The organism is Ruegeria sp. AA3 (assembly GCF_056542905.1).
In genome coordinates, this window is sequence record NZ_JBQGAQ010000010.1 from 113,758 (window position 1) to 169,351 (window position 55,594).

General features: G+C 54.9%; 63 protein-coding genes and 1 tRNA gene (2 of these 64 running past the window's edge). 19 read left to right on the forward strand and 45 right to left on the reverse strand.

The features are described 5' to 3' along the window. Positions 1–46, forward strand: partial view of a GNAT family N-acetyltransferase gene (locus tag ACR0JR_RS16780; protein ID WP_480457120.1) — the 3' end only. The gene continues 440 nt to the left of window position 1, outside the view; 46 of the gene's 486 nt are visible here — the last part of the coding sequence; its start codon lies beyond the left edge, outside the window; the stop codon is at positions 44–46. 103 nt (positions 47–149) lie between these two features. Here the strand turns inward: ACR0JR_RS16780 and ACR0JR_RS16785 are convergent, their stop codons facing one another. The 5 genes from ACR0JR_RS16785 to ACR0JR_RS16805 form a co-directional block, all read right to left on the reverse strand. Then, a complete protein-coding gene (locus ACR0JR_RS16785; RefSeq protein WP_480457121.1) occupies positions 150–509 on the reverse strand; it encodes a hypothetical protein in 360 nt (119 codons plus the stop codon). Positions 510–1,409: 900 nt separating this feature from the next. Further along, entirely contained in the window at positions 1,410–2,666 is a 1,257-nt protein-coding gene (locus ACR0JR_RS16790) for an adenylate/guanylate cyclase domain-containing protein (protein WP_480457122.1), read from the reverse strand. Beyond that, positions 2,663–3,049, reverse strand: coding sequence for a response regulator (locus ACR0JR_RS16795; RefSeq protein ID WP_170385089.1), 387 nt, complete (start codon positions 3,047–3,049; stop codon positions 2,663–2,665). Before ACR0JR_RS16795 ends, ACR0JR_RS16790 begins: the two co-directional genes overlap by 4 nt. Continuing rightward, positions 3,046–6,630, reverse strand: coding sequence for a PAS-domain containing protein (locus tag ACR0JR_RS16800; RefSeq protein ID WP_480457123.1), 3,585 nt, complete (start codon positions 6,628–6,630; stop codon positions 3,046–3,048). Before ACR0JR_RS16800 ends, ACR0JR_RS16795 begins: the two co-directional genes overlap by 4 nt. A gap of 420 nt (positions 6,631–7,050) precedes the next feature. Beyond that, complete coding sequence (locus ACR0JR_RS16805; RefSeq protein WP_480457124.1) at positions 7,051–7,980, reverse strand: LysR family transcriptional regulator; 930 nt, start codon at positions 7,978–7,980, stop codon at positions 7,051–7,053. Positions 7,981–8,060: 80 nt separating this feature from the next. On the opposite strand from ACR0JR_RS16805, the gene ACR0JR_RS16810 reads away from it, so the two are divergent. The 6 genes from ACR0JR_RS16810 (at position 8,061) to ACR0JR_RS16835 (ending at position 13,689) form a co-directional block, all read left to right on the forward strand. After that, positions 8,061–9,110 (forward strand): ABC transporter ATP-binding protein, encoded by a 1,050-nt coding sequence (locus ACR0JR_RS16810; RefSeq protein WP_480457125.1) that lies wholly within the window; start codon positions 8,061–8,063, stop codon positions 9,108–9,110. A 78-nt stretch (positions 9,111–9,188) separates the two neighbouring features. Beyond that, complete coding sequence (locus tag ACR0JR_RS16815; RefSeq protein ID WP_029622133.1) at positions 9,189–10,433, forward strand: ABC transporter substrate-binding protein; 1,245 nt, start codon at positions 9,189–9,191, stop codon at positions 10,431–10,433. Positions 10,434–10,509: 76 nt separating this feature from the next. Then, positions 10,510–11,541, forward strand: a complete 1,032-nt coding sequence (locus ACR0JR_RS16820; protein WP_480457126.1) for a carbohydrate ABC transporter permease — start codon at positions 10,510–10,512, stop codon at positions 11,539–11,541. A 10-nt stretch (positions 11,542–11,551) separates the two neighbouring features. Then, a complete protein-coding gene (locus ACR0JR_RS16825) occupies positions 11,552–12,433 on the forward strand; it encodes a carbohydrate ABC transporter permease (RefSeq protein WP_010442720.1) in 882 nt (293 codons plus the stop codon). A 76-nt stretch (positions 12,434–12,509) separates the two neighbouring features. Next, positions 12,510–13,508 (forward strand): ester cyclase, encoded by a 999-nt coding sequence (locus ACR0JR_RS16830; RefSeq protein ID WP_480457158.1) that lies wholly within the window; start codon positions 12,510–12,512, stop codon positions 13,506–13,508. Between the two features lie 25 nt (positions 13,509–13,533). Beyond that, positions 13,534–13,689: a hypothetical protein gene (locus ACR0JR_RS16835; protein ID WP_480457127.1), complete on the forward strand. Its 156-nt coding sequence runs from the start codon at positions 13,534–13,536 to the stop codon at positions 13,687–13,689. Positions 13,690–13,831: 142 nt separating this feature from the next. Here ACR0JR_RS16835 and ACR0JR_RS16840 read toward each other — a convergent pair whose 3' ends face one another. From ACR0JR_RS16840 to ACR0JR_RS16860, 5 genes are all read right to left on the reverse strand, one after another. Further along, positions 13,832–14,797, reverse strand: coding sequence for a DUF4238 domain-containing protein (locus tag ACR0JR_RS16840; protein WP_480457128.1), 966 nt, complete (start codon positions 14,795–14,797; stop codon positions 13,832–13,834). A 567-nt stretch (positions 14,798–15,364) separates the two neighbouring features. Beyond that, positions 15,365–15,441: transfer RNA gene (locus ACR0JR_RS16845), tRNA-Arg, on the reverse strand. Positions 15,442–15,505: 64 nt separating this feature from the next. Further along, positions 15,506–16,888 (reverse strand): sensor histidine kinase, encoded by a 1,383-nt coding sequence (locus ACR0JR_RS16850; RefSeq protein WP_480457129.1) that lies wholly within the window; start codon positions 16,886–16,888, stop codon positions 15,506–15,508. A gap of 18 nt (positions 16,889–16,906) precedes the next feature. Next, complete coding sequence (locus ACR0JR_RS16855; protein WP_480457130.1) at positions 16,907–18,325, reverse strand: dihydrolipoyl dehydrogenase family protein; 1,419 nt, start codon at positions 18,323–18,325, stop codon at positions 16,907–16,909. Positions 18,326–18,328: 3 nt separating this feature from the next. Then, the gene (locus ACR0JR_RS16860; protein ID WP_480457131.1) at positions 18,329–19,060 is read right to left on the reverse strand and encodes a TVP38/TMEM64 family protein; all 732 of its coding nucleotides are present in this window, start codon (positions 19,058–19,060) and stop codon (positions 18,329–18,331) included. A gap of 297 nt (positions 19,061–19,357) precedes the next feature. Here ACR0JR_RS16860 and rpmH point away from each other — a divergent pair, with 297 nt between their 5' ends. From rpmH to ACR0JR_RS16920, 12 genes are all read left to right on the forward strand, one after another. Beyond that, complete coding sequence (gene rpmH, locus ACR0JR_RS16865; RefSeq protein ID WP_005980833.1) at positions 19,358–19,492, forward strand: 50S ribosomal protein L34; 135 nt, start codon at positions 19,358–19,360, stop codon at positions 19,490–19,492. Positions 19,493–19,517: 25 nt separating this feature from the next. Next, a complete protein-coding gene (rnpA, locus tag ACR0JR_RS16870) occupies positions 19,518–19,940 on the forward strand; it encodes a ribonuclease P protein component (RefSeq protein WP_480457132.1) in 423 nt (140 codons plus the stop codon). Then, complete coding sequence (gene yidD / locus ACR0JR_RS16875) at positions 19,937–20,164, forward strand: membrane protein insertion efficiency factor YidD (RefSeq protein WP_010437166.1); 228 nt, start codon at positions 19,937–19,939, stop codon at positions 20,162–20,164. Before rnpA ends, yidD begins: the two co-directional genes overlap by 4 nt. 44 nt (positions 20,165–20,208) lie before the next feature. Continuing rightward, a complete protein-coding gene (gene ttcA, locus ACR0JR_RS16880) occupies positions 20,209–21,093 on the forward strand; it encodes a tRNA 2-thiocytidine(32) synthetase TtcA (protein WP_480457133.1) in 885 nt (294 codons plus the stop codon). Positions 21,094–21,163: 70 nt separating this feature from the next. After that, positions 21,164–22,705, forward strand: a complete 1,542-nt coding sequence (locus ACR0JR_RS16885) for an EAL domain-containing protein (protein WP_480457134.1) — start codon at positions 21,164–21,166, stop codon at positions 22,703–22,705. A gap of 126 nt (positions 22,706–22,831) precedes the next feature. Next, a complete protein-coding gene (gene yidC, locus ACR0JR_RS16890) occupies positions 22,832–24,655 on the forward strand; it encodes a membrane protein insertase YidC (protein WP_170478188.1) in 1,824 nt (607 codons plus the stop codon). After that, positions 24,652–25,389 (forward strand): MOSC domain-containing protein, encoded by a 738-nt coding sequence (locus ACR0JR_RS16895; protein WP_319546266.1) that lies wholly within the window; start codon positions 24,652–24,654, stop codon positions 25,387–25,389. The genes yidC and ACR0JR_RS16895 overlap by 4 nt, the downstream gene beginning before the upstream one ends. Then, on the forward strand, positions 25,386–26,039 hold the full coding sequence (gene yihA, locus ACR0JR_RS16900; protein ID WP_480457135.1) for a ribosome biogenesis GTP-binding protein YihA/YsxC: 654 nt from the start codon (positions 25,386–25,388) through the stop codon (positions 26,037–26,039). Before ACR0JR_RS16895 ends, yihA begins: the two co-directional genes overlap by 4 nt. A gap of 60 nt (positions 26,040–26,099) precedes the next feature. Continuing rightward, complete coding sequence (argB, locus tag ACR0JR_RS16905) at positions 26,100–26,963, forward strand: acetylglutamate kinase (protein ID WP_480457136.1); 864 nt, start codon at positions 26,100–26,102, stop codon at positions 26,961–26,963. Positions 26,964–27,020: 57 nt separating this feature from the next. Then, positions 27,021–27,815 (forward strand): sterol desaturase family protein, encoded by a 795-nt coding sequence (locus tag ACR0JR_RS16910; RefSeq protein ID WP_480457137.1) that lies wholly within the window; start codon positions 27,021–27,023, stop codon positions 27,813–27,815. Further along, entirely contained in the window at positions 27,782–28,465 is a 684-nt protein-coding gene (locus ACR0JR_RS16915) for a ferredoxin (protein WP_480457138.1), read from the forward strand. Before ACR0JR_RS16910 ends, ACR0JR_RS16915 begins: the two co-directional genes overlap by 34 nt. Beyond that, on the forward strand, positions 28,462–28,959 hold the full coding sequence (locus ACR0JR_RS16920) for a SixA phosphatase family protein (RefSeq protein WP_480457139.1): 498 nt from the start codon (positions 28,462–28,464) through the stop codon (positions 28,957–28,959). The genes ACR0JR_RS16915 and ACR0JR_RS16920 overlap by 4 nt, the downstream gene beginning before the upstream one ends. Before the next feature lie 44 nt (positions 28,960–29,003). On the opposite strand, the gene ACR0JR_RS16925 is transcribed toward ACR0JR_RS16920, so the two are convergent. The 35 genes from ACR0JR_RS16925 to rplP form a co-directional block, all read right to left on the reverse strand. Further along, positions 29,004–29,795, reverse strand: a complete 792-nt coding sequence (locus ACR0JR_RS16925) for an amino acid ABC transporter ATP-binding protein (protein ID WP_029621560.1) — start codon at positions 29,793–29,795, stop codon at positions 29,004–29,006. 12 nt (positions 29,796–29,807) lie between these two features. After that, positions 29,808–31,106, reverse strand: a complete 1,299-nt coding sequence (locus ACR0JR_RS16930; RefSeq protein WP_170544300.1) for an amino acid ABC transporter permease — start codon at positions 31,104–31,106, stop codon at positions 29,808–29,810. A 3-nt stretch (positions 31,107–31,109) separates the two neighbouring features. Further along, positions 31,110–32,342, reverse strand: coding sequence for an amino acid ABC transporter permease (locus ACR0JR_RS16935; protein ID WP_170478212.1), 1,233 nt, complete (start codon positions 32,340–32,342; stop codon positions 31,110–31,112). A 123-nt stretch (positions 32,343–32,465) separates the two neighbouring features. Continuing rightward, positions 32,466–33,485: an amino acid ABC transporter substrate-binding protein gene (locus ACR0JR_RS16940; protein ID WP_010437135.1), complete on the reverse strand. Its 1,020-nt coding sequence runs from the start codon at positions 33,483–33,485 to the stop codon at positions 32,466–32,468. 207 nt (positions 33,486–33,692) lie between these two features. Next, a complete protein-coding gene (locus ACR0JR_RS16945; protein ID WP_480457140.1) occupies positions 33,693–34,400 on the reverse strand; it encodes an ATP12 family chaperone protein in 708 nt (235 codons plus the stop codon). Between the two features lie 5 nt (positions 34,401–34,405). Further along, the gene (locus tag ACR0JR_RS16950; protein WP_480457141.1) at positions 34,406–35,077 is read right to left on the reverse strand and encodes an HAD-IA family hydrolase; all 672 of its coding nucleotides are present in this window, start codon (positions 35,075–35,077) and stop codon (positions 34,406–34,408) included. Beyond that, entirely contained in the window at positions 35,074–36,117 is a 1,044-nt protein-coding gene (locus tag ACR0JR_RS16955) for an RluA family pseudouridine synthase (protein ID WP_480457142.1), read from the reverse strand. The genes ACR0JR_RS16950 and ACR0JR_RS16955 overlap by 4 nt, the downstream gene beginning before the upstream one ends. 104 nt (positions 36,118–36,221) lie before the next feature. Beyond that, a complete protein-coding gene (locus tag ACR0JR_RS16960; protein WP_170544307.1) occupies positions 36,222–37,535 on the reverse strand; it encodes a replication-associated recombination protein A in 1,314 nt (437 codons plus the stop codon). Between the two features lie 3 nt (positions 37,536–37,538). Then, positions 37,539–38,924 (reverse strand): trypsin-like peptidase domain-containing protein, encoded by a 1,386-nt coding sequence (locus tag ACR0JR_RS16965; RefSeq protein ID WP_480457143.1) that lies wholly within the window; start codon positions 38,922–38,924, stop codon positions 37,539–37,541. A 207-nt stretch (positions 38,925–39,131) separates the two neighbouring features. Continuing rightward, entirely contained in the window at positions 39,132–39,551 is a 420-nt protein-coding gene (gene rplQ, locus ACR0JR_RS16970) for a 50S ribosomal protein L17 (RefSeq protein WP_170478231.1), read from the reverse strand. Positions 39,552–39,681: 130 nt separating this feature from the next. After that, positions 39,682–40,698, reverse strand: a complete 1,017-nt coding sequence (locus tag ACR0JR_RS16975; protein ID WP_010437127.1) for a DNA-directed RNA polymerase subunit alpha — start codon at positions 40,696–40,698, stop codon at positions 39,682–39,684. Positions 40,699–40,813: 115 nt separating this feature from the next. Next, a complete protein-coding gene (rpsK, locus tag ACR0JR_RS16980) occupies positions 40,814–41,203 on the reverse strand; it encodes a 30S ribosomal protein S11 (protein ID WP_010437126.1) in 390 nt (129 codons plus the stop codon). 15 nt (positions 41,204–41,218) lie between these two features. Next, complete coding sequence (gene rpsM / locus ACR0JR_RS16985) at positions 41,219–41,587, reverse strand: 30S ribosomal protein S13 (RefSeq protein ID WP_008757392.1); 369 nt, start codon at positions 41,585–41,587, stop codon at positions 41,219–41,221. A 200-nt stretch (positions 41,588–41,787) separates the two neighbouring features. Beyond that, positions 41,788–42,432 (reverse strand): adenylate kinase, encoded by a 645-nt coding sequence (locus tag ACR0JR_RS16990; protein WP_170424551.1) that lies wholly within the window; start codon positions 42,430–42,432, stop codon positions 41,788–41,790. After that, positions 42,429–43,793, reverse strand: a complete 1,365-nt coding sequence (gene secY / locus ACR0JR_RS16995) for a preprotein translocase subunit SecY (protein WP_010437121.1) — start codon at positions 43,791–43,793, stop codon at positions 42,429–42,431. The genes ACR0JR_RS16990 and secY overlap by 4 nt, the downstream gene beginning before the upstream one ends. A gap of 109 nt (positions 43,794–43,902) precedes the next feature. Further along, positions 43,903–44,376, reverse strand: coding sequence for a 50S ribosomal protein L15 (gene rplO, locus ACR0JR_RS17000; RefSeq protein ID WP_010437119.1), 474 nt, complete (start codon positions 44,374–44,376; stop codon positions 43,903–43,905). A 200-nt stretch (positions 44,377–44,576) separates the two neighbouring features. Beyond that, positions 44,577–44,792, reverse strand: a complete 216-nt coding sequence (locus ACR0JR_RS17005) for a DUF1127 domain-containing protein (protein ID WP_010437116.1) — start codon at positions 44,790–44,792, stop codon at positions 44,577–44,579. A 366-nt stretch (positions 44,793–45,158) separates the two neighbouring features. Then, on the reverse strand, positions 45,159–46,490 hold the full coding sequence (locus tag ACR0JR_RS17010) for a TadE/TadG family type IV pilus assembly protein (RefSeq protein WP_480457144.1): 1,332 nt from the start codon (positions 46,488–46,490) through the stop codon (positions 45,159–45,161). Between the two features lies 1 nt (position 46,491). Next, positions 46,492–46,980, reverse strand: a complete 489-nt coding sequence (locus tag ACR0JR_RS17015) for a TadE/TadG family type IV pilus assembly protein (RefSeq protein WP_480457145.1) — start codon at positions 46,978–46,980, stop codon at positions 46,492–46,494. Between the two features lie 348 nt (positions 46,981–47,328). Beyond that, positions 47,329–48,834 carry an ArnT family glycosyltransferase gene (locus ACR0JR_RS17020; protein ID WP_480457146.1) on the reverse strand — a complete coding sequence of 502 codons (1,506 nt, stop codon included), beginning with the start codon at positions 48,832–48,834 and terminating at the stop codon, positions 47,329–47,331. A 173-nt stretch (positions 48,835–49,007) separates the two neighbouring features. Continuing rightward, positions 49,008–49,196, reverse strand: a complete 189-nt coding sequence (gene rpmD, locus ACR0JR_RS17025; RefSeq protein WP_008757946.1) for a 50S ribosomal protein L30 — start codon at positions 49,194–49,196, stop codon at positions 49,008–49,010. A 12-nt stretch (positions 49,197–49,208) separates the two neighbouring features. Beyond that, positions 49,209–49,778: a 30S ribosomal protein S5 gene (rpsE, locus tag ACR0JR_RS17030; RefSeq protein WP_010437107.1), complete on the reverse strand. Its 570-nt coding sequence runs from the start codon at positions 49,776–49,778 to the stop codon at positions 49,209–49,211. A gap of 116 nt (positions 49,779–49,894) precedes the next feature. Further along, positions 49,895–50,254, reverse strand: coding sequence for a 50S ribosomal protein L18 (gene rplR, locus ACR0JR_RS17035; RefSeq protein ID WP_010437103.1), 360 nt, complete (start codon positions 50,252–50,254; stop codon positions 49,895–49,897). Positions 50,255–50,265: 11 nt separating this feature from the next. Next, positions 50,266–50,799 carry a 50S ribosomal protein L6 gene (rplF, locus tag ACR0JR_RS17040; protein ID WP_155148689.1) on the reverse strand — a complete coding sequence of 178 codons (534 nt, stop codon included), beginning with the start codon at positions 50,797–50,799 and terminating at the stop codon, positions 50,266–50,268. Positions 50,800–50,810: 11 nt separating this feature from the next. Further along, positions 50,811–51,203 (reverse strand): 30S ribosomal protein S8, encoded by a 393-nt coding sequence (gene rpsH, locus ACR0JR_RS17045; protein ID WP_155148687.1) that lies wholly within the window; start codon positions 51,201–51,203, stop codon positions 50,811–50,813. Between the two features lie 13 nt (positions 51,204–51,216). Continuing rightward, complete coding sequence (gene rpsN, locus ACR0JR_RS17050) at positions 51,217–51,522, reverse strand: 30S ribosomal protein S14 (protein WP_010437098.1); 306 nt, start codon at positions 51,520–51,522, stop codon at positions 51,217–51,219. 19 nt (positions 51,523–51,541) lie between these two features. After that, a complete protein-coding gene (gene rplE, locus ACR0JR_RS17055; protein WP_170392897.1) occupies positions 51,542–52,102 on the reverse strand; it encodes a 50S ribosomal protein L5 in 561 nt (186 codons plus the stop codon). Further along, the gene (gene rplX, locus ACR0JR_RS17060; protein ID WP_171092002.1) at positions 52,095–52,406 is read right to left on the reverse strand and encodes a 50S ribosomal protein L24; all 312 of its coding nucleotides are present in this window, start codon (positions 52,404–52,406) and stop codon (positions 52,095–52,097) included. Before rplX ends, rplE begins: the two co-directional genes overlap by 8 nt. A 2-nt stretch (positions 52,407–52,408) precedes the next feature. Continuing rightward, entirely contained in the window at positions 52,409–52,777 is a 369-nt protein-coding gene (rplN, locus tag ACR0JR_RS17065; RefSeq protein ID WP_008757934.1) for a 50S ribosomal protein L14, read from the reverse strand. Positions 52,778–52,853: 76 nt separating this feature from the next. Further along, complete coding sequence (rpsQ, locus tag ACR0JR_RS17070; RefSeq protein ID WP_010437084.1) at positions 52,854–53,084, reverse strand: 30S ribosomal protein S17; 231 nt, start codon at positions 53,082–53,084, stop codon at positions 52,854–52,856. A gap of 4 nt (positions 53,085–53,088) precedes the next feature. Beyond that, complete coding sequence (gene rpmC, locus ACR0JR_RS17075) at positions 53,089–53,295, reverse strand: 50S ribosomal protein L29 (RefSeq protein ID WP_010437082.1); 207 nt, start codon at positions 53,293–53,295, stop codon at positions 53,089–53,091. Positions 53,296–53,472: 177 nt separating this feature from the next. Then, positions 53,473–54,123: a transglycosylase domain-containing protein gene (locus ACR0JR_RS17080; RefSeq protein WP_480457148.1), complete on the reverse strand. Its 651-nt coding sequence runs from the start codon at positions 54,121–54,123 to the stop codon at positions 53,473–53,475. Between the two features lie 69 nt (positions 54,124–54,192). Next, positions 54,193–54,813, reverse strand: a complete 621-nt coding sequence (locus ACR0JR_RS17085) for a 2OG-Fe(II) oxygenase family protein (RefSeq protein ID WP_480457149.1) — start codon at positions 54,811–54,813, stop codon at positions 54,193–54,195. A 40-nt stretch (positions 54,814–54,853) separates the two neighbouring features. Beyond that, entirely contained in the window at positions 54,854–55,402 is a 549-nt protein-coding gene (locus ACR0JR_RS17090) for an amino acid synthesis family protein (protein ID WP_480457150.1), read from the reverse strand. Between the two features lie 160 nt (positions 55,403–55,562). Then, positions 55,563–55,594: the final stretch of a 50S ribosomal protein L16 gene (rplP, locus tag ACR0JR_RS17095; protein ID WP_010437070.1), read on the reverse strand. 382 nt of this gene lie beyond the right edge of the window; the window shows 32 of its 414 coding nt (coding positions 383–414); its start codon lies beyond the right edge, outside the window — the gene reads right to left on this strand; its stop codon occupies positions 55,563–55,565.

Genomic DNA, 55,594 nt, shown 5'->3' on the forward strand with positions numbered 1-55,594 from the left:
ATGCGAAGATGCTCAGTTTCTCAAGTTTCGCCTGGATACGGAGTGAATTCCGTCAAATCTGTCGGGTGTCAGCTTCGAGCGCATCGAAGACGCTCTCGAAATGTCATCGCATGACCGCATCGAGCCCAGGACGGACAGCTGAAGCAGCATTACTTCGCCAAGTCTCCTACGATGCCTACGGCATCAACAACAGTTGAGAGGTCATCCGTAACTTCCAAAATTTCATCATTGACGCGAATATAGCGATTTCCTTTTCCCGGTGGTTTCAATTTCCATTTCGACAGGTCGCTGATGTTTGAGTAGTTTAGGTCGCTGGGAAGCTTTGCACCGCGCGTGTACCTCTTGATTTGCCCTGGCGGCACCGCCTTTTTACCCTTGCTTGGCTTGCCGTCCACTTGCACTTTCTTGTCTTTGGACTTGCCGCCCTTGTCTTTGGCTAACGCTAAATCAACCCCGCCAATTGATAATGCCAGAGCAAGAACCCAAACAAATCCAGTACTAACTCTCATATTCATTCTCTTCACTCAAACCATACCCAGACGCTCATGCTGGCGACTAGAAAGATTAACCCCTGATAAAGTCTTCAAAGATGGAAACGCAGGTTACCACATCATAAGTAACAGCCATATGTTACATCAGGACCGATAAGTAGCGTGCGACCGATGCGTCTTTAAGGCAATAGACCAAAATACAAGTCCAAAAAACGAACGCGCCTGCTGGCTGAATAATCCTACTAAAGTTCGACAGGGAGCCATTCCCTTTAACACCGTGGGCCACGGCGCTACTGCCACTTAGCGAAGGGAACAGGTCCCTTTTGTTTTGCTTAACCATGTTTGACTCATAAAAACTTACTACAGGGTTCATATTTTACCCTACATTAACCCATTGTTAACATCAGAGTATTTTGTGTTTTTTCGCGCATTTGCAGCAATTTTCGAAGACAATGTTGTTGAATGTTTCGATATTGTAGAGCCAGAACTGATCACCCCCCATTGAATTGGTCCGCACCTATAGTTGGGAAACGGAGGATCAAAGATGGGGACCAAGCGAACGAGCGCATTCGGACTGTTGCAACTTTTCGAACTGCGTCGCCAAAGCCAGCTTCGTCCGCATAGCGGTCCCTCAGACAGATCGTAGCGAAAGACCGCACCGAGCCCAAAGTGGTCGTTAATTAGAATTGTGCGTGAAGCTCCGCAGCGAAAGACTGTTAAGAGCGCGAAGTGGTCATGCGCTGTTTAGTAAGCTGTGTGGTATTGCTCGTCTATGAAACGTCGCATAATCGCAGTTCTTGACGCCGATATAGGCAACCCTTTTGTTATTGTTGGGTCAAGGTCGACCGGCTCGCGGCGAGTGTTGGGCAGCCTTATCATGGTTGTTTAGCGGCAATGACGTTGGGACAGGTCTGGCGATCAACCCACTGCTTCAATTTCTGCGCCAGTTTCGCCGGTCAGCAATCGACCAAGGTGAAACAAGATCAAGGGGTCGTCTTCGCACTCGGCCAAAAGCGCCGCAAAGGATTGGCGCGCTTTGGGGTCACTCGCCTCTAGCAGCTCATACGCCGCCTTGTAACCTCTCACTTGATCGCTGTCGACAAGCGCCTCTGACAAGGGTTCATAGCAGGTCACCGCTTGCGCTTTGCCTTTCAGCAAGAGTCTTCCAATTGGGCGGCCAGAGAAGTTGTCGATGCCCTTGGCAACACTTTCCGAAGTGCAGATGCGCGTCCCTATCGTCTTGTTGGCCTGTTCCAGCCTTGCCGCAGTGTTCACAGCATCGCCATACGCTGTATAGTCGAAATAGCTCTTGCCGCCGAAATTGCCAATGATCGCACCGCCGCTGTTCACACCTATGCGCGTGTCTCCCAACGCGATGCCGCGATCCAGTAATTTCTTCTGAAAACCTTGCGCAAATTCGTCGAGCGCCAAGGCGCAGGCCACCGCGTGCGCGGCATGTTCCGGGTCGTCAACTGGCGCACCGAATATCACTTGGATGGCGTCGCCTATGATTTTCATGACTGTTCCGCTGTGCGAAAAGATTGTTCGGGTCATGCCATCTAGGTATTCGTTGAGAATTTCGACGATCAGGTCGGAATCCGAGCTTTCTACCAGCTGAGTGAAATCGGCCAGATCAGTAAATAAAAAGGTTGCTACGCGGCGCTCGCCCTTGGCCTCTATTGCCTCTGGATCACGCGACAACGTCTCAACCACCGTAGGAGAGAAATACCGTGACAGCGTCAATCTCGCTTGCTCGGCTTTATCACGGGCCGTGCGCAATTGGCGGAGCAACTCAAGGTGTTCCAGCGTCTTGGCAATGGTCCGGTCGAGATCTTCGAACTCGATCGGTTTGGTCACGAAATCGAAAGCCCCGCGGTTCATAGCCGCGCGAATATTGTTCATGTCGCCGTAGGCCGAAACCATAACAGTTTGCAGATCAGTTTCCATCTCGCTCAACCGCTCAAGCAAAGTGAGACCATCCATCCTGGGCATGTTTATGTCTGAAAGGACGATATCTATTTTAGGGTTCTCTTCGAGAACTTCGAGGGCGTGTTTGCCGTCATGAGCAAACAATAGATCGAGTTCCCCTTCGCGTACGCGACGCCGAAACTTTTGCGAAATCAACGCTTCAAGGTCGGGCTCGTCATCGACAACAAGAATGCGTGGCGGCGTCACGTTGCATCTCCGACAAATCGTGAGAGCCGCTCTTTCAGTTCAACAAAATCGACGGGCTTGGTCAGGAACTGTTCCGCTCCCAGTTCCCGGACTTTCGCCTCGGTCGCTGCATCACCATAGGCGGTGATCATCATAACCGGTAATTCAGGCCAGCGAGCGCGCAGTTCCTGCAAAAGCTCGATTCCTGACATGCCGGGCATGTTGATGTCCGAAAGCACCAACATTACTTCTTCTTTCGAATGACTTATTGCGTCCAAGGCGGACTCGCCAGACCCGGCAAACCCAAAACTGTAGACTCCTTTTCGTATCTCCCGCCGAAAATTTTGTCGAATCAGGTCCTGTGCGTCGGGTTCGTCATCTACCATCAGAATTTGTCCTGTCATGCTAGGTCCCCCTGAGAATGGACCGGGACCGAAACGACAAAAATTGTGTGATCCCCTGGCTTACTGTCCACAGTCAAAGTTCCACCATGCTGCTTGACGATGGTATCATAGCTCAACGAAAGGCCGAGCCCTGTGCCTTCACCCGCGGGTTTTGTGGTGTAAAATGGTAGAAATATTTTCTCCCTCATTTCTTCTGGAATGCCCGTACCATTATCGCGAATAGTGACGTTGACGCGGTCACCATTGGCTCGCGTCGATAGCCAGATCGTCGGTGAAAAGTCACTTTCTTCCGCGTCTTTACGTTTGTTGGCCGCATACATGCCGTTGCTGATGAGGTTAAGAAAAACACGCATCAAATCCTGCGGATAGCAATCGATTTGGCCAACGTCGGGATCAATGTCGGCTCGTATTTCGACATTGAAACTGGAATCCTCCGCCCGAGCACCGTGATAGGCAAGGTTCAGCGCTTCTTCTGCGATTGGGTTTAGTGCAACACGTTGCAACTCGCTTGGCCCCTCACGGGAATGCAGAAGCATGTTTTTAACGATGCTGTCAGCACGTTGACCGTGTTGGTTTATCTTGCCTAAGTTGCCGCGTACTGTCTGCCATAGGTCCTTAGCTTCCTCGCGATCCTCTTCCTCCAGAGCCGCGATCGGGTCTTCTAATATCTCGTGCAACTCTTCCAACAACTCGCCAGACAATTTGGCAAAGTTGTTGACGAAATTCAGCGGGTTCTTGATCTCGTGGGCAATGCCGGCAGTAAGTTGGCCTAGGCTGGCCATCTTCTCGGACTGGATGAGCCGTTCTTGGGCTTGCCGCAGATCGTTGAGGGCTTGTTCAGCCGCATCACGCGCTTTGGAAATCTCTGCTTCACGCCGTTTTAGTTCGGTGATATCGAAATAGGTCAGCATGCGACCGCCATCCGGCAGGTCCACACATTGGAAACTCAACGTCATGCCATCAGCCCGACACAACTCGCCCGGTGGCATGTTTCCTGCCCGTATTGCCTCGACCCGCATGGACAGCCAGTCATCCCAGTCCTTCGGCGCAACATCATAGACTCCTGTGCCCTTGTTGTACTCTATCAGTTCCTGCATTGTTGGGCGCTGGTCGATGAATTTCTGATCGATGTTCCAAATTCGCGCAAATGCCCGATTTATTATACGCGCACGTAAATCCGGTCCCATGAACAGAATTCCATAGTCGACGTGATCGATGACCGCGTTAAATTCTGCCAGTGCCGCTTTCAGTGCTTCGTCAGCGAGTTTGCGGTCCGTAATGTCAGTGTAAGTTGCAACTAGGCCGCCACCTTGGATAGGGTTGCCGATAATCTCAATCACCGTACCATCAGGACGAATACGCTCAAATTTGTGCGGTAAGAATTTTGCGGCCAGTTCCACCCGCTCGCGCACTTGGGTATCAATGTCGCCCGGCCCATATTCCCCTCGTTCAGCATTGAACCGAAATGCCTCTTCCATTGTGAATCCGGGGCGAAAGCGTTCGCGAGGAAACTCCATGAGGTCGAGGAATTTCGAATTCAACGCAATTGTGCGCAGCTCTTTATCCACCAGCGTAATCCCCTGGCCCATGTTCTCCATTGTTAACTCGAGGATCGCTGATTGTTGTTCGATCTCCAGCTGTTTGGTCTTCAGTTCGGTAATGTCGGTATAGATCGAGACGATGCCACCATCCGAAGTGCGGTGATCCGTAATCTGCAGCCAGTACCCGGCGACTAGCTGTTCGCGTGGTTCGCCCGAGGCTTTCTTGCGTTTTTCGGCAATTCTCTCAAGATACCCTTCTACTTCTCCTTCGGAAAGTGGAAATAGGCCGCGCTTGATGCCGGCACCGATGATCTCTTCGAATTTCACGCCGGGTACGACCTTGTCGGCGAGTTCGCTCATGTAGGTGCGGTAGCGCTCATTACATACAACCAGCCGATCCTCGGCATCCCACAATGCAAAACCAGACGAAATCGCTTCAATTGCGTCTTCAAACCGCTGCCGTGCGGCCTGCGCATCTGCCTCCCTGCGTTTGAATTCGGTTATGTCGTTGTAAACCATGATGCGGCCACCATCAGGCAGGCGACGTTCGTTGAGCATGATCCACACACCGTTGCCCAACTCTAGTTCCCAGTTCGCCTTTGGCTTCTCCCAAGCGACGCGGCGGGCAGCGATCCAACCGTCAACGCCGTCTGGATGTTCGGTAAACATCCCAAGCTCATAGCCGTTGCGGATCATGTCGAAGAATTCGCGGCCCTCATAAATTAGGTTGCTCAAATCGGCGCCGCCAGCGGCGTCCCTGAAGATCTGGACGTAGCGGTCGTTGAATAACTCGACGCGATTTTCAGGTCCCACCAAAAGCAAACCATCGGCGATCGTTTCAATTGCTCCGAGTAGCCGACCTTCAATTCGGGCAATTCGTTCCCGTGCATCCCGGATTTCAGTTATGTCGCGCACGGCACCGACAAGCCGAACGACCCGGCCTTCGGCGTTTCGCACACCAACGCCTCGGTCGTGAACCCAACGGTAACCACCATCACGCGCCCTCTGCCGGTAGTCACATTCAACGGCATCAGTTCCGCCCTTGAAATGGTTAACGATTGCCTTGACATAAGCGTCGTAATCATCCGGATGGATCTGCTCGGCCCATCGTGTCGAAGACGAATTGGCCTCGTCCAAACTGAGTAGATCGTTCAGGTCAGCAGAGACAAACAGAACATCATTGGTCACGTCCCAATCATAAATTCCATCGCTGGTAGCTTGAGTGACCAACTGGTATCTTTCCTCACTTGCGGCAAGGGCTGCATCCCGTTCAATCTTGGGTGTAATGTCCCGAATTGCGGCCACCATACGCGTCGCGTAGCCGTTAGTATCGCGAATCGAGGTGCCGTGATCCGATACCCAGCGCCACTTTCCGCTGGCTACTTTGAGTCGGTACTCACATTCCCATCGTTTCTTCTTGCCGGATATATGCGCCTCCAACGCTGACAAGTAAGAGGGCAAATCGTCGGGATGAATAATGTCTTGCCATACCCACGTTCTCTCCCCCTTAGGACCGGTCTCAAGCCCTAGGAAAGTCTCAAGTCGTGGGGACGCATAAAACTGGTCGTCGGTAATGTGCCAATCGTAGATTGCCTCTTCCGCAGCGTCTGAAACAAGCGCGTAGCGCTCCTCACTTTCTCGCAATGCTCTTTCTGCTTTTCGTTCGGCGGTGCGGTCCTGATAGGTGACCATCGTTCCTCCAGAGGCCGTTCTGCGATAGCTGATCGCTAGAATCTGCCCGTCTGCCATCTCATGCTCGAGCGCGCGCTCACCAGAGGCACCAATCTCATTCATTCGATCGGCCACTAGCCGATCAGTTTTGCCCGCGCCAAAATCTCCGCGTTCGGCGTTGAAATGCAGCAAATCTTCTAGACTAACACCACGGCGGCAGAGCTCTTGTGGGTAGCGTCGCATCTCGCGAAATGCGGGGTTGCAGTAAACCAGTCGGAGTGCGTCATCGAATATGCCGACACCAACATCCAGAAGCGCTATACCTTCTTCGTACCTGTCTGCTTGGCTTTTCTGGTCAGCGCCATTCATATCGCGTTCCCCCCCCTGGAGAAGAATGACTGAGTCAAAGAGTTGAGTCAAAAAATCAACCGTAGAAGCTTGGTTTTAGAGAACACGAGCTATTGTAGAAAGTTCTTGCAATTCAAAGGGTGACGTAGCTTGCCGCTCCAGAGCTTACCAAGCCGACCAACCCGTTCCACCAGCCTTTAGGTCACGTGCGTTAGTTACGGCATCCCCGTAAGGTCCGCTTGGTCCGCAAGGCAGACATAGTGATGATTTTGAAGAACGACCGCTTTTAGCGAAAGCTGCCTTTGAAGATGGAGTGCAGTTACAGACCTATCGCTCGGTTTTAGTGAACTTAAGTTCACCGGTTGTTTTAAGAAAACTGAACCTACAGCAGGAATTGAAAGCTGGTGTCGCATAGATGTGAGCCCCTTTTGTGAACACGGCCTAGTCGGAAATAACTTCTATCAGTTGATTGATTAGCCAGATGTGTAGAGGACTATTGGCGTCTCGAATATGACGAACTGCATGGAGTTTGAATATTCCCCCTGCGATCGGTAGGGGTCGGTGGGATATATCGAACCTCCGAATGTTGTTATTTGCGGCCCGCTTAGGCAATGTCATCACAAGGTCGGAGCTTTCCACAATCGAAAGAGCGGAAAAAAGAGAAGGCACAATCGTCTGAATGTTTCTTCTAAACCCCTGAAGTTGCAGAGCTTGGTCGACCAAGTTTCTAGTAGGACCATGCGGTGAAATGAGCAGGTGGTTCGCACTGGCTATTCGTTCAAATGTCAAATCTTCCTCCAAAAGAGGATGACCCTTGCGACCTACAAGCACGTAATCTTCTGAAAAGAGCTCTTCTGAAACAAAGTGATTTTCACTTTTTGCCGGAAAGTCGAAATATCCTATCGCGAGATCAATGCGCCCCTGCGTCAGGGCCTGAAGAGCTTCGTCGTTGAATAATGAAAATGCGTGGATATTGATGCCCGGACTCACCTTGCGCAGCTTCGCAACCAGCGGCGGAATTACCCCGGTCAGCTCGTAGTCAAATGCGCCTATCTTCAAGTCGGTGGAAGTAGAACTCGGTTCGAATTCATCGGCACCTTCTAATGTTTGTGAAATGAGTCGAACAATTCTGCGAACTTTCGGTTCCAATTCGTGCGCTAAAGCAGTTGGTTCTAGCCCATGCGCGCGCCTTAGAAACAGCGGGTCATCATAGAGTTTTCGAAGACGCTTTAAGGCATGGCTGACGGCAGGTTGGGTCAGCCCCATCTCGCGCGCGACGGCCGTGGCCTGCCTGTGGCGCATCGCCCCGAGAAACACCAGGAGTATGGTGGTGTCGACAAGTCTGAGATCAATTTGATTTATATCACTCATAGAATGAATTCATTATTCCGAAAGTGGCTGACCGTCTAGCCTTATCTCAATCGTATGCACGGCGATTCCGGGAGGGATAGATGGCGGAAATCCAACTTCGCAACATTGGCAAGCGTTGGGGCAGCTTCATTGGGGTGGACAATTTCGACCTTACGATTGCGGACAAGGAGTTCTTAGTCCTTCTGGGCCCTTCGGGCTGCGGCAAAACCACAACCATGCGGATGATTGCAGGACTCGAAGACGCCAGCGAAGGCGACATTTTGATCGATGGCCTGCGGGTAAATGAAATGGAACCAAAGGATCGCGATGTGGCGATGGTGTTCCAGAGTTACGCGCTTTACCCGAACATGAACGTTTATGAGAACATTCGCTTTCCGCTGAAAGTGCGCGGCGTCGATCCAAATATCCATGACGAAAAGGTGCGGCGAGCCAGCGCGATGGTTGAGTTGGATGACTTCCTACATCGGAAGCCTGCTGAACTATCGGGTGGACAGCGGCAGCGTGTGGCGTTGGCTCGGGCAATTGTACGTGAACCAAACGTTTTCCTGATGGACGAACCTCTTTCGAATCTGGATGCGAAGCTTCGGGTTTCGACGCGGGCGCAGATCAAAAACCTGAGCCACGAACTGGCGGTGACCACCATCTATGTAACCCACGACCAGATTGAGGCGATGACCTTGGCGGATCGGGTTGTGATCATGAAACAGGGTGTTGTGCAGCAAGTGGGTACACCTGTTGAGATCTACGACAGCCCCGCCAACGCTTTCGTCGCCAGCTTTATCGGCAACCCTGCAATGAACCTGATGGATGGCGATATGTTAGGTGGAACTTTCCGCGCACAACATGTCGACGTGCCGGGATTGAGTGCACCAGATGGCAAGGTCACCCTTGGCTTCCGGGCCGAGGACGCCAACGTCGTCGAAATCGGCGGTCAGATCAACGCTCCAATCTACACGATGGAACTCCTGGGTGACGCGACCATGGTTTCGGTTCGCATCGGCGGCGCGCTTGTCTCGGTAAAAGCAGACAAATCTTACCGTGCCGAGATCGGTGAAATTGTTTCGATCAACGTCGCCCCTGAACACTTCCATCTGTTTGATCAGAAATCTGGAGCACGCATCGGAAGCTGACACATAGCACATTCCGAAACAGCCGAGAAACCGGGTGCAAAGTTACAAGATGCGCCCAACATCAAAGGGAGAAAACACATGCTCATCAAAAAACTATTCGTTGCTGGAGCAATGGCAGGACTAATGGGGACGACTGCTTACGCGGCAGATTGCGGCCCGTCTGATCAGTCCATCCGTATACTTGCGAGTGATTTTCCCGCCATTCACGCTGTGGCGGGCACCGCAGAAGGAAATTGCGCCGAAGCAGCCTCAGAGTTTTCGCGCAATCATACGACCGAAGCCCGGCAGATCATGAACGCGGCGCTCACTCCGGATCCTGCCGAATACACCAGCGTAATTGTAGCCAATTCAACACTGACACAATTGATGAATGATGGACTGGTCCGTCCGCTGAACGATCTAATCGAAAGCCACGGTCAGAATATTCCCGACAATCTAAAGATCGCCATTGACGGCAATGTCATGGCCATTGCTTTCATGGCTAATGCGCAGCACCTGTTCTCACGCTCCGACATTCTGGCGCAAGTGGGGATCGACAGCGCTCCGAGCACCTATGACGAGGTGATTGAAGCTGCAAAGGCGATCCGGGATGCCGGAATCATGGAATATCCCATCGTCATGAACCTGAAGACCGGCTGGAATGTAGGCGAGTCCTTTAATCTGGTCTTTCTTGCACACGGTGGTGAGTTCTTCAAACCCGGCACCGCCGAACCAACTGTCAACAGCGAAGCTGGTATTGCTGCCTTGGAAACACTGAAAGCGATGGTGGAATACGCGCATCCAGACCATCTTACGCAAGCCTCGAACGAAACGCAGGGACTTTGGGAAGCTGGCGAGGCCGCACTTGGTATCATGTGGGGGTCTCGTGGCGCGCCAATCCTCGACGATGAAGGGTCAAGCGCGGAAGTTACATCGAATACAGTTCTATCCGCTGCGCCCTCAGTTGAACCGGGTGGCATCCCCGGAGCAACACTATGGTGGGATGGCTTCACAATCTCCACGAATGTATCTGACGCTGAAGCAGAAGCGACATTCGCTGCACTGGCAAGTGCGTTGACGCCGGAAATGGTCGCGGCCAACAACGACGACGCTGTTTGGTTGCTCGAAGGATTTACGCCTGGCCCAGCGGCAGCTGGTGTTGCGGCAACTGTTCAAGGCGGGGCGCAACCGTACCCGATGCTTCCTCAGATCGGATTGCTGCACGCTGCATTGGGTTCCGAGCTGTCGGACTTCCTAAAAGGTGACGAAAGCGCCGAGAAGGCGCTTGCCGATGTTGAGGCAGCATACAGGACAGCGGCGAAAGAAGCGGGCTTCCTTCAGTAACTCCCCTGATCGAGCGCGCGAGGGGGGTACTTGTAAGCCCCCCTCAACCTAACACCCACCGACGGGGACATTTGACATGAAGCATCGCACATTCTTCTGGTTCATCCTGCCAACTCTTTCAGCAATGATTTTGTTCATCGCTCTGCCAATTGTTTCTGTCTTTATCCAATCGCTTTTCGTTCAACACGAACAGGTTCTGGTTGTTTCGGAAAATTGTGGACCATTTGGATGCAAGGAGTCCACCTCGGTCGATCTTGAGGCGACACAGAAACTTCGTGATGAAGCACCTTTAGGCAAGTTCAATGGATTGGGTACCTATACAAACCGCTCGCACTTGGCCTTTGCCGAAATTGGCGAGGCTTGGGCAAACACCGAGACAATGGGCGAGTTCTGGCGAGAGCTGGGTGACCTGCCATTTTATAATGCTCTCACCTTTACCTTAGCATACACGTTCATAGTAACGCCGATGGTCCTGATCCTCGGTATGGCCGTAGCGGTGGGTGTGAACACCCTGCCGCGCAAGCTCAAGGGCGCAGCGATCTTTGTCTCACTCTTGCCCTTCCTTGTCACACCGCTGGTCGGCTCGCTGATCCTGTTCTGGATGGTGGATGGCGACGGTGTCATCGGCGCAACCATTCAAAACATCTTCAATGACCCGAACCTCAGCTTGAAAGCTTCCACCGGTCTCATGTGGTTCATGCTTATGGTATATGGTGTCTGGCACACTTTGCCTTTCAGCTTCATCACATTTTATGCCGGGCTACAAACGGTTCCCGCGGACACAATGGAGGCCGCGCAGATCGACGGAGCCTCGAAGTGGCAACGCTTGATCTACGTCGTGGTGCCACATCTGATGCCACTCGTGACCTTCGTGACACTGATGCTGATCATGGACAATTTGCGGGTGTTTGAACCGATCGTGAGTTTCTCTGCCGAGGCCCACGCCCGGTCACTGAGCTGGATTATCTTTAACGACCTGCGCGAAAGCGGCAACCCACTATACGGTTCGGCCGGGGCAACGTCTTTGATCACAATCTTCTTGGTTGTCATCCTGATGATGCCGGTACTCGTTCGCACTTGGCGCGATTTCACGCGCAAATCTCACTGAGGACAAGATCATGGCGAGAAAAGCAGAAACACGCATGACCCCACTGAAACTGTTCTCCTTCACGATGGTAGGGTTATGGCTGCTTATCGCAGCGTTCCCCTTCCTTTGGACCTTCTGGGGAAGTTTCAAGGTGCAAGCCGATTTCCTGTCCAAAGCGGATTGGATGAACGCCGTGCGAGGGACCAACACACTCGAACAAACCGGCAGCACATTCACTGGACAAGGCTATTACGGCGCGTGGGTGACGGAAGATTTTTGGTTCAACTTTAAGAACACCAGCATTGTCGTGTTCTTTACAGTCGTCATTTCCCTGACGTTCGGCACGCTTGGAGGCTATGCGCTGGCGCGCTCGGGTTTTCGGTATGCATTTTGGATTCTCATGGCCGCACTCGTGTTTCGTGCCATGCCACATATAACATTGGTTTCGGGTTATCTGTTGTGGTTCTTCGAGTGGAATGTCTGGGGCATATTGCCGACCACAATCATAGTGTTGGTGGCAATAAATCAACCCTTTACCCTTTGGATGTTGCATTCGTTTTTCAAGAACATCCCTAAAGACATGGACGAGAGTGCCATGGTCGACGGTTGTACACGTTTTCAGGCCTTCAGACACGTGATTGTTCCCGTGATGTGGCCTGGTGTAATCACCACCGGTTTGTTCAGCTTTCTGCTGGCGTACAATGATTTCACCGTCGCCGTGATGCTTCTCAGCGAAGAGAACGAGACGATAATCCCCGCAATCAACAGCTTCATGGGGACCACTCAAGTCGAAGGCAAGGTAATGTATGCGGTTGCCGCCGTGGTATCCGCAACAGCACCGCTATTTGTCCTGATCCTATTCTTCCAGCGCCAAATCGTAAGCGGTCTGACCGCTGGAGCAGTCAAAGGCTAATACTATGAACGACGCTAGTCCCGTCTCAGACAGACACACGCGAAACAAGGCGATCTTGGAGCCTCTTCGAAATGCGATGGTCAATTTTGATCTAAGTAACGTTCGCTCGGCCATTGCCGATATCTTTACGGCAGATGCGGTCATACACATGCCGCACCCGTTTGGTGATTTTTGCAGCCCGACGGACTTTTTCGACGCCTGCTATGTGCCACTTTTCGAAGCACTGCCCGACCTTGAGCGTCGAGATTGGATTGTAATGGCAGGCCGGACCGAGCGGGGGGATGATTGGGTCGGATGCGGCGGCCACTACGTTGGCACCTTTGTAGGGCCGTGGTTGGACATACCGCCAACCGGGCACCTGACACATATGCGTTTTCACGAGTTCTATCGGATTGTGAACGACAAAGTTGTCGAAATTCAAACCCTTTGGGACATTCCGGAAGTGATGATGCAAGCCCAGGCTTGGCCGATGGCGCCGTCATTGGGGCTAGAGTTTTGCATACCGGGCCCCGCCACAAACGACGGCATCATACCCGGACCGTGGGACGAAGTGAAGGCGAACGCATCCTGCGACCACATCGTTACAATGCTGAAGCATATGAAAAAACACCCGAGTCAGGGCGGTCCCGAAAAGATGGAAATGCCGCGTTTCTGGAGCGAACGCGTCAACTGGTACGGCCCGGCCGGAATTGGCACAGCCCGAGGCATCGCTGGTTTCCGCAATTGGCATCAGATCCCGTTTCTGAATGGGATGCCGGATCGCGGCCGATACGTAGATGAAATAACCTATCACTTCTTCGGTGACGGCAACTATGCAGCCGTGACCGGGTGGCCGAATATGATCCAAACCGTGACCAACGATGGGTGGATGGGTATTGCACCCACGGGTAAACGCATCACCATGAAATCATTGGATTTCTGGCGTCTGGAAAACAATAAGATTCGGGAAAACTGGGTCATGGTTGACCTTCTGGATGCCTATCAACAACTCGGCGTGGACGTTTTTGCGCGATTGCGTGAATTCAACAAGGTGCGCGTTCCGGGTCGACTATCCTTCCCGATTGGAGACGCTTGATGCCGTCATACCAAGGACATTAGACATGAACAGTTTTGACCCAAAGTTTGTCGATTTGCCCGACTATATCATCAGCATCACGAAAGAACTGTGGGAAGACCGCCGCATCGTCAAACTGCACGACTATTACGCCCCAGAGGGCGGCAACCTGACTTTCTCCGCGAGTGCGAACACAAAGTAAGCTACGAATGCAAGCTGACGTTCAGTTTGAGGGATTGACGATCTTGGCTCTGCATCGTCGCGGGTCGGCTCCGAGCCCTTTTCGGTCATTGGAATCGGTTGGGGTTTCTGCACCGGCATTGGACCGCTTCCATTTGGAAACCTTAGTTTTCCAATTCACTGTTATGCGAATTGAGTGGGCTGTCTTCCGCTACTATTCCTTGCCCATATTTTGCGGCAATGCGTTCCATGGGAGTGGATTGCCGATACGTCGCGAAATGTTTCTGCACAAAGGCTTTCATTTTGGGATCAATATTACTGCCCTTTACATAGACGAATTCGATTGCATGTTGAACACTTGTCCTATTCATCAACTTCGCCAGCTGTCGACCGTTCTGCGTCTCGATGTGCCTCATTGTACTAATGTCCTGTGTTGCCACAAAAAGGTTAGTTGGGCCGATGGGCACTACAATGGCTGGATCTGGCTCAGCGAATGTCGGATTCATCCACACCGGACGATCAGAAGTAATCAACGGGATGCCAGTGCTTTCGACGTTGAGAACCTTCCAGAACATATTATTGATGAACCCGCCAATACGCGGATTGTCTATGAATTGAGGCAGGCAACGAATTATCCGATCAACCTCGTGCGGATCAAGGTTGCCTAAGTACTCATCAACGTTGTCCGGCGCACCTTCTGGGCGAATTTTTTCGTATGCTTCTTTCAAGCCGGGAGTAATTTTCTCACTCGGTTCTTTGACTAAAGACTTGAGTTGTTCAATTTCGGATGGCGCCCTGATCAACAGTGACCATATGAAACGCGACCATGCAGTTCTATCCCGAGGATCCCACTTAGATTCTGGCAGCCTCTGTTCGAGCAGTTCAATAGCCTTGGCGGCTTTATCATCCAATGGCTTCATGAAAACTTCTTCCATCACAGGGTTAGGCGGCCCGTCGGGCATTCTCATGGAATAAAGGTGTGGTTTGTACCCAGTTCCTTTAGGCGAGAAGGGCTTTCCTTTCACTTCACCCCCATGAGAGCGACGGAATCTTAATACCTCCCCATCCTCTCCCGCCCAACGCTTGAGGTAAAACTTTGGGAGGTAATGATGTTTGACAGGTCTGCTCATGACTAAATCTCAATAACGTGAGGAACTTGCAGCGAGCATAGTTAAACCTCGATTCACGTGGCAACACCAAAGATTGCTCGCCACTAGTAACAGCCTTGATGAACGAAGTTGCCGTTCATGACACCCTATGCTGCAGGCGCAGCGAAGGTCTGCTTGGTGGCCTTATTGCAGTTCGACAGAATGGCACAACTGCAATTGGCGGCAGGCTTTCTTCCTCACCGTTTTCCATTTTTGAGCCAGCGGGATTTGGACAAGCCTATCGCCTTTCACCGACAGGGTAAGGGCGCGGCCCTCCCCCTCCCGCGTTCGCCTCGTCGCAGATCCCCAGGAACAGGCGGCTTCGCCGTCTGGTCTGCAAATCAGCCCTGATTTCCGAAAGGGCAGTCGGATCAAACCAAACTGACTGCGAGAGTATGAAATGCGGGCGGCGTGTTGGTTGATGACGCAAAGGTCAAAATTAACTGATGTCCAACGTTGGGGGTGCCTTCCAATGTCGAACGTTCATCCCGATTCTGGTCCAACTGTGACGGTTGGGTCAGGTTCGTGTGACGTTCAACAGCGAAAAAGTGGCGGACCGAGGAGGATTCGAACCCCCGACCCCTTGATTCGTAGTCAAGTACTCTATCCAGCTGAGCTATCGGTCCGCGTTGGTGAGGCGGTATTTAGACCTGAGGCCACGGGCGTGCAAGCCGATTCTTCAAAAAAACTTCAAAAAGTCATATCACCGCGTGGGAGCCTTATTTCAAAGGTGGTTCCCTCGGGTCCGGTGGTTTTCAGGAACAACTCCCCGCCATGGCCACGCACCAACTCTTGCGAGATAGCCAATCCTAAACCCGAGCCGCCTTTACGCACCCCCCCCTGAAAGGGTGTAAACAGATTCTCTTGGGCTTTTGGCGGAAGACCCAGGCCCGTATCGCTGATTTCGATACACCAATCCTTTTCCTGCTCGGAGGCGTTTACAGAAATGCGACCCGGTTTTCCAGAAGTAGACAGCGCCTGTCGTGCATTGCGTACGAGGTTCATAATGACCCTGAAAATCTGCTCGGGGTCAGCACGGACAACAAGATCTTCGGGCACTTCATTTACGATCTCAACACAGGCAGTCGCCAGCGCGAGCCTCTCGCTGGTGGCAACATCCTCGGCAATCTCTCGCAGGCGCAACTTGGTCAGTGTCGGAGCGGGCTCCTCCGCGCGACCAAAGGCCAGTGTGCTTTCGCATAATGAGACGGCGCGGGTGATCGAATTGACAAGTTTTGGCGCCATACGAGCCACCAGCGGGTCATTACTCGCCTCAATCCGGTCGGTAAACAGCTGGGCCGAAGTCAGAATGTTGCGCAAATCATGGCTAACCTTTGCCACTGCTCCTCCCAATTGCGCCAGGCGTTCGCGTTGCTTCAAGGCTTGTGTCAGATCAGTTTGAAGCATCTGCAAGGCCTCTTCGGCTTCGCGCAGTTCCGTCACCTTGGAATTGGGTGAGATAATTCCGCGCGCGTCCTCGGGTGCGCTGGCGTATCGTTGCATATAGCCGACCACACTTTTGATCGGGCGTACCAGAACCACACGCACGGCAAGAAACAGGAATGAGGCGGTAATGATAGAAATCACAAAGGACAGGCCCAAAATGCGAAGCCCGTAATCCGTCATCGCCATTCGCAACGGGTCGCTATCCATTGTTACTTCTATCAGCAGGCCAGCATCCTTGACTGGCGCGCCTAGAACGCGAATGACCTCGTTTTCAGGTGTAAACAGCCGCAGAGTCGCGTCGCGGATCAGCACCCAGGCGCTGGCATCGCGCAGATCGAAGGTTTTGGAGATCCGATCCGGGATGGGTGAAGACAGCATGAGCTGGCGCACTTCGTCGCGGCGCAGCACGACGTTGTAAACACCCGCATTGACCAGCAGTTCTGCCTCAAGCTCGTCGGCCAGCATATCATCAGCCAGCAACGCCAACGAAGCGATCTGGGCACGCTCGAGCCGGTTCAGCAGGAAATCTTCACGAAAGCGCGCGATCGATGGCACAAAGATCAGAACTTCGGCCAACATCACGAAGACCGTCGTCAGGATCAGAAATCGGCCCGACAGCGAGTTCACTTTGCGCTCCTCCTTAGGTCAGGGAATCCAGCGCTGGACGAATCTGACCACTTTCTTAACCGTTTGATTCTCAAACAGCCTTGGCGTGAAATAGGCACCCGCCACCCGTTTGTTAAGCTCTCCGATCGTCGGATAGGGCGAGACCATGGCAGCGATCTGCCCCATCTTTAGGTTATTTGCGAGCGCCAGCGACCACAAGTTGATCAGTTCACCGGCTTGGTGCCCTACGATTGTTGCACCGACGGGGCGACTTTTAACCACCATCACCTTGATAAAGCCTTTCGTTTTCCGTTCGGAAATCGCCCGGTCATTATGGTGATAATCGAAACGGGCAAATTCCACCGCGTCTCCGTGTTGGGCACGCGCTTGCGCTTCGCTGAGCCCCACCTGTGCCAGTTCCGGGTCGGTATATGTCGCCCAGGGGATATGTGCTGTCTTCGCCTTTGACGGTAACCCGAACAGGGCTGAGCGTATGATAACCCCAGCCTGATAGCCTGCCACATGGGTAAATTGCAGACCACCTGCGACATCACCGATGGCATAAACCTTGCGGTTGGTAGTTCGCAGTGAGTCGTCGACCTTGATACCGGTGCGAGTACGCTCAATCCCGGCAGCTTCAAGATTTAGGCGATCAACGTTGGCCTTGCGCCCAACGGCAAGCAGTAAATGTGAACCAGCGTGAATCTCTCCATTCTCGGTCACGACCTCTATGACGCCCGCATTGTCTCTGATCTGAGCCACCATGGCGTTTTCATGAATCGCGACGCCTTCCGCCTTCAGGCTGTCCAACACGATGGTTGCGGCTTCGGGGTCGTCTTTGCCCAGCGCCTTTAGGCCTTCTATCACCGTGACCTTACAGCCTAGACGGATATGCGCCTGCGCCATCTCCATGCCGATCGGGCCGCCACCGATGATCAGCAGATGCGCGGGCTTGTCGCGCAGGTCGAAGATAGTCTCATTGGTAAAATAGGTGACCTGATCCAGACCCGGCAATGGTGGCACCAGCGGCGAAGACCCGGTGGCCACAACAACGCGGCGGGCTGTGATCAGGTGATCGCCAGCCTGAACCTGTGTTGGCGATATAAAGCTACCGTATTCCCGGATTACCTTGACACCAAAACCCTCGAAACGCTCCTGACTGTCCATCGGTTCGATCTGAGCAATCACGTCATGCACATGATCCTTTGCAGCGGCATAGTCGACCTGCGGCGCCACGTCCGCGACCCCATAGGCCGAAGCGTGTGCTTGCCCATGTGCCGCCTTACCGCTGGCAATCAGGGCCTTGGATGGAACGCAGCCAAAGTTCAAGCAGTCGCCGCCCATCTTGTGCCCCTCCAGAAGGACGACATCCGCCCCCATCTGGCTGGCCCCGGCCGCCACAGACAATCCACCCGACCCGGCACCTATCACCAGGATATCGGTCTTTAACTCTTGCATGAATCAAGTGTCCTTTCGGCCACGGAGGGATTTGACAAAAATCGGCAGCGCCGCCAGAACACACAAGCCGATGATGGGCCCAATGACAAACGGCTCCCACAGCAACGAAACATCCGGCGTCTCACCCCGGTCAAATACCCCCCCGAGTCCGACGCCAATCCAGGTATAGACGATGCCACCTGGAATAATGCCCAGCGCAGTTGTGATCAGGAAGTTCCGAAACTTCACCCCAACCAATGCAGGCACCAGATTGGCCACGAAGAACGGCACAACAGGCACCAGGCGCAACAGGAAGAGAACCGAGATCTCATTCTCACGCAGGCCGTTTTTCAGTTTCTTGACCGTCCCCTCCGAGGATTCCAGCCGCGCCGTGAGTGACTCGCCCAACCCCCAGCGTGCCGCAAGGAAGATGGCCGAGGCCCCGATCGTTGCTGCAACAACATTGAACACGGTCCCGGCGAAGAGACCAAACAGGAAGCCCCCGGTCATCGATGCCACCGCAGCTCCGGGCAATGAGAAGGCCACGATCACGATGTAAATGCCAATAAAGGCAGCAACCATCGCCAAATAGTTGGCATCCCGCCACGCCAAAAGCGCCTCGCGGTTGTCGCGCAAGGTCTCAAACGTCAGGTAATCGCCCAAGGTAAAGAAACCCACCGCAGCGACGACGAGAATCACCAGCAAAGGGATATGACGCGCAGGTCCGCTGCGCGGGGTCTGAGTTGTATCACTCATTACAGTGTCCGGTTTGGTGCGTTTCATTCTGGCACCAACATGCGATGCCTTGGGCCCGCACAACAGGGACCTCACGCGGCGTTGATGTTTATGGCCCGGAATGTGACGAATTCGGGCAATAATACCTGCGACTTGAAACCTTTTGCTGGTGCCGGTTACAGAATTGTTGCAAAAGGCGGCGAAACCCCCACCTAGGGGTTTGACTTAACTCCCGTGACCCAGTAGAGGACGGGCTTCGAACACTAGGGCCAGGCGAATCCGCGCCGCACCCGACCGCTATAGATTGGAGACGGAGCGATGAAACGCACCTATCAGCCTTCGAACCTGGTTCGCAAACGCCGCCACGGTTTCCGCGCGCGCATGGCTACCAAAGCCGGCCGCAAAATCCTGAACGCGCGCCGCGCACGTGGCCGCAAATCGCTGAGCGCGTAAACCGCTCACTGATCAGGTTATGAACATGACGCCGCCGGAGGCCCCTGAGGATGGTACAAACCAGCCGAGGGTCAAGCCCCCGGCGGCGTCCGTTTGCGCGCATGAAACTTTGACTGTTCTGCAGAATCGCTCTGATTTTCTTAAAGCAGCGCGGGCGAAACGGCATGGCACCGCCTCGATGATGGTGCAAGCGCGAAAACGCGGCACGGATGAAGCGACGGGTATTCGCGTCGGATTTACCTGTTCCAAGAAAGTCGGCAACGCCGTGGCCCGCAACCGCGCCAAGCGCCGATTGCGCGAGGCCGCGCGGGCAGTTCTTCCCATTCAGGGACGCGAAGGGTGGGATTACGTCCTAATCGGCCGTGCCGAGGTCACTGCCGCCCGGCCCTTTGAGGCACTGAAAGATGATCTGCGCTTTGCCCTGCGCAAAGTGCATAGCGGCAAATGACTCTGTTTGCCCATATCCTCGCCCTGCCGATCCGGGCCTATCGGTTGATCTTCAGCCCATGGGTTGGTTTCAATTGCCGATACCAACCAACCTGCTCGGCCTACGCGCTGGAGGCGTTGGAAAAACATGGCCCCATCAAGGGCACATGGCTGGCTGCGCGGCGCATTGGACGCTGCCATCCATGGGGCAGCGATGGATATGATCCGGTTCCCGACGACGAATAACGCTCACCCTTGCCCGGTTCACTCAACTGCGATAGGCCCGCCCCATGTTCGACGAAGCTGACGATATCCATCCGCTCTTTGCCGGGGCGCCCTCGACCACCGAGTTCAAGAAACTGCGCAAACGCATTGTGCGTCAGACGCGTGAGGCCATTGATCAATACGGGATGGTGGACCGTACTAATGATGGAAAAACGCCCCGGTGGTTGGTTTGTCTGTCGGGAGGCAAGGACAGCTATACCCTTCTGGCAGTGCTCCACGAACTAAAATGGCGCGGGCTGCTGCCTGTCGATTTGCAGGCCTGCAATTTGGACCAGGGTCAGCCGGGTTTCCCGGCCACTGTTCTTCCCGAGTTCCTCGAACGCATGGGAGTGCCGCATCGGATCGAATATCAGGATACTTATTCGATTGTGGTGGATAAGGTTCCCCAGGGCCGCACCTATTGCGCACTGTGCTCGCGTTTACGGCGGGGCAATCTCTATCGCATCGCGCGCGAAGAAGGGTGCACAGCGGTCGTGCTGGGCCATCACCGCGACGATATTCTTGAGACCTTTTTCATGAATCTGTTCCACGGGGGCCGTCTTGCGACCATGCCGCCCAAACTGGTCAATGAAGAGGGGGATCTGTTTGTCTATCGCCCCCTCGCCCATGTGGCCGAGGCGGATTGCGAGAAATTTGCAAAGGCGATGAACTATCCCATCATCCCATGTGATTTGTGCGGCAGCCAGGACGGGCTGCAACGTCAACAGGTCAAACAGATTTTGGACCAGTGGGAAAAAAATGCGCCAGGGCGACGTCAGGTGATGTTCCGGGCGCTGACAAATGCCAGACCGTCGCACCTGCTTGACCCGAAACTTTTTGATTTTATGAACCTTTCGACCGAACAGATTCAAAACGACGAAAATTCGGCGGAAATTCCCAAGTTGCGTTAACGAGTGACTCAGATAGATTTCCTACGGTTGGCCTGCGCGATCCTTGCCCAAGCCAAAGGCCGTAAAACCGATGCGGAAATTTCTCTCTGTTGATAAATGTCTCGATCTGTTGCGAGTTATCCTGACCGGACCACAGGTCCTGGCCTTTTTGCCAGCCATCTGTCTGGCAGCGTTCTGGTTGGGTGGTGAACGTGCCCTTTTCATGGCGGCGCTTGGCCTGCCGCTTATGTTTGCCGCAACCGGAATATGGGGCAGCCGATCCTACACTGCCCATAGCGCGGGAATACGCCCCAGCGGCCTGGTGACTCATCATGTTTTTCAATCCGAACTGCAGATTTTGAATGAGTCTGCGCGTAGCCGAGGCGAGAATGCCGCCTGCATCGCTATAGCTCTGGACGATTTTGCTGACCTTCTGGATCTGCACGGGCAGGCCGCAGCCGATCATGCAAAACAGCAATTCCGCGATCGCGTTCTTTCGATCATTCGCAATCATGACATCTTTTGCCAGATTGACCAAAATCGGTTTTTGATTGGTCTTAATCCTTCACCGCATCTGGATCTCGAAGCCTGCATTCAAATGTCAGGCCGCCTGCAAAGCGCCGTCGAAGAACCGCTCTTTTTAAACGGAGTTGGCGTGTATCAGTCCTGCTCGATCGGGTTTTGTCTACTGTCGGATCTGCGCCAGGCTGAAGCTGATGAATGGATAGGGGCCGCCACGGCTGCCCTTGCCGAGGCCCAGAGAAGCGGGCCTTCGACAATCCGCGCCTATTCAACGGCAACCCGCCGGCGATCTCTGGTTCGAGCCAACTTGCGCAAAGAGTTCGAGGCTGCATTGGACAATGGGGAAATCCGGCCCTGGTTCCAGCCTCAAGTGTCCACTGACACCGGCAATATTACCGGGTTCGAAGCGCTTGCACGGTGGGAGCATCCTGGCAAAGGTGTGCTTGGCCCTCAGGTATTCTTGCCCTTCGCAGAACAAGCCGAACTGATGGAGCGGTTGGGTCAGGTCATGCGCCACCACGCTTTCGAGGCCCTGCGCACTTGGGATAGCGCCGATGCGATCATTCCTCGGATAGGTATCAATTTCTCGTCTGATGAACTTCGCAATCCCAACCTGATTGATCGATTGAAGTGGGAACTGGACCAGTTTGAACTGACACCAGACAGATTGGCGGTCGAGATTCTGGAAACCGTGTTCTCGCGCCGACCCGATGACGTGATAACGAGAAACGTGACAGACATGGCGGCTCTTGGGTGTTGTATCGATCTGGATGATTTTGGAACCGGTCATGCCTCGATCGCGTCAATCAAACGATTTGACGTTTCGCGCATCAAGATCGACCGGACCTTTGTGGCAAAATCCGACCAGGATCCCAGTCAGCAGCAGCTTGTCAGCGCGATTCTGACGATGGCTGAAAGGTTGAATCTTGAGACTCTTGCGGAAGGTGTCGAAACCCCGGGTGAACACGCATTGATGCCACAGTTGGGCAGCAATCACGTGCAGGGGTTCGGGATTGCCAAACCGATGCCGTTCGAACAGACGATGCAATGGATCACTGCCCATCGTAATCAGCTTAAAGGCGCGCCCAGGATCGGCGGCAAAATGGGATGAAATCGGTCATTTCATTGCGCCAAATCCGTTACTGCGGCGATTTATGAGGCGATTCCGCTTGACCTTTGGGGCTGCACTCTGTTGAACCCACCGGGTGTGTTTCACTGCTCAAGGTGGCTGTCCCCGATGGACGATCAGAATAAGAACCTCATCCTTGCAACCGCGCTCAGCTTTTTGGTGATCCTTGTCTGGTTCGTCTTGTTTCCACCGCCCGAACCATCGGTGACACAGGAAGAGGCTGAAATTACCGCCCTTGAAGGGGACGAGGTGCAGACACCCAGTGCCACCAGCACTGTTGGTGAAGCAACCGCAACCACCGAAGAGACTCTGCCAGAGGAACAAGCCCCTCGGGTGCAAATCGACACGCCCCGCCTGGAGGGCAGCCTGTCCCTGTCGGGCGGGCGGATCGATGAGCTGTTCTTGAAAGACTACAAGGTTTCGATCGAAGAAGGAGCGCCCATTGTCGAATTGCTGTCTCCGGTCGGGTCGGAATCAGCATATTACGCCATTTATGGCTGGGCCCCAGGCGCAGGCCTGGCAGGTGCGGACGTTCCCGGCCCCAATACACTATGGACATTGGAGCAGGGAGAGAAACTGGGTGTAGATAGCCCCATCACGCTTGCCTGGGACAACGGCAATGGCCTGACCTTCCGCCGGATCATCTCGGTCGATCAGGACTACATGTTCACCGTGACCCAATCGGTCGAAAACGCGACCCAGTCCGAGGTGGGCATGGCCCCTTATGGCATTCTCGCCCGGCACGGTATTGGCGAAGATGGCGATCTTCCGGGCCTGAAGAATTTCTTCATCTTGCATGAAGGCGTGATTGGCATGTCGGATGGCACACTGTCCGAAGTCGATTATGGCGATGTCCGCGATTTCGATATCGACCCGAATGAAAGGGCCCAGGCCGAGGTCTATCAGGTCAAGGAAGATGGATGGATCGGATTTACCGACCATTACTGGATGACTACACTGATCCCCGAACCCGGGTCAGCTTTCAAAGCAGCCGCCAAATACGACTCGCGCCGCAAAATTTATCAGACCGAGACGGTCCTGCCGACACTGACTGTCGCCCCAGGTGAAACCGCCGAGGTCACGACCCGCCTGTTCGCCGGTGCCAAGGAATGGGAAGCCATTCGTGAATATCAGGCTGAAGGCGTGCAGAAATTCATCGACAGCATCGACTGGGGCTGGTTCTTCTTTCTGACCAAGCCGATCTTCTGGCTGCTGCACAATATCAATGCTCTGATCGGCAATATGGGCTGGTCCATCATCGGCCTGACCCTGATCATCAAGGCAATCCTCTTCCCGCTGGCCTTCAAATCCTACGTCTCGATGGCGAAAATGAAGGAACTGCAGCCGCAGATGGAGGCGTTGAAAGAAGCCGCAGGGGACGACCGCCAGAAGATGCAGCAAGGCATGATGGAGCTTTACAAGAAGGAAAAGGTAAACCCGGCCGCTGGCTGTTTACCAATCCTGATGCAGATTCCGATCTTCTTCTCGCTATACAAGGTGATCTTCGTCACCATCGAACTGCGCCAAGCCCCCTGGTTTGGCCCGTTCCAGGACCTCAGCGCGCCGGATCCGACCTCGATCATGAACCTGTTCGGCCTGTTGCCCTGGGCTGGCCCACAACCAGAAACGTTCATGGCGCTGATTTTCATCGGCATCCTGCCGTTGTTACTGGGTATCTCGATGTGGCTGCAGCAAAAGCTGAACCCGGCACCAACCGATGCGACACAGGCGATGATCTTTGCCTGGATGCCTTGGGTGTTCATGTTCATGCTGGGCAGCTTTGCCAGCGGGTTGGTGGTCTACTGGATCGCGAACAACACGATCACATTCACCCAGCAATATCTGATCATGCGCAGCCAAGGCTACAAACCTGACGTATTCGGAAACATCAAGTCTGGCTTCAAGCGCACCCCAAAGACGGATGACAAATGAGCGGAACAGTAACCGCTTTGTGGCGGCACCCGATAAAAAGTCACGGGCGCGAAAGCCTTGATCACATCACCATGACCCCCGGGCAGACCATGCCCGGGGATCGTATTTGGGCGGTTGCGCATGAGGCGTCCAAAGCGGATGGGTCGGAATGGGTGCCCTGCAACAATTTCAGCCGCGGCGCGAAGGCGCCTCAGTTGATGGCAATCTCAGCGCATCTACAGGGTGACACGGTCACGCTGCGCCATCCCAACCGCCCCGATCTGAGTTTTGAGCCCGACACGCAACAAGACAAATTTCTGGATTGGGTGAGGCCACTGATGCCGACAGACCGGGCCGCCTCGGCCCGCATCATCCGCGTTCCCGGTCGCGGGATGACCGATAGCGATTTCCCATCGATCAGCCTGTGCAATATGGCCTCGCACCGTGCGGTCGAACAGAAATTGGGCCGTGATCTTTCGATTGCACGTTGGCGTGGCAACATCTGGTTCGATGGCCTGCCACTGTGGGAGGAATTCGACTGGCTGGGCCGCAATATACGAATTGGCGAGGTGATCTTTCACATCCGTGAACGCATAACGCGTTGTTTGGCCACGACGGCCAACCCCGAGACGGGTGAACGCGATGCCGATACGCTGGGCGCGCTCGGCAATTGGAATCATCAGGATTTCGGGGTCTACGCTGAGGTTCTGCAAGGCGGCAGCATCCGCCCCGGCGACGAGGTACAGGTACTGTGACCGCTCTTCGTTTTCCATTGGCCGAATCCCCTGACGCATTCGCAACAGAAACCGGGCGCAAACTGTTTGCCGGACCATCCGAGTTCGTCAAAGGCGTGGTCGCCATGGACGGCCTGCCCGCACCTGACCGGCTGGAAGTCTGCTTCGCAGGGCGCTCAAACGTGGGCAAGTCCAGCTTAATCAACGCGCTGACTGGGACCAAAGGGCTGGCGCGTGCATCAAACACGCCGGGCCGCACACAAGAGATCAACTTTTTCACTCAAGGACCTGATCTCTATTTGGTTGACCTGCCGGGATATGGTTACGCCAATGCGCCGGTCAAGGTCGTCGAAAAGTGGCAGCGGTTGCTGAAAAAATATCTCAGCGGCCGTCAAACCCTGCGCCGCACCTTTGTGCTGATCGACTCGCGCCACGGGGTAAAGCCGGTCGACGCAGAGATTATGAAGCTGCTGGACACCAGCGCTGTCACGTTTCAATGCGTTCTGACCAAAGCCGACAAGGTAAAAGCCAACGACCGCGAGAAGGTGCTGCAGCAAGTACGCAGCGCGCTTGCCAAACACCCCGCAGCCTTCCCCGAGATCGTGTTAACATCATCCGAGAAAGGCGACGGAATTCCCACCCTGCGCTCGATCATCGCGCATCTGGAATAGCTTGGCTCTTGGCAGCACCGCTCAAAGACCCTAACACGGGTGCCCAGAGGGACCTCAGCCATGAAGACAAGAGATATGAATCGGGATTGGATCGCCACCGCAGCCACCTTGAACAGCGCCCTGCCCTACCTGCAGCGCTATGACGGGGCCATCGTTGTTATCAAGCTGGGTGGACACGCCATGGGCAGCGACGAGGCGATGGAAAGCTTTGCGCGCGACGTTGTTCTGATGCGGCAAGTCGGTGTAAACCCCGTCGTAGTGCATGGCGGCGGTCCTATGATCAACGCCATGCTGGGCAAGCTAGACATTCAGTCCGAATTTGTCGGCGGCAAGCGTGTGACTGACAAAGCCACTGTTGAGGTGGTCGAGATGGTTCTGTCCGGCCTTGTAAACAAGCGTATCGTACAGGCGATCAACGGTCAGGGCGGCTCGGCTGTGGGTTTGTCGGGCAAGGATGCAAACCTGATGATTTGCGATCAGACCGATCCATCGCTGGGATTTGTGGGCTCACCGTCCAAGATGAACCCAAAGGTTCTGCATGACCTGTTCTCACATGACGTGATCCCCGTTATTGCCCCGCTTGGTGCGGGCCAGAATGGTGAAACGTTCAACGTCAACGGCGACACCGCGGCTGGCGCGATTGCCTCGGCACTTAAAGCAGATCGCCTTCTGCTGCTTACCGATGTTTCGGGCGTCAAGAATGCCGCCGGAGAGGTCGTGACCGAACTGAAAGCCGGTCAGATCCGTGAGATGACGCTGGAAGGCACTATCGCGGGTGGAATGATCCCCAAAACAGAAACCGCGTTGGACGCGCTGCATAGCGGTGTTCGGGCAGTGGTAATACTGGACGGGCGCGCGCCAAATGCGGTGTTGCTCGAACTGTTTACGGAACACGGTGCCGGATCCCTGATCCGCCCGGATTAACGCCATAGTGATCTTCGACATCTTGCACCGGGCATTAACATGCTCGATTGTGAATGTATGGAGAACGAGCCCCTATTTCGCCTAAGCGTGTTTTTGATCCTGTTTGTTGTGTTTGCGGCGGCAGAGACAATTGCGCCAAAACGCTTACGAACTTGTCCGCGAAAAAATCGGTGGCTAACCAATCTATCAATCACTGTTTTGAACACACTGATGCTCAGGACTATGGCGATTGGGTTGCCCTTATTGGCAGTTGGCGCTGCCATTGATGCCGGGAAAAATGGATTGGGCGTTTTTAATTGGCTCGCTTGGCCAGGGTGGGTTGAGCTTATTCTGTGTTTGCTGATTCTGGACTTTGCAATCTGGCTACAGCATCTGATTACCCACAAGGTGCCAATCCTTTGGCGGCTACATCGTGTGCATCACGCCGACCGAGACATGGACGTCACTACTGCAGTCCGCTTTCACCCTGTTGAAATCGCGTTGTCCATGATCCTGAAAATCGGGCTAATCTATCTGCTCGGCGCCAGCGCCCTGGCTGTGATCCTTTTCGAGATCCTTCTTAATGGCACAGCGTTGTTCAATCATTCAAACTTGAAGCTCCCCCTTGCCGTTGACGCTTTGGTACGTAGGGTTCTTGTAACACCCGATATGCATCGCGTACATCATTCGGTGTTCCGAACTGAGCATGACAGCAATTATGGCTTTGCACTGTCTATCTGGGATCGGATGCTGGGGACTTACATCGCACAACCTCGGGACGGGCACGAACAAATGAGCGTGGGATTGGAATGGCAGGACGATCGACCAACAAAACTGGGATGGAGTCTGGCTCTGCCCTTCCGCCGTCGATGACTTACGCCAATGTCGAACGAGCAGCCACTCAGGTTGGGCTGATAGTTATGGGTGCACAACATCCGCGCGTGTCGGGAGCCAAACAACTGGACGGCGGCACATTGATCCTGCTGGGGACGGCAGGAGCGTTCTGGCCCACTCTGACTGCATCGCCTGAGTGGAAGGTTGGTCAACCCGATCCTGTAGACCGATGGTCAAAGCGAGTTATTGGCAAACTGGCACAGGACCTGTCAGCCGCAGCACACTATCCATTTGGCGGCCCACCTTACGCGCCATTCATTGATTGGGCACTAAACTCCGGGCGCACGTTCAGCAGCCCGGTAGGGGCACTGGTGCACGATACTGTGGGAATGATGATTTCATTCCGTGGCGCTTTGCATTTCACTGGGGAAATTATGATCCCGCACAACTTACAGCAATCCCCATGTATTGAATGCCCCGCCCCTTGCGCGACCACCTGTCCGGTAGAAGCGCTGAATACGCACAGCTTCTACGATGTGGCCGCCTGCAAAGGATATCTGGGTACTGAAGCTGGACAAGACTGCCTGAACGATGGGTGTATCGCGCGGCGCGCCTGCCCTGTCAGCGCAGGTGCCAGGCGTCAACCCGAACAGTCGGCGCATCACATGAACGCCTTTTTTTCATCATGACCCGAACTCTGATTCTGACCCGCCATGCGAAATCCAGTTGGCAAGATCCATTTGTCCAAGATCACGACCGGCCACTAAACAAACGCGGACGAAAGTCGGCTACTGAGATCGGCCGCTGGTTACAAAGCAATGGTTGGTTACCAGATGAAGTCATCAGCTCAACAGCACAACGCACGCGGGAGACATGGAACCGGTTGGGGCTAAGCGCATCAAAGCTGTCCTTTACCCCCGGCCTCTACCTTGCCGGGCCCGATGAAATGTTTGGGGCGCTTTCGTCGGCTTCGGCAAAGACCGTGCTCATGCTAGGCCATAATCCCGGTATTGCAGAGTTTGCAGATCGATTAGTGCGCCGAGCCCCAAACCATCCGAGATTCTACGATTATCCGACTGGCGCAACGACTGTTATCCATTTTGAAGCACCAGATTGGACTTCGGTTCGTTGGGGAAGTGGTGAAGTTCTTGGATTTACAATCCCACGCGAATTGCTGGAATAAAAAAAGGCGGGGTAACCCCGCCTTTCTGATCTTCTGGTCACGGTTCAATGACCCAGAATTTGGCTTAGGAACAGTTTGGTCCGCTCGCTCTGAGGGTTATTGAAGAACTCTTCCGGTTCGTTCTGTTCCACGATCTGGCCTGCGTCCATAAAGATCACACGGTTGGCAACCTGACGTGCAAAACCCATCTCGTGGGTCACACACAGCATGGTCATGCCTTCCTCGGCCAGCTCGATCATGGTGTCGAGCACCTCTTTGATCATCTCGGGGTCCAGCGCCGATGTCGGTTCATCAAACAACATGATCCGCGGCATCATGCAGAGCGAGCGGGCAATCGCCACACGCTGCTGCTGACCACCCGAAAGCTGGCCGGGATATTTCAGCGCCTGATCCGGGATTTTCACCTTTTCCAGGAAATGCATCGCGCGTTCTTCTGCCTCTTTCTTGGGCGTTTTACGTACCCAGATCGGGGCCAGCGTGCAGTTTTCCAGAATGGTCAGATGCGGGAACAGGTTGAAGTGCTGGAACACCATGCCAACTTCGGACCGGATCTTGTCGATGTTCTTGAGGTCATTCGAAAGTTCCGTCCCATCCACGACAATCGTGCCTTGCTGGTGCTCTTCCAGCGCGTTCAGGCAGCGGATCAGGGTGGACTTACCCGACCCGGACGGCCCCGCGATCACGATCCGCTCGCCCTGATTGACGGTCAGATTGATATCGCGCAGTACGTGGAAGGATCCGTACCACTTGTTCATGTTGTTGATTTCGATGGCGACCTCGTCGCTCACCTGCATCTTGGTGCGGTCGATTTCGCGGTCAATTGCAAGTTCAGACATATGTTGAACTCCTTAATGATGATCCGTGGCAAGGCGACGCTCGAGCCACTGGGAATATTGAGAGATGCCGTAGCAGACGACGAAGAACAGAAGCGCGGCAAAGCCCAGAAGCTCCCAATAGACGCCGTTCCATTCGGTCGACGCCAGGATGGGACCCCGGATCATGCCCACCAGATCGAACATTGAGATGACCGAAACCAGTGTGGTGTCCTTGAACAGGCCCACGGCCACGTTCACGATACCGGGGATCGATATCTTCAATGCCTGCGGCAGGATGATAAGCCGCATCGCCTGCGGGTAATCCAAACCAAGACTGTCTGCTGCCTCGTACTGTCCACGTGGAAGCGCTGCCAGACCACCGCGGATCACCTCGGCGATATAGGCGGCTGAGAACATGGTGATCATGATCACAACGCGCAGGAACAGGTCGACCGTGCTGTCAGGCGGGAAGAAATACGACAACATCACCGAAGCCACAAACAGCAGTGTGATCAAAGGCACACCACGGATGAATTCGATGAAGATGACGCAGACCCACTTGATCAGCGGCATGTTCGACTGACGGCCCAGCGCAAGTGCGATCCCTAACGGGACAGACAACGATACGCACGCCAAGCCCAGCATCATGTTGAGCATGAAGCCACCTAGATCGCGGCTGGGAACAGCGGAAAGCCATGCCCCCTCGGACGCATCCTCTGGGATCAACGCACCGCCAAGCTTCCAGACGATCAAGGCAACGATAATGGCCCCGAAGAATCCAGCGGCAAAACTGTTCTTCCCGAGCTTCTGAAAGACAGCACCCGCAGCAACGCAGCCAAGTAGGGCAACGAAGGGTACCAAGATCGTGCCACCCCATATCAGCCAGAAGGCAATGAAGGGATAGAGGGCTGTAAAGATCAGGAGTTTGCGCGGTAGGTCGAAGAACAGGACCGGTGCAACCGCCGCTAGCATCAGTACGAATGCCAGATTAGGCCGCCAATACGCATCGGTAGGGTATTTGAACCCGTAGATAAGCTGAGGCCAGCGTTCGGTCAGAACCGCGAAACACGCACCTGTTTTACCGGCGAGAATCTCTCGGCATTCCGCAAGCGAGTTCGCGTTCCACACTCCATTCAGGATCCATGGCAACGTGTTCTTCAGAAGCACATAGATCAACATCAGCGACAGGACAGTCAGGATTGTATTGGTTGCGCCAGAGAAAAGATTCTCTCGCAACCACTTCACAATACCCGTCTGGTTCGCTGGTGGTGGCGACGGAGGAATGGTGCCATCGGCCACAAAGGCGATCGGGTTTGTTGTTTGATCAGCCATGGCTCAGCGCTCCTTCAACTTGACGGATGCGTTGTAGACGTTCATCACCATTGAGATCAGCAGCGAAGCGGTCAGATAGAACAGCATCAGCAACAGAACACACTCGATCGCACGACCGGTCTGGTTCAGTGTGATGCCACCCAACGTTGCAGTGATATCCGCATAGCCCACGGCAATCGCCAGCGACGAGTTCTTGGTGATGTTCAGATACTGCGAAATCAGTGGCGGGATGATCACCCGCAGCGCTTGCGGCAGGATCACCAGATTCATGATCCGCCCGGGGCGCAAACCCAGTGCAGCTGCAGCTTCGGTTTGACCTTTCGAGATCGCCTGAATACCCGCGCGAACGTTTTCCGCGATGAAGGCACCGGTATAAATCGACAAGGCAAACCACAAAGCGATCAGCGGGCCACCGATTTTGATACCACCGCTGAAGTTAAAGCCCTTCAGCTCGGGAATGTTCCAAGTCAGACCCATCACCGCCATCAGCAGCGCAAAAGGCACCAGCCAAACGGCCAGTTTCACAAGGCCGGTTTTCGGACGCTCGCCAGTTTGTTCCTGCTTCAGCGTGGCGCGTTTTTCGATTTCGCGAGACGCAAACCAAGAACCGACCAAAAACACGATCACTACAACCCAGTTCAGAATTGTGGCGCTGAACAAGCCATTGGCGAATTCCGGACGCGGGATATAGACACCACGGTTGGTGAAAGCGAACAAGTCAAACAACATGCTGGATGTTGGGTTATCGCCGCGGAAGGCTCTGGGCCCTGGCAATACCGCTGTCATGATGGTGAAGATGATGATGATCCAGATCAGGACCGGGATGTTCCGGAAGATCTCGACATAGACGGCCATCAACTTTGACACGAGCCAGTTATTCGACAGGCGCAATACGCCCGCTATCACACCAAACACCGTGGCTGTAACACAAGCCAGAACAGCGACAAGCAGCGTATTGAGAATACCAACAATAGCTGCGCGCCCATGCGAAGACTGGCTGTCATATTCAATCAAACGCTGGTTAATGTCGTACCCCGAAGGGTCGCCTAGAAATGTGTAGGAAATGTTGAGGCCGGCGGCCCTGAGGTTCTGGATCAGGTTGTTGCCAAGATACCAGATGGAAAGCGCAATAACGACGGCCGCAATCACCTGAAATGTCAGTGAGCGATAGCGGGTGTCGTTTATGAGCATAGACAACCGAAAGTCAGCTTTCGGTGGGTCAGTCATAGTTGACATATTTAGGAATCCCCGTGCTTTTCGAGCGCTTCATTGTCGGCGGGGTTCTCCCCACTCTTGAGCAACTCGTAGCATTCTGATGAGAAAAGGGCGCAGGTTGCCCTGCGCCCTTTCCAATGGATTTTAGCGGAACGGCGGCGAATACAGCAGGCCACCTTCGGTCCACTGTGCGTTCAGGCCGCGAGCCAGACCAATCGGAGTTTCTTCACCGATGTTCTTGGCGAAGACTTCGCCATAGTTACCACCAGCTTTAATCGCCTTGGCGGCCCAATCAGCGTCCAGACCCAGCATTTCGCCCAGAGTACCTTCGGTACCCAGCAGACGGTTCACTTCGGGGTTGTCACCTGCGCCGGCGCTCAGCTCATCGATATTGGCCGAGGTCACGCCCAGCTCTTCAGCCGAAACCAGAGCGTTCAGAGTCCAGCGGACAACGTCGCCCCACTCGTGATCGCCGTGACGGACCAGCGGGCCCAGAGGCTCTTTCGAGATGATTTCGGGCAGCAGGACGTGGTCACCAGGGTTTTCGAACGTGGCGCGAGTAGCAGCCAGGCCCGATGCGTCAGTGGTGTAAACGTCACATGCGCCAGCCAGATACTGCTGCTGTGCTTCGGCGTTGGTTTCGATCGGAACCGGCTCATAGCTGATGTTGTTCGAGCGGAAGAAGTCCGCCAGGTTCAGCTCGGTTGTGGTGCCGGTCTGGATGCACACGGTTGCGCCGTCCAGTTCCTTGGCCGAGCTTACGCCCAGCGCTTTGGGAACCATAAAGCCCTGACCGTCGTAGTAGTTCACGCCGACGAATTCGAACTTCAGGTCTACGTCGCGGCTGAATGTCCAAGTGGTGTTACGAGCCAGCATGTCGATCTCACCCGAAGCCAGCGCGGTAAAGCGAGTCTTGCCGGTGGTCGGAACAAATTCAACAGCGCTTGCATCGCCCAGTACAGCGGCTGCAACAGCACGGCACAGTGAGACGTCAAAGCCCTGCCATTCGCCATTCGCGTCGGGTGCAGCAAAGCCGACCAGACCGGTGGTCACACCGCAGTTCAGCTTGCCGCGTGCTTTGACATCGTCAACAGTCCCCGCCGCAGCTGCGCCAGCAGCCAGGCCGGCAATGGTTGCCATGCCCAAGATTACGGATTTTTTCATTTTTACCTCTTCCTGATTTTCCATCCCTTTATGGGACGGTTCGATCCGGCACTATGCGCGCCAGAAAGGTTACCCAAAAGGTGTCTCCCCTTTAGTGGCCCGAGTTTGGGCGTATTCATCAACAAACGTCAAGGGCTGGATCAGGGAAAACGATTGATCAATTTGGGCAATAAGGGGCTCAAAATCACGATTTGAGCCCAAAAAGTCTCAGATCGAGATGTCGAAGAAACGCTTGGCATGCAAAAACGCTGCTTTTTTTACTTCGGCTGCAGCGTGTGCCTCGTCATCATGACCCCACTGTTCGATCTGCCACAGCTCATCCAATCGAGAAATATGCCAGATCTCATCTGGCGCTCGCCAATCCAAAGCCGCAGCAAATCCAAGAATCAATGATCCGGACAGACTGACAAGATCGTGAAACGCCGCCAACTGAAAGGCATTGAGCGCATGCACCCGGTCGCGCAACGTTTGCAGCGTTTCTGTGTCTTGCGGTTGATGCACCACGCCCACGCGCGAAATTAATCGTGCGCCCAGTGCGTCGGCAGCCCAATCCAAAACGGGGTCCCAATCGTTTGCCTGCCGGTTTTGCAAAGCCTCGGGGTGCGTCGCCCGATAACACAACAAATCCGAATCGCCATAATCTGCTAACATATCAGCGACCTCACCATGCTGATGCTGCACCTTGTCGATCGCCGCGTTGGCCGAACGGGTGAAAGGCATCGTGGTGGGATCGACCTCTTTTTCCTGCGCGTCCCATTCATCCGCAATGGCCTGCGCCATGGCATGCGTGGGAAGGACCAGCGCAGCTTTTGCCGGTGTCTTGACACGACGACCATCCAACTCAACCGTGTAACCGTTGTCGATCTCAACGACCGCGCCTGAGATCCAGAAGCGTTTTGGTTTCCAGTCGCTCATATTTTTCAGTCCCAGATGTTGGCCAGTGTCACTGGCAATTCTTCGAAGCTCTCGATCACGTATTGAGCAGTGCTCAGGGCTAATCGATCATGGTATCCCCAGCTTACTCCGATACCTGCGATCTGCGCGGCAGCAGCCATTTCCATGTCAAAACTTGTATCACCTACCATGACCGAATGAGCGGCCCCCACGCCGGTTTCAGCCAGCGCCGTTTCGATCATCGATGGATGCGGTTTTGACGGGTGATGATCGGCCACCTGCCGAGTGATGAAATATTGCTCCAACCCATGCGCCTCTAACAGCGCATCCAGTCCGCGCTTGGATTTCCCGGTCGCAACCCCCAGCAGCACCTCGGGCATTTCATGGAGTGCCTGAATTACTTCCCGAGCGCCCGGATAAAGCGGCGAGCTGGCTGCGCCCTGCTCTAACCGTTGCGCGTGATAGGCCTGTTTGTAGCCATCAACCAGCGCGTTCTGCGCCAGATCGGACTGATCCGGCGCAAGATGTGCCATCGCATGAGGCAGAGACAAGCCAACGATGGATAGGATTGCGTTTCGGCGCGGCACTGGCAAAGACTGCGCCTGAAAGCTGGCAGTCATCGCCGAAACGATGGCGCCCTGACTGTCGACAAGCGTGCCATCCACGTCGAACAAAACCAGCCGTAAGGGCGCACTCATCGCAGCTGCTCGAACGGATCGTCGGATGCCAGATCCTCGGTCCAGCCGAGCGTATCCCAACTGTGTTTCATGTGGTCTGGCAATGGGGCTGTGATCGTGATGGGTTTTCGTGTTTCCGGATGCTCAAATGACAGGCTACGCGCGTGCAGATGAAGTTTCTTGCTGATGATGCCGCCCAGCTGAGCCCCCCAGCCATCGCCGAGGTTTTCCTGCCCTGAGCCACCGTATTTTCCATCTCCGATGATAGGGTGGCCGATCGCTGCCATATGCGCACGCAGTTGATGTGTCCGACCGGTTACCGGCTCCATTGCAACCCATGCGGCCCGGCCCGCCACACGGTAGAGCGTGGCATAGAGCGTATGCGCGCGTTTTGCGCCAGGCGTATCGTTCACTTCGCTCGGATGAACAGCGATCATCTTCTCGCCTTCGCCCTGTTTGCCATGCCCCGGAGCCTTGACCAGACCGGTCTTGATCTCACCCAGATATGGCGTCGGCACCCCTGCAACGAGCGCCCAATAAATCTTTTGGGTGTTGCGATGCCGGAACGCTGCGGTCAGCCCCTTGGCGGCTTCGCGCGTGCGGGCCATCAACAGCACCCCAGATGTGTCCTTATCCAACCGATGCACAAGGCGCGGGTTCTCATCGTACCCAAAGCGCAACGCTTCTGACAGGCTGTCCACATGGCGCGTCTGACCGCTTCCGCCCTGCACCGGCAGCCCATGTGGTTTGTTCAGCGCCAGCACGTGATCGTCCTTATAGATCACGCAAGACTGGATCATCTTTGCGTCGGCGTCCGAGACACGGTGCCTTACTACTGCCGGCTTATGGTCCGCATCCGGTAGCGGGGGCACACGCACGGACTGCCCGACCTCCAATCGAGTCGCGGCTTTGACCCGCCCGCCATCAACGCGCAGCTCACCCTTGCGACACATCTTCTCGATCCGGCCTTGGCTGACATGGGGAAACAGCCGGCGCAGCCAACGATCCAACCGCTGTTCGCCATCGCCCTCAGCTACGGTGATCACCTGTACGCCGCTCATGCCATTGCCCCTTTTTCCGCGCGGCTGATCCGCCCGGATTGTGCTTGTTTCAGTGCCTTAGAAATCATGCGCGTCTGTCGCGCGCATCGAGTGCAGAGTCAAGCCTAGCCCGGATTGCGCTGCGTTCTCAGTTTGGCAAAGTACTCCAACCGTTTTTTTAGTTCTCGCTCAAAACCGCGCTCGACCGGCTGATAGAGAACCGGGCGCTTCATATCATCCGGGAAATAGTTCTGACCCGAGAACCCATCTTCGGCATCGTGGTCATAGGCGTAACCTGCCCCATATCCCTGATCCTTCATCAGCGATGTCGGTGCGTTAAGAATATGTTTGGGCGGCGGTTCACTGCCCGATTGTTTTGCCAACCGCATCGCTGCCTTGTACCCCACATAAGCCCCGTTCGATTTTGGGGCGAGCGCCAGATACACCAACGCTTGTGCCAGTGCCAATTCGCCCTCGGGCGAGCCCAGCCGTTCGTAGGTTTCCCAGCTATGAAGACAGATTGATTGCGCCTGCGGATCGGCCAGTCCGATATCCTCGACCGCCATTCGCGTGATCCGGCGTGCCAGATAGCGCGGGTCTTCACCCCCTGTCAGCATCCGCGCGAACCAATAGAGCGCCGCGTCCGGATCCGATCCACGCACAGATTTGTGCAGGGCCGAAATAAGGTTGTAGTGCTCGTCCCCCGATTTGTCGTATTTCGCTGCCCGCCGCATCAGACGCGTCGACAGCGCATCAGAATCCAGTGCGGTTTCCACGGTCCAGGCGGCAACCTGTTCGATCAGGTTCAACAGCGCGCGCCCGTCGCCATCCGCCATTTCCTGTAGCGCTTCGCGCGCCGCAGGGGTTAGGGGCAAGGCACGGTCCAGCTCTTTCTCGGCCCGTTGGGTCAAGCGTTCAAGATCAGCGAGGCTGAGACGTTCCAGCACCAGCACCTGAGATCGGCTGAGCACCGCTGCGTTCAACTCGAAGGACGGGTTTTCAGTGGTCGCGCCGACCAGAAGGATCGTGCCGTCTTCCATATGCGGCAGAAACCCGTCCTGTTGCGCTTTGTTGAAGCGATGGATTTCGTCAACGAACAGCAAAGTGCCCTGCCCGTTCTGGCGGCGGATCTTGGCGGCTTCGAACACCTTCTTCAGATCCGGAACACCGGTAAAGATAGCACTGATCTGTACGAAATGCAGATCAGTTTCCTGCGCGAGCAACCGGGCAATTGTCGTCTTACCTACGCCCGGAGGCCCCCAAAAGATCAGGCTCGACAGGCTTCCAGAAGCCAGCATCACTCCCAACGGAGCATCCTGGCCCAACACTTGTTCCTGCCCGATCACCTCGGATAAGGATTGCGGACGCAACCGATCTGCTAGCGGTCTGTGCGGCGAAGCCGTGGGTTCGCTCGACCCTGTATCAAACAGATCATTCACGGATCACATCCGGAACCGCAATGAGATTGTCCGCCCACCGCGTTCAATTTGAACCTGAACCCGGCGACCCGGGTCGGTCAGAACCTGAACAACATCTTCTGGCACGTCAATCTTGCCGCCGTTTATAACCTCAAGCACATCCCCTGCACGCAAGCCCGCCCGTGCGCCGTATTGTCCGGGATCGACGACAACAACACCTGTTTGAGACAGCTTCAATCCCAGACGCACAATGACCGCCGGATTGACTCCGGACACTGTAAGCCCTGGCAGCGCGGTATCTTCGCCCAAAGTCGTCTCGTTCGCGGCAGGCGTTTCGGGCGCTCGGATCAATGCAACTTCGATATCAGCACGCTCCTCACCCCTTAGCCGTGTCAGCACGGATTTGCCGCCCACCCCGGCAACCACCATGCGAAACTTCATCTCGGCTGGAGAATTCACCTCATCCCCATCCACATGCGTGACTACATCGCCTACCCGCAAGCCCGCTTCGGCCAGCGGACTAAGCGCATGAAGGTCCGACACCACAACGCCCATCGGGATGACCAATCCTAAAGACTCGGCAATATCCGCGCTCATGTGCTGACCGGCCATACCGGCCCAAGGGCTGACGAAGCTTTCATTCCCTGCCCGCGCCTGACGTAGAAATTCCGCCACCAAATTCGCCGGAATTGCAAATCCAATACCGTTTGACCCTCCCGACCGGGTCAGAATCGAAGTATTGATGCCGATCAAATCCCCATTCACATCGATCAGTGCACCGCCAGAATTACCGGGATTGATCGCCGCATCGGTTTGGATGAAATATCCACGTGCATTACCCGTCGCCGTGCCGGTCCGCGCCAATCCTGAGATTATCCCTGAAGACACAGTTTGCCCGACCCCAAACGGGTTCCCGATCGCAAGCGCCAGTTCACCTACTTCTACATGATCGGAGTCGCGCAGATGCAGAAAAGGTAGCTCGCCCGCCTCCTCTAGCCGCAGGATGGCAATGTCGTTTTCCTTATCGCCCAGCACAACCTTGGCCGAATACTCACGACGGTCCGTGGTCACCACCCGTATCTCTGTGGCTGTCCCAACCACGTGATAATTGGACACGACATAGCCGTCTTCCGACAAAACGACGCCCGATCCGAGCGAGTTCTGAATACGTTGACGGGGCTCCCCAAACCCCCGACCAAAGAAGTCCTGAAAGAACGGGTCTGAGAACAGCGAATTGGTTCGACCTTCCCGTATGATCTTGGCATAGATATTTACCACTGCCGGGGCAGCTTTCCGAACTACCGGGGCAAAACCCAGTCCAATCTCGGCCTGTGATTGGGGCACTCGCGTTTCAGCTGAGGCAATCGCAGCCACCACCATCAGGCATATCACTAGAATACTGCGGATCATGTGACCTCCAATCGGGAATGATCGAAGATATGCGAAGCCCGCGCCATGAATGCAAGAGCCGATGAACTGTGCAATCGCGACTAGCTTAGTCGACACACTGCAGGCATAGGCGTGGCCGATAATTCCCGTATCTGAACCTCAGAACAGAAAAACCTCCGCACGGTTGCCCGAGCGGAGGTTTATTTCAGACCAAATGGTCAGAATTTATTATTCGTCTGCAGCCTCTTCAGCAGCAACGCGGGCTTTGTCAGCCGCGCCTTTGGCGTCGACGTCACGATCAACGAATTCGATGATCGCCATCGGAGCCATGTCACCATAGCGGAAACCCGCTTTCAAGATGCGGACATAACCGCCCTGACGTTCGGCATAGCGGGGGCCAAGAACTTCGAACAGCTTTGCGACATCTTTGTCTTCTTTTAGCTGTGCTGCGGCCTGACGGCGGGCGTGCAGGTCGCCGCGCTTGCCCAGGGTGACCAGCTTTTCGATGATCGGGCGCAGTTCTTTTGCCTTCGGCAGAGTTGTTTTGATTTGCTCATGCTCGATGAGCGAGCCAGCCATGTTCGCAAACAGAGCTTTGCGGTGCTCATGAGTACGGTTCAGGCGGCGGTAACCACGTGCGTGACGCATTTTCTAGTTCCTTCTTTCGCGTTTTGCTTTGTCTGGCCGGCGATGCGTGTCACCGGCTCTCCTTGGGGCGGAAGTGCCCATTTGGTCCCCGGATAGTCCCAATTCGGGCCGGGCATTTGGGAAGACGCGCTTAGAACGCGTCTTCGAATTTCTTCGCCAGATCTTCGATGTTGTCGGGCGGCCAGTCCTCGACATCCATGCCGAGGTGCAGACCCATGCCGGACAGCACTTCCTTGATCTCGTTCAGCGACTTGCGGCCGAAGTTCGGGGTGCGCAGCATCTCGGCTTCGGTTTTCTGGATCAGATCGCCGATATAGACGATGTTGTCGTTCTTCAGGCAGTTTGCCGAACGGACAGACAATTCCAGCTCGTCCACTTTCTTCAGCAGAAGCGGGTTGAACTCCAGACCATCGTCTTCATCCTGGCGGCCAGCCGATTCCGGCTCGTCGAAGTTCACGAAGATTGACAGCTGATCCTGCAGGATGCGTGCGGCGAAGGCCAGCGCATCTTCCGGCGTGATCGAACCGTCGGTGTCGATCTTCAGGGTCAGCTTGTCATAGTCCAGAACCTGACCTTCACGGGTCGGCTGAACGTCATAGGCAACCTTTTTGACCGGCGAATAGATCGCGTCGATCGGGATCAGGCCGATTGGTGCATCTTCGGGCTTGTTCTTCTCAGCCGAGACGTAGCCTTTGCCGGTGTTGACGGTCAGTTCCATGAACAGATCAGCGCCATCGTCGAGGTGGCAGATGACGTGATCGCGGTTCAGAACCTCGATGCCGGCGCTTTCGCTGATGTCACCTGCGGTGACAACGGCAGGGCCTTTGGCATTGATCGACAGGCGCTTGGGGCCTTCAACTTCCATGCGCAGCGACACGCCTTTGAGGTTCAGGATGATGTCGGTGACGTCTTCACGTACGCCTGCGACCGAGGAGAACTCGTGCAGGACGTTGTCGATCTGAACGCTGGTGATGGCCGCGCCTTGCAGCGAGCTCATCAGAACGCGACGCAGCGCGTTGCCCAGAGTCAGTCCAAAGCCACGCTCCAGCGGCTCAGCAACCAGGGTTGCCTGACGCGCGGGGTCGTTGCCCGGCTTGCCGTCAAGCTGGGTCGGCTTGATCAATTCTGCCCAATTCTTATGGATCATGTAATCCCTCCATTCCTGTCCGCGCCCCATGACCAACAAGGTGCAGACGCCCGAGGTTCAAAATGACGTGCTGGGGCCGTGCAAAAACACGGGCCCCAGCCTAATTCAAAATCGCTTAGACGCGACGACGCTTCGGCGGACGGCAGCCGTTGTGAGCGATCGGTGTCACGTCGCGGATCGACGTAATGTTGAAGCCCACTGCAGCCAGCGCGCGCAGAGCCGATTCACGGCCCGAACCGGGGCCCTGAACTTCGACTTCCAGCGTCTTGACGCCATGGTCCTGCGCCTTTTTGCCTGCGTCTTCTGCAGCCATCTGAGCGGCGTAGGGGGTCGATTTCCGCGATCCTTTGAAGCCCATGGTACCGGCAGACGACCACGAAATGGCGTTGCCCTGTACGTCCGAGATCAGGATCTTGGTGTTGTTGAAGGTCGAGTTCACATGGGCAACGCCCGATGCGATGTTCTTGCGCTCTTTGCGCTTGATGCGAGTCTTATCGCGTGCCATCGGTCAGACCCTCCCTTATTTCTTCTTACCGGCAATGGCCTTTGCGGGGCCTTTGCGGGTACGAGCATTGGTGTGGGTACGCTGACCGCGAACCGGCAGGTTGCGGCGGTGACGCAGACCGCGATAGCAGCCCAGGTCCATCAGACGCTTGACGTTCATCTGAACTTCACGACGCAGGTCACCTTCAACGGTGAAGTTCGCATCGATGTGCTCGCGGATGGCCAGAACTTCGGCGTCGGACAGTTCGTTGACGCGACGGTGCGCTTCAATGCCTACGGCTTCGCAGATCGCTTTGGCCGAGGTGTTTCCGATACCAGTGATATATGTGAGGGCGATTGGTACCCGCTTTGCAGTCGGGATGTTTACGCCGGCAATACGTGCCACGTGTCACTTTCCTTTTTGTTGCGGTTCCGTAACTCCGGAACCTTTTTTCACAACACTTGACCGTGGCAGTGACGCCAGAGGGTCCAGTATTATTCGAGGTGGTCGGGGCATTGGGGACGAATCCCCCATGCGATCTTGATTCCCCTTAGGGATGGGGGTCGATATGGGCTTTTGGCGGTGCCGTCAAGCCCATATTAATATCAGCCAAGAACCGCCTCAATCGAAGCGGTGACTTCCTTGATATCCGCCAGCCCATTCACCGGGCGCAGATCGCCTTTGGCGTAGTAATAGCCAATCAGCGGAGATGTCTTCTTATAGTATTCCATCAAGCGCGTGCGCAGGCTGTCTTCGTTGTCGTCCGCACGACGGACGAAGTCATTTTCCTTGCCGCAATTGGTGCATTTGCCATCCGCAGGAATCGGCTTGGTGTTGTCGTTGTAGACCTCACCACATCCGCCGCAGGTTGATCGCGCCGTGATCCGGTCCACCAGCGCGTCATCGTCGACACGCATCTCGATCACCGTATGCAGCGACTGGCCCAGCTTGGTCAGCAGAGCCGACAGCGCATCGGCCTGTGCCAGCGTCCGAGGGAAGCCGTCAAAGATGAAACCGGCGCCTTTTTCGGTGGTCAGTTTCTCTTCGATCAGGCCGATCACGATCTCGTCGGTGACCAGCTTGCCCGCGTCCATGATCGCAGCAACCTTCTGGCCCATTTCTGTGCCCGAGGTTTTGGCCTCGCGCAGCATGTCTCCGGTGCTCAATTGCACCATACCGCGGGTTTCAACCAGGTGACGCGCCTGCGTTCCTTTGCCTGCCCCCGGGGGGCCGAGAAGAATGATGTTCATCGACGAGCAGCTCCCTTTCTGCCGCGTTTCTTGCCTTTGCCGCGCAGTTGGGACTTTTCAATCAGCCCTTCGTATTGATGCGCCAGCAGGTGGCTCTGGACCTGTTGGATGGTGTCCATGGTCACAGAGACGATAATCAGAACCGAGGTGCCGCCGAAATAGAACGGAATGGCAAACTGGCCCCGCAGAATTTCAGGCAACAGACAGACCGCCGCCAGATAGGCCGAACCCAGAACCAGAACGCGGTTGACCACGTATTCCAGATACTCAGAGGTTTTCTTGCCTGGGCGGATGCCGGGTACAAAGCCGTTCTGCTTTTTCAGGTTGTCCGCCACATCGTCGGGTTTGAACGACACGTTGAACGTGTAGAAATAGGCGAAGAACACGATCATCGAAGCGAAAAACAGCAGGTATAGCGGCTGACCGGGACCGAAGTTCGCCAGCAGCCACGACATGACCGGGCCATTTGTAGCACCCGACGAGAAGGTCGAGATCGTTACCGGCAGCAGCAGCAGCGAGCTTGCAAAGATCGCCGGGATCACGCCCGCCGGGTTCACTTTGACCGGCAGATGGCTGGAGCCGCCTTCATAGACTTTCATACCGGCCTGACGGCGCGGGTATTGGATGTGGATCTTACGCAGGGCCCGCTCCATGAACACCACGAATGTGATCACCGCGATGACCATGATGATCACACCCACGATCACGGCAGGGCTGATCGCGCCGCTGCGGCCACTGGCAAAGAACTGCGCCAGAGCAGCCGGAACCTCGGCGATAATGCCGACGAAGATGATCAGAGAGATACCATTGCCGATGCCGCGTGCAGTGATCTGCTCACCTAGCCACATCAGGAACATGGTGCCGCCGACCAGAGTGATCATGGTCGACATACGGAAGAACAGGCCCGGATCAGTGGCCAGATCACCCGATTCCAGCGAAACGGCCAGACCATAAGCCTGAACGGTGGCCAGAGCCACGGTGCCGAAACGGGTGTATTGGTTGATCTTCTTGCGTCCCTGCTCGCCCTCTTTCTTGAGTTGCTCAAGCGCGGGAACCATCGACGTCAGCAGCTGTACGATGATCGAGGCCGAAATGTAGGGCATGATGCCGAGGGCAAAGATACCCATCCGCCCCAGCGCCCCGCCGGTGAACATCGAAATCATGCCGCCGATGCCCTGCCCCGCCTGCTCCATGAACTCGCGTAGGGCTGCACCGTCAATGCCAGGCACCGGAATGAAGGTGCCCAGACGATAGACGATCAGCAATGCAAGCGTGAACAGGATGCGGTTGCGCAGATCGGTGGCTTTACCAAGGGCAGCCCAGCTTGTGTTGGCTGCCATTTGTTCTGCTGCTGATACCATAAATCGGTCTCTCTTATGAAAACACCGCCCGGAACCGTTTTCCGGCTCGGGCGGCGTCTTGGAAAACTCTGTGGTCTATGTAAGCGGGTCTTGACCCGCTCACAAGCGCTTACTCTGCCGCAGCCGCTTTTGTGACCGTAAGTGAGCCGCCCGCTTTCTCAACCGCCTCAACAGCAGCTTTCGAAGCACCGGTTACTTCCAGGTTCACTTTGGCGCTGATCTCGCCTTTGGCCAGAACGCGGACACCGTCCAGCTTGCGACGGACCAGACCGGATGCAACCAGCGCGTCCTCGGTGATCGCAGCTTTGGCGTCCAGCTTGCCGGCGTCGACGAATTTCTGGATCAGGCCCAGATTGATAACGGCGAATTCCTTGCGGTTCGGCTTGTTGAAGCCACGCTTGGGCAGGCGCTGATACAGCGGCATCTGGCCGCCTTCGTAGCCATTGATGGCCACACCCGAACGGGATTTCTGGCCTTTGATACCACGGCCACCCATTTTACCTTTGCCGGAACCGGGACCACGGCCAACGCGGGTGCGTTTCGGTGCGGCGCCTGGGTTGTCGCGCAATTCGTGCAGTTTCATATCGCTTCTCCTTAGCCGGATGTGACCCCCGAAGCGTGATGGGCCAACCACGGCATTTCTTGGTTTTGATTCTCGTGGATGGAAATCCACCGGAGCGCTCTACAGCGTTGCACGCTCAGTTGCAAGTATTGTTCAATCACATCCCCAATACCAAAAGAGGCGCCATATTGGCGCCTCTTCAACGGTGAGTGGTTGGGGTGTTACCCGCAGTAGGCATGCTCGCGCGCGATATCCGCGATATCGCAGCGACGAATACCGATATCATCCAGTTCGCGGTTGGTCAGACGCTGAAGCTCGGTATAGGTGCGGTTGTATTCGGTCGCTCGGGCGCGGTTTTCTTTTACGCGCTCGATAAAGTTCGCAATACGGGTGCTCAGGTTGAAGCCGCCATGTGTCAGTGTAGCTGTATGTGCCATATCTTTATTCCTTTCGAATGTCGGGGCGTATTCCCCGATGTCACTTGATTTGTTCCTTCATTGGACAAGGGGGAGATAGGCGCGCTCGATACCGCTAACAACGCGTGTTTTGGTCTAGCCGGTATGCAAAAACTGAATGGCGGGGTGAGTTTGATACTTATTGCGCAATTTGGCTGCCATTTGTTGCGCTCACAGCACCGGTTCGCATTAACCGTCGTTTACAGACAATGCGAGCTGCGATCTTTGTCCTGCGACCTTAATGTCAGGGCTTGGTTACGAAAATACTGCTCACAATTCGCACCCGTCGAAATGAGATAGAGCCCAGATTGAATATCCTAAATTCGGTCCAATCCTGGGCTTGTATCTTTACCTTACGAGACGCGGCCCATACTCGGCATATTCTTCCCAAATGGGGGTGGTATCACACACTCTCATCTCTGCTTCCGAGGTGCCGGTAATAGAACCCAAAGACTTCATGGTAATGCCTTCGATCTTCTTGGCTCTGGCATGAAAATAGATGTCACCCTCTGTCCAGACTGTTCCACCATAGGAAGAAAAGTTTGCGTTGGCATAAAACCCGCCCATACTGATGACGCTGGCTTCGCCGCCCGGTGCGCAGTCGTCATCCTTGCCCATCTGTAATCCTGAATGCGAATAGACAGATTGTGCAGATGTGTTGGTTGTAGCAATCGTTGCATCCCCCAACACAACGTTCGAGGAAAACTCGATTTTGCAATCGGTTACCATCGAGAAGTTCTCATAAGTACCCGACTTGAACGTAATAGTGCCACCTGAGCATGAATGCTTGTAGGCCTTTCCGGAAGTGATATCTTCAGGGCGTATCTCCATTACAGAAATCGTATCTTCCGCCACTTCGGTAACGGTCGAAGGCGTAAACGCACTGGTGCCTGTCGTCAATTCGTCGATGATCGTAGGAATTTGGCTAAGTGAGGAAAAATCGTACCAACCTTCGGTCCGTGCATGTTCAAGGTTTGCGTTTGTCGCAAAGCCTGAATCAGGAAGACGAAGATCTTCGGCATGAGGCATCGAGACCTTGGCACCCATGATATTTGCATCATAGTTGTCCGGCGTGAAGTAGTTATTCGACCTCAGACTGACATATTGGTTGGAATGCATACAAAAGCCCGGCCCATAGAAGTTCTGAGAATCAACTGTAAGGGGGCCTTGAGCCAAGAGACCTTGATACGAACATGGCTTGAGCTTCATGGCATAGATTGCTTCGCTAGCCACATCAAAGCTGTCAAAACCAATTATAGACAAAATGAAGTTCAGAGTTGGATTGCCTCGGTCCTGCGTCATTCCCGCATAGACGTGCACGGCTTCGGTCGCGACGGGCGATGATACAAAAGTGCGCTTATCAAAATCCCAAGTTCCAAATGTGAAATCGGCTGATCTTACCGCAGTATCCATATTTGTTCTGGGCAACATCTTCGTCAGTACGGCAAGGCCCTCTGCCCTTGCGTCCGTGGCACTCTTGGTCTGACGCGCCAACAACGCCGCATGAGCGGAAGAATCCGCCGCGTTCTGCAGCCTTTGATTATCGGCTTGGCGCTTTTGGAAATCGATCGCTAACCCCCCCAAGACCAGCAATATAATGCAAAAGTACAGAGACAGAATTGTGGCCGATCCGTCTTCGTCACTCAGGAAAAAACTGGCGAGATATTCAGAGAGTTTCATCTCAAAACTCCACGAGATGGTTGCTTGTTACGTCGATCTCAACTCCGCTGAATGTATTGCGTAAAAACTGCATTGGCATCAGATCGACTGCTGGAACTTGCACTGATGCAGTCGCCATCTTGAACGATTTTGACACATCAACAGTGACATTGGCACCTAGGTGCGAGAGCTGGTTCGATAAATCTAGTTCTGCTTCTGCATCGTCGCGGTAAAGACCCAGTGAGTGCTCTCTCGATACCGTTTGGACAACGCGCAAAATTAATGATTCCTGCACAAAAACCATCGAGACATTTAAGGCGAAAATCATCAAGAAAAAGAACATCGGAATCCAGATCATAGCCTCTACAGTGAAAGAGCCAGACTCGCAGTTCCAGAAGTTCGACACGCGCCGCTTCGAGTTAGAAATTATTTTTTCGTGCAGTTTTGACGTTGAACAACTTTTTACACTAGCTACTTCACAAACTGCACCTTGGTTTGCAGTTTCAGCCATTTCTCGGTCCCTTCTCAACAAAGGCTCATTGGTCGAATCGTCTTCAACCCTGACTTGCAGAGAGAGTTTGGCCCAAAGCTATTAAACACCATTTGAACACACCGTTCATATTCAATTAACATTGAGTGTTTTTCGTGCACAATTAACCGTGTTCATCAAAGTTTTCTGCTTAAAACGCTTGATTTCCTAAGGTTATCGAAGTTCCGAGAAATCTCTGTTTTTACTGGTTCGCCCAGAGAATTATTAGTCTGGCGACCTTGGAGCGCACTCAATCCACTTGGCAGGAATTGACCGAGGCGTGCACAGGCAAACAGCGCAGGTGCCGAATGTATTGGCCGTTATTCCTTATCATTCGGAGATTGCCTGGCGATAACGGGAGGCCGTCCAGATATGAAAGCCGCCGCCCACAGGTTCGGTTGTTACACCCTCGAAATGCGGACTGAGCAGGTCGATCTCAGATTTCAGACACAGGCCACGTATCCGCCCGCCCTTGTATTTGCGCATGTCGCGTGAAAGCGAGTCCACTCCGCGCAGATAGATATGCTGCCCCGGTCCGGCCTTGGGCGCATGAACGTGCACCGCGCCACGGGGGAAGTTCCGATTTTCGAGCCTGCAGAAGATAGCCGTCTCACCAGATTCAAAGCTGTCGTTTAATTGCCCAAGGATCTCGGCGATAGGCATACCGTAGTCCCGTGACTTCGATTGCGCCAGAACCTCGACCGGTCGCAGCGGACCACCCAGTGCAACAACAACCAGAACCGCTGCAATGCATCCGATTACAGGGCGTCGGCAGATGTAGAAGATCAACCATGCCGCGCCGACGCACAACAAAGGCAAAATCGTGAGTGTATAGCGGTCATACACGCTGTCTTGGGCAAGGATCATGATCAAAACAAACAGGATCGCGATCGAGGACATGGCTAAATAGGCCGATGTCCTATAGATGAACGGAATCATCAGCAGACCTGCTAGACCGGCCAGCCGTATCACGGGCTCGTCATACAGGATCAGCGTGTCGAAACCGGAGATGGTTCTAGACACGAACTCCAGGTTTTCGGGGATGAAGCGGTTGATCATCTCACCCTCGATCGACCCGCTGAGCCTATCCTGCCCCCAATATTTTGCATGCTGGAAGATCTGCCAGATGAACCCAAGGAAAAATGCAGCGAGAACCGAGTACTGAAAACGTCGATTCCGGGCGATGTCTCGCAGTTTGTCCCCATGGAACCGCGAGGTCAGCGCCACACCAATCAGAGCGATCAGAAGAAACCCCAACGGTGTCGGACCCTTCTGCAAACCGGCCAGAAAAACTGTAATCGGGAATGTCGGCCAATAGCGTGGGTTCTTGAGCGACAAGAACAACGACAATACACCAAGCGTTACAAAAAAAACCGCACCCGCATCCAGCATCGCCGAGGTTGAATATTGCCAGAATTGATCGGATGTGGACAACAGCAACACCGAGATCGGCATCAGCCAAACTTGACGCGGAAACATAACATACGCGAGCGCTGCGGTGGCTATCATCGCTCCGGCTGCAAAGATCAGAGAGGGTATGCGCAGCGCGATCAGATCGGTCAGACCTGCCTGGATCAGGCCCGCGGACATCCAATATTGCAGGGGCGGCTTTTCGAGTGAGGGTTTGCCAAGGCTGTAAACTGTAAACCAGTCCTGAAACGCCGCAAAACCCAGGGTTCGGTCATGGGTATAAAACTCGTCATAGCGCCAAAGATCCCCGCCGCCGAGGTTCTGCGCGTGCCAGTACGCCGCGGTGATGACGATGCAGATACAGGCCAGCACCGCATAGCCAAACCCGTTTTGAAATTTACTGCTCTTGAGCTCAATCTGCGTCATTTTTTCAAAATCAATGTTGCTTTTGGGATTCACGGGTCTCTGCGCCAGTTCAGCACAACCCATGGGATTGATGATACGAAAAACCCAGAACCAGTTCGATGGTTAGGTGGCCGGAATATAAAAAACGCCCCCGATCCGGTCGGGGGCGTTCTTATTCTACAACGAAATCGCGCTTAGCCGCGCTCTTCGATGATCTCAACCAGATGCGGGATCTTGTTGACCATGCCGCGGACCGAAGGTGTGTCTTCCAGCTCGCGGGTTTTGTGCATTTTGTTCAGGCCCAGACCGATCAGGGTTGCGCGCTGTTCGGCGGGGCGGCGGATCGGGGAGCCGATCTGCTTGACGACGATGGTTTTTGCCATGGGTCGCTCTCCTTATGCTTCTGCTTCAGCAGCAGCTGGTGCTTCTTCCCGCTTGGGCAGGATGTCAGCAACCTTTTTGCCACGACGTGCGGCAACCGAACGCGGGCTCTGCTCTTTCTGCAGGCCGTTGATGGTGGCACGGATCATGTTGTACGGGTTCTGCGAGCCCAGCGACTTGGACACAACGTCCTTGACGCCCAGCATTTCGAACACAGCACGCATCGGACCACCGGCGATGATACCAGTACCTTCAGGTGCGGTGCGCATAACCACTTTACCGGCGCCGTGGCGACCCTCGATGTCGTGGTGCAGGGTACGACCTTCGCGCAGTTGCACGCGGATCATCTGACGCTTGGCTTGTTCGGTCGCCTTACGGATGGCCTCAGGTACCTCTTTCGCTTTACCTTTGCCAAAGCCGACGCGGCCTTTCTGATCGCCGACAACCACTAGAGCGGCGAAGCCAAAGCGCTTACCACCTTTTACGGTTTTCGACACGCGGTTGATTGCGACCAGACGATCTGCAAATTCCGGTGCTTCTTCACGGTCGCGGCCACGGCCCCGACGGTTTTCACGTTCTGCCATTTGGCATCCCTTTTCTCATGTGGCGCTTACGGCGCCGTTTTCTTCAATCCAAGTGAGCCCCGACTGTCGCCGAGGCCCCCGGATCATCGGGGCGGATCGAAACCCGCCCACAGGTCTTAGATCTTCAGACCACCTTCACGCGCGGCGTCGGCAACTGCCTTCACCTTGCCGTGGAACAGGAAGCCACCACGATCGAAATAGGCCTCTTCGACGCCTGCCTTCTTGGCACGCTCGGCGATGGCCGCGCCCACTTTGGTGGCCGCTTCGACGTTGTTCTTGCCAACAACACCCAGATCTTTTTCCAGAGTCGAGGCCGACGCCAGGGTCACGCCACGTACGTCGTCGATCAGCTGAACAGAGATGTTCTTGTTCGAACGGTGTACGGACAAACGCGGACGACCCGCGTTGACCTTGCGAAGTTTGTTCCGAACGCGCAGGCGGCGCTTCAGAAACAGGGTTCTTTTGCTGTTTGCCATTGTTTGCGTCCTTACTTCTTCTTGCCTTCCTTGCGGAAGATGAACTCGCCCTTGTAGCGGATGCCCTTGCCTTTGTAAGGCTCGGGACGGCGCCACTCGCGGATTTTGGCCGCGGTTTCGCCCACCAGCTGCTGGTCGATACCTTCCACAACGATTTCGGTCTGCTTCGGTGCAGTGATGGTGACACCTTCCGGAGCAGTGAAATCAACATCGTGGCTGTAGCCCAGGTTCAGCTTCAGGGTGTTGCCCTGCATCTGAGCCCGGTAACCAACACCCTGGATCTCCAGCTCTTTTTTGAAGCCCTGAGTTACACCAGTTACCAGGTTGGCAACCATGGTGCGGCTCATGCCCCACTGCTGGCGGGCACGCTTGGACATGCCACGGGGGTCGATCTTGACCACATTGTCTTCAACCGACAGCGTCACGTCGTCGGTGGCGGTGAAGCTGCGGGTGCCTTTCGGACCTTTGACTTCGATGGTCTGGCCAGACACAGAGGCGGTAACGCCGCTGGGCAGCTCGACCGGTTTTTTACCAATACGAGACATTGCAGACCTCCTTAGAAGACGGTGCAGAGCACTTCGCCACCAACATTGTTGGAGCGAGCGTTTGCGTCCGACATCACACCTTTCGGAGTGCTGACAATCGACACACCCAGACCCTGACGGACCTGCGGGATGTCATTGACGCCCATGTATACGCGACGACCGGGCTTCGAGACCCGCTTCAGTTCGCGAATAACAGGGGTGCCTTCGTAGTACTTCAGGCTGATTTCGATGGCCGGATGACCGTTTTCACCGGTCGTGTTTTCGTAGCCACGGATGTAACCTTCGTCCGCCAGCACGTCCAGAACCCAACCGCGCAGCTTGGAAGCCGGGGTGGAAACGGTGGACTTGCCGCGCATTTGCGCGTTGCGGATACGGGTGAGCATATCGCCGATAGGATCATTCATATCTATGTCTCCCTTACCAGCTCGATTTCACCATGCCGGGGATCTGACCAGCAGAACCCAGCTCGCGCAGCGCGATACGGCTGACCTTCAGCTTACGGTAGTAAGCGTGGGGACGACCGGTCAGCTGACAACGGTTGTGCAGACGGGTAGCCGAGCTGTTGCGCGGCAGTTTCGCCAGTTTCAGACGCGCTTTGAAACGCTCTTCCATCGGCTTGCTCTCGTCATTCGCGATTTCTTTCAGCTCGGCACGCTTTGCGGCATATTTGGCCACCAGGCGTTCGCGCTTCTTCTCGCGTTCGATCATTGCTTTTTTAGCCATGTCTCAATCCTCCCGGCGCTTACGCGTTGAACGGCATGTTGAATGCTTTCAACAATGCCTTTGCTTCAGCGTCGGTTTTCGCTGTGGTGGCAATTACGATATCCAGGCCCCAGACCTCGTCGACCTTGTCGAAGTCGATTTCCGGGAACACGATGTGCTCTTTCATGCCCATGGCAAAGTTGCCACGACCATCGAAAGACGGCTTCACACCGCGGAAGTCACGAACGCGAGGCATCGCGATGGTGATCAGACGATCCAGGAATTCGTACATCCGGTCGCCGCGCAGGGTCACTTTCGCACCCAGCGGCATGTCTTCACGGACGCGGAAACCCGCGATCGACTTCTTCGCCTTGGTTGCAACGGCCTTCTGGCCAGCAATCGCAGTCAGATCTTCGACAGCAGCTTTCGCTTTTTTCGAGTCTTTGACGGCCTCAGCACCACAACCGATGTTCAGAACGATTTTTTCCAGCTTGGGCAGCTGCATGTCGTTCTTGTAGCCGAACTCTTCTTTCAGAGCGGCACGGATGGTTTCGGCGTACTGAGCTTTCAGACGCGGGGTGTAGGTTGCGTTATCAAGCATCGATCACGTCCCCTGTGGTCTTGGCGAAGCGCACCTTCTTGTCGCCTTCCATGCGGAAGCCAACGCGGGTTGCTTTGCCGTTTTTGTCCAGCAGTGCCAGGTTCGACAGCTCGATCGGGTTTGCCTGAGGCAGGCGACCACCTTGCGAGGTTTGCGACTGACGGGTGTGGCGGATGGCGATGTTGATGCCATCGACAACAGCTTTACCGGCTTTCGGGTCAACCGAGGAAATGGTTCCCTCTTTGCCCTTGTCCTTGCCGGCCAGCACGACGACCTTGTCGCCTTTGCGGAGTTTAGCAGCCATGATTACAGCACCTCCGGAGCCAGCGAGATGATTTTCATGAAGTTCTTGCCGCGCAGTTCACGAACAACGGGGCCAAAGATACGGGTACCGACTGGCTCGTTGTTGTTGTTCAGGATGACGGCGGCGTTGCGATCGAAACGGATCGCGGTGCCGTCTTCGCGACGGACTTCTTTGGCGGTGCGTACGACGACGGCCTTACGGACGTCACCTTTCTTTACGCGGCCGCGCGGGATGGCTTCCTTCACCGAGACGACAATGATGTCGCCGACGGAGGCGTATTTACGCTTGGAACCACCCAGGACCTTGATGCACTGAACTCGGCGTGCGCCGGAGTTGTCAGCGACATCCAGATTGGTCTGCATCTGGATCATGTGGTTTCTCCCGACCTGTGGGGGCTGGTCTTGTTAAATCCCCCAGGGTTTCGACAAATGGAAAAATCCCGGAAGCTTACGCTTCCAGAACTTCCCAACGTTTCGTCTTCGATTTCGGTGCGCATTCGATGATGCGAACTGAGTCACCGACCTTGAAGGCGTTCTTTTCATCGTGAGCCCGGTATTTCTTGGACTTACGGATGGTTTTCTTCAGAACCGGATGCGTAAAGCGGCGCTCGACGGATACAGTTACGGTCTGTTCGTTGGCGTCGCTGGTCACGGTGCCTTGCAGGATACGCTTGGGCATCTGATTACTCCTCGGATGCCGCAGCAGCGGCCTTTTCGTTCAGAATGGTTTTAACACGGGCAGCATTGCGGCGGGCCGCTTTGATACCGGCTGTGTTTTCCAGCTGACCGGTTGCCTGTTGAAAGCGCAGGTTAAAGCTTTCTTTCTTCAGGTTGGCCAGTTCCTCGCGGAGCTGGTCCGGGGTCTTGTCACGCAGTTCTTGGGCGTTCATCGCCTTTTTCCTTTGCTCAAAACACCAGAAGGCCCCGTACACGGGTCACCTTTGACCTGGTGGATGAATGATAGACATGCGAATCGCCCGACAACGCCGGGAGATCGCAGGATGCCGCCGTATAAGGGTTTGGAGGGTGGGTGGCAAGAGGAAGTTTACGACAACAGAGGCTTTGTCCTAACGGATTCTTGGGCGATCACATTTGCCCAACGGGCTCCTGAATTCAAGAGGTTCACTCCCGGCGATCGAAAGCTCCACTTCAGAGAACCATCCAGTCGCTCGCAACCTCCGAATAAAGTGATCACGATGTCCAAGAAAACGATCCAGATTTCGTTCTGGGTCAAACGCGGTGGGCGCTTTGATCAATCCAACAAGGAATACGACTTCCGAGAGCTTCAAACTTTCCGGGTCTTTGCCAAAATACAAGTTGGAAGCATCCGATAACCAGAAACAGTTACGCCCCCAGTAACGCGAGTTCACGTACCAGTTCAGGATTTCTTCTCTGGGGAGCGTACTGGAAATCTCAAAAGCAGTTGCCAACACTCCCCACCGTCCGACATCCCGGATGAAATGAACACGATTAGATACTTCTAGGGTAGTTTTGGAGTATTGGGGCAACTCGGTTTGTAGAAAGTCAGGGTCATGGATGCCCATGTAAACGTGCTGAAAAAGTGATGGAACCTTTTGCCTCGCATCATTGTCTTTATGATAGCGGTCATAGATTGCTTGTGAACTGGAAACGCCTGTCGTACTCGGTTGGCCTCTGCTCGCTCCTGAAAACACAAGACTTAAGAAAATCGCGAGAGCGTATACGGTTTTGAAACTCATAGCAGAAATGAAGAATAGCCTCACTGTCAAATCTTGATTTCGCATTTTGGGCATGCACGCTTAATTTAGTCACTCCCACTTATAATTAAAACTCACCGATATCCGCTCATCCTCGGACATGTTCATCGGCACCTCGTGACGCAACCAGCTTTCCCAAAGCAGGACGTCGCCCACCTGCGGCTTCATATAGATGAACGGCTGCAAATCGCGCCGCCCGCCCTTGATTCTCGTCGGTGCAGCCATCATGCGGCCTGAGCGGGGGTCTTCCAGCTTCAGCGCACTCGCCCCTTCGGGCATCGCCACATAGGTGGTACCTGAAATGACGCTGTGGGGGTGCAGATGGCTGGAGTGCATGCCGCCTTCGGGCAGGATGTTGATCCAGAGGTCTTCCAACTTAAGCTCTCCCTCGCCCAGATCGAACTCCAGATCCTTGGCAAAGGCGGCGACGTGCTGATCCAGCGCCGTAACCAGATCAGCGAAGATCGGAAAGCGCCAAGGCAGATCGGTCAGCGAGGCATAACTGGTGTAACCGGGATAGCCGTTTTCCTCGCACCATTCCTGCCCGGCCTCATCATCTTCGGCGATGACAAGGCAAGAGCTTTCCAGTTCCTCAGCGTCGATCTTGGGATCGAACTCGGACAGGGACGCGCGGTAGAGACGGGTAACGAAGAGTGATTCAATCTGTGCCATGGGCCGGGAATACCCCAGCCCTTTCGGCAAGACCAGACGCTTAGCTTTTGATGGGCCCTTTGCCACAGCGCGGGATCGGACGACCGCCATCGGCATAGGCGAGGCACAGCACGATCTCATCCGGTTTCGGCGCGTCTGGAACGTTTAGCGTCATCGTGTCGAAATGATCGAACGACCACGGATTGTCCTTGTGCCCCAGCGGCAGATCAATCGCGCAACCCGGCGCGCCCAGCTTGGCGTTCGAGGGGATCACCGCCTCACCACCGCCGACCGCCGCGCGCATGGGTGCGCCGAGCTTGGGGTGGATCACCGCCCCGCCCTGCTCGAGGTCGCCGTTCATGCCGACGATCGCTGCCTTGCCATATGACACCGGCGCACCGTCCATTTGCGAGAGCGCATCAGCCGCAAGATCATGGCCCAGAAGGGCTCCGATCTCAAACAGCTCGGAAAGATCATCCGAGAAGCGTCCGGCCAGAGGGTTCTGTATCACCGCTAACGCGGCAACCCGACTGATCGGCTCACATGGCTGGCCCAGCTGGTCGGTGGTTATGACTTCTTTGATGAACATCTTTTTGCGTAGCTGCACCATATGCCCCCCTCATTCCTATTGGGCAGCCTAAGGGCCTCGCGGGTTGAGGTCGACTTTTTTCGCGACCTGCATCATCAAAAGCGGTCGAGCCAAAAGAAATCCCCCGCCGGTGTCCCGACGGGGGTCGATCTTGTCACGAGCGGAGTTGCCCCCGGATCGCTTACCAGTCTTCGCGGATCACAACGCGGGTCT

What these genes read in the sequence shown, in the direction of transcription:
- yidC (WP_170478188.1), top strand. Translation starts at nt 22,832, where the DNA reads ATGGACGATCAGAATAAGAACCTCATCCTTGCAACCGCGCTCAGCTTT.
- ACR0JR_RS17015 (WP_480457145.1), bottom strand. Translation starts at nt 46,980, where the DNA reads ATGGCTGAAACTGCAAACCAAGGTGCAGTTTGTGAAGTAGCTAGTGTA.
- rpsK (WP_010437126.1), bottom strand. Translation starts at nt 41,203, where the DNA reads ATGGCACGCGATAAGACTCGCATCAAGCGCAAAGAGCGCAAGAACATC.
- ACR0JR_RS16990 (WP_170424551.1), bottom strand. Translation starts at nt 42,432, where the DNA reads ATGAACATCATTCTTCTCGGCCCCCCGGGGGCAGGCAAAGGAACGCAG.
- ACR0JR_RS16930 (WP_170544300.1), bottom strand. Translation starts at nt 31,106, where the DNA reads ATGGCTGATCAAACAACAAACCCGATCGCCTTTGTGGCCGATGGCACC.
- ACR0JR_RS16830 (WP_480457158.1), top strand. Translation starts at nt 12,510, where the DNA reads ATGGTCAATTTTGATCTAAGTAACGTTCGCTCGGCCATTGCCGATATC.
- ACR0JR_RS17085 (WP_480457149.1), bottom strand. Translation starts at nt 54,813, where the DNA reads ATGGCACAGATTGAATCACTCTTCGTTACCCGTCTCTACCGCGCGTCC.
- rnpA (WP_480457132.1), top strand. Translation starts at nt 19,518, where the DNA reads ATGACGCCGCCGGAGGCCCCTGAGGATGGTACAAACCAGCCGAGGGTC.
- ACR0JR_RS16945 (WP_480457140.1), bottom strand. Translation starts at nt 34,400, where the DNA reads ATGAGCGACTGGAAACCAAAACGCTTCTGGATCTCAGGCGCGGTCGTT.
- ACR0JR_RS16920 (WP_480457139.1), top strand. Translation starts at nt 28,462, where the DNA reads ATGACCCGAACTCTGATTCTGACCCGCCATGCGAAATCCAGTTGGCAA.
- yidD (WP_010437166.1), top strand. Translation starts at nt 19,937, where the DNA reads ATGACTCTGTTTGCCCATATCCTCGCCCTGCCGATCCGGGCCTATCGG.
- rpmD (WP_008757946.1), bottom strand. Translation starts at nt 49,196, where the DNA reads ATGGCAAAAACCATCGTCGTCAAGCAGATCGGCTCCCCGATCCGCCGC.
- ACR0JR_RS16840 (WP_480457128.1), bottom strand. Translation starts at nt 14,797, where the DNA reads ATGAGCAGACCTGTCAAACATCATTACCTCCCAAAGTTTTACCTCAAG.
- rplX (WP_171092002.1), bottom strand. Translation starts at nt 52,406, where the DNA reads ATGGCTGCTAAACTCCGCAAAGGCGACAAGGTCGTCGTGCTGGCCGGC.
- ACR0JR_RS16895 (WP_319546266.1), top strand. Translation starts at nt 24,652, where the DNA reads ATGAGCGGAACAGTAACCGCTTTGTGGCGGCACCCGATAAAAAGTCAC.
- rplO (WP_010437119.1), bottom strand. Translation starts at nt 44,376, where the DNA reads ATGAAACTGCACGAATTGCGCGACAACCCAGGCGCCGCACCGAAACGC.
- rpsE (WP_010437107.1), bottom strand. Translation starts at nt 49,778, where the DNA reads ATGGCAGAACGTGAAAACCGTCGGGGCCGTGGCCGCGACCGTGAAGAA.
- ACR0JR_RS16855 (WP_480457130.1), bottom strand. Translation starts at nt 18,325, where the DNA reads ATGCAAGAGTTAAAGACCGATATCCTGGTGATAGGTGCCGGGTCGGGT.
- rplQ (WP_170478231.1), bottom strand. Translation starts at nt 39,551, where the DNA reads ATGCGTCACGCACGTGGTTACCGCCGCCTGAACCGTACTCATGAGCAC.
- argB (WP_480457136.1), top strand. Translation starts at nt 26,100, where the DNA reads ATGAAGACAAGAGATATGAATCGGGATTGGATCGCCACCGCAGCCACC.
- ACR0JR_RS16860 (WP_480457131.1), bottom strand. Translation starts at nt 19,060, where the DNA reads ATGAGTGATACAACTCAGACCCCGCGCAGCGGACCTGCGCGTCATATC.
- ACR0JR_RS16835 (WP_480457127.1), top strand. Translation starts at nt 13,534, where the DNA reads ATGAACAGTTTTGACCCAAAGTTTGTCGATTTGCCCGACTATATCATC.
- ACR0JR_RS16810 (WP_480457125.1), top strand. Translation starts at nt 8,061, where the DNA reads ATGGCGGAAATCCAACTTCGCAACATTGGCAAGCGTTGGGGCAGCTTC.
- rpsQ (WP_010437084.1), bottom strand. Translation starts at nt 53,084, where the DNA reads ATGCCCAAGCGTATCCTGCAAGGCACCGTGACCAGCGACGCCAACGAA.
- ACR0JR_RS16795 (WP_170385089.1), bottom strand. Translation starts at nt 3,049, where the DNA reads ATGACAGGACAAATTCTGATGGTAGATGACGAACCCGACGCACAGGAC.
- ACR0JR_RS16805 (WP_480457124.1), bottom strand. Translation starts at nt 7,980, where the DNA reads ATGAGTGATATAAATCAAATTGATCTCAGACTTGTCGACACCACCATA.
- ACR0JR_RS17080 (WP_480457148.1), bottom strand. Translation starts at nt 54,123, where the DNA reads ATGAGTTTCAAAACCGTATACGCTCTCGCGATTTTCTTAAGTCTTGTG.
- rplR (WP_010437103.1), bottom strand. Translation starts at nt 50,254, where the DNA reads ATGGCAAACAGCAAAAGAACCCTGTTTCTGAAGCGCCGCCTGCGCGTT.
- rpmH (WP_005980833.1), top strand. Translation starts at nt 19,358, where the DNA reads ATGAAACGCACCTATCAGCCTTCGAACCTGGTTCGCAAACGCCGCCAC.
- rpmC (WP_010437082.1), bottom strand. Translation starts at nt 53,295, where the DNA reads ATGAACGCCCAAGAACTGCGTGACAAGACCCCGGACCAGCTCCGCGAG.
- ACR0JR_RS16820 (WP_480457126.1), top strand. Translation starts at nt 10,510, where the DNA reads ATGAAGCATCGCACATTCTTCTGGTTCATCCTGCCAACTCTTTCAGCA.
- ttcA (WP_480457133.1), top strand. Translation starts at nt 20,209, where the DNA reads ATGTTCGACGAAGCTGACGATATCCATCCGCTCTTTGCCGGGGCGCCC.
- rplE (WP_170392897.1), bottom strand. Translation starts at nt 52,102, where the DNA reads ATGCTTGATAACGCAACCTACACCCCGCGTCTGAAAGCTCAGTACGCC.
- ACR0JR_RS17010 (WP_480457144.1), bottom strand. Translation starts at nt 46,490, where the DNA reads ATGAAACTCTCTGAATATCTCGCCAGTTTTTTCCTGAGTGACGAAGAC.
- ACR0JR_RS16940 (WP_010437135.1), bottom strand. Translation starts at nt 33,485, where the DNA reads ATGAAAAAATCCGTAATCTTGGGCATGGCAACCATTGCCGGCCTGGCT.
- ACR0JR_RS17020 (WP_480457146.1), bottom strand. Translation starts at nt 48,834, where the DNA reads ATGACGCAGATTGAGCTCAAGAGCAGTAAATTTCAAAACGGGTTTGGC.
- ACR0JR_RS16950 (WP_480457141.1), bottom strand. Translation starts at nt 35,077, where the DNA reads ATGAGTGCGCCCTTACGGCTGGTTTTGTTCGACGTGGATGGCACGCTT.
- ACR0JR_RS17005 (WP_010437116.1), bottom strand. Translation starts at nt 44,792, where the DNA reads ATGGCACATACAGCTACACTGACACATGGCGGCTTCAACCTGAGCACC.
- ACR0JR_RS16910 (WP_480457137.1), top strand. Translation starts at nt 27,021, where the DNA reads ATGGAGAACGAGCCCCTATTTCGCCTAAGCGTGTTTTTGATCCTGTTT.
- ACR0JR_RS16975 (WP_010437127.1), bottom strand. Translation starts at nt 40,698, where the DNA reads ATGATCCATAAGAATTGGGCAGAATTGATCAAGCCGACCCAGCTTGAC.
- ACR0JR_RS16785 (WP_480457121.1), bottom strand. Translation starts at nt 509, where the DNA reads ATGAGAGTTAGTACTGGATTTGTTTGGGTTCTTGCTCTGGCATTATCA.
- ACR0JR_RS17090 (WP_480457150.1), bottom strand. Translation starts at nt 55,402, where the DNA reads ATGGTGCAGCTACGCAAAAAGATGTTCATCAAAGAAGTCATAACCACC.
- ACR0JR_RS16965 (WP_480457143.1), bottom strand. Translation starts at nt 38,924, where the DNA reads ATGATCCGCAGTATTCTAGTGATATGCCTGATGGTGGTGGCTGCGATT.
- rplF (WP_155148689.1), bottom strand. Translation starts at nt 50,799, where the DNA reads ATGTCTCGTATTGGTAAAAAACCGGTCGAGCTGCCCAGCGGCGTTACC.
- ACR0JR_RS16800 (WP_480457123.1), bottom strand. Translation starts at nt 6,630, where the DNA reads ATGAATGGCGCTGACCAGAAAAGCCAAGCAGACAGGTACGAAGAAGGT.
- rpsN (WP_010437098.1), bottom strand. Translation starts at nt 51,522, where the DNA reads ATGGCTAAAAAAGCAATGATCGAACGCGAGAAGAAGCGCGAACGCCTG.
- secY (WP_010437121.1), bottom strand. Translation starts at nt 43,793, where the DNA reads ATGGTATCAGCAGCAGAACAAATGGCAGCCAACACAAGCTGGGCTGCC.
- ACR0JR_RS16925 (WP_029621560.1), bottom strand. Translation starts at nt 29,795, where the DNA reads ATGTCTGAACTTGCAATTGACCGCGAAATCGACCGCACCAAGATGCAG.
- ACR0JR_RS16915 (WP_480457138.1), top strand. Translation starts at nt 27,782, where the DNA reads ATGGAGTCTGGCTCTGCCCTTCCGCCGTCGATGACTTACGCCAATGTC.
- ACR0JR_RS16955 (WP_480457142.1), bottom strand. Translation starts at nt 36,117, where the DNA reads ATGAGCGGCGTACAGGTGATCACCGTAGCTGAGGGCGATGGCGAACAG.
- rplN (WP_008757934.1), bottom strand. Translation starts at nt 52,777, where the DNA reads ATGATCCAGATGCAGACCAATCTGGATGTCGCTGACAACTCCGGCGCA.
- rpsH (WP_155148687.1), bottom strand. Translation starts at nt 51,203, where the DNA reads ATGAATGATCCTATCGGCGATATGCTCACCCGTATCCGCAACGCGCAA.
- ACR0JR_RS16885 (WP_480457134.1), top strand. Translation starts at nt 21,164, where the DNA reads ATGCGGAAATTTCTCTCTGTTGATAAATGTCTCGATCTGTTGCGAGTT.
- ACR0JR_RS16825 (WP_010442720.1), top strand. Translation starts at nt 11,552, where the DNA reads ATGGCGAGAAAAGCAGAAACACGCATGACCCCACTGAAACTGTTCTCC.
- ACR0JR_RS16935 (WP_170478212.1), bottom strand. Translation starts at nt 32,342, where the DNA reads ATGTCAACTATGACTGACCCACCGAAAGCTGACTTTCGGTTGTCTATG.
- ACR0JR_RS16815 (WP_029622133.1), top strand. Translation starts at nt 9,189, where the DNA reads ATGCTCATCAAAAAACTATTCGTTGCTGGAGCAATGGCAGGACTAATG.